Origin of the sequence: Cellulomonas jepli (assembly GCF_047229345.1) — a bacterium.
Taxonomy (GTDB): Bacteria; Actinomycetota; Actinomycetes; order Actinomycetales; family Cellulomonadaceae; genus Cellulomonas_A.
Map to the genome: position 1 here is coordinate 1 of NZ_JBFTER010000011.1, position 57,671 is coordinate 57,671.

The 57,671-nt window shown below is 75.3% G+C and carries 42 protein-coding genes (1 of these 42 running past the window's edge); 10 read left to right on the forward strand and 32 right to left on the reverse strand.

What is annotated here, in order from left to right; genetic code table 11:
• The 6 genes from dnaG to AB6N24_RS04345 form a co-directional block, all read right to left on the reverse strand.
• Window positions 1-1,501 (reverse strand): DNA primase (gene dnaG / locus AB6N24_RS04320; RefSeq protein WP_412868193.1); only part of this gene is annotated, 1,501 nt, incomplete at its 3' end.
• A gap of 73 nt (window positions 1,502-1,574) precedes the next feature.
• Window positions 1,575-2,849 (reverse strand): deoxyguanosinetriphosphate triphosphohydrolase, encoded by a 1,275-nt coding sequence (locus AB6N24_RS04325; RefSeq protein ID WP_412868194.1) that lies wholly within the window; start codon window positions 2,847-2,849, stop codon window positions 1,575-1,577.
• A gap of 32 nt (window positions 2,850-2,881) precedes the next feature.
• Window positions 2,882-4,771: a glycoside hydrolase family 13 protein gene (locus tag AB6N24_RS04330; RefSeq protein WP_412868195.1), complete on the reverse strand. Its 1,890-nt coding sequence runs from the start codon at window positions 4,769-4,771 to the stop codon at window positions 2,882-2,884.
• The gene (locus AB6N24_RS04335; protein WP_412868196.1) at window positions 4,768-5,649 is read right to left on the reverse strand and encodes a sugar ABC transporter permease; all 882 of its coding nucleotides are present in this window, start codon (window positions 5,647-5,649) and stop codon (window positions 4,768-4,770) included. Before AB6N24_RS04335 ends, AB6N24_RS04330 begins: the two co-directional genes overlap by 4 nt.
• Window positions 5,649-7,268 (reverse strand): ABC transporter permease subunit, encoded by a 1,620-nt coding sequence (locus AB6N24_RS04340; protein ID WP_412868197.1) that lies wholly within the window; start codon window positions 7,266-7,268, stop codon window positions 5,649-5,651. Before AB6N24_RS04340 ends, AB6N24_RS04335 begins: the two co-directional genes overlap by 1 nt.
• A 144-nt stretch (window positions 7,269-7,412) precedes the next feature.
• Window positions 7,413-8,645, reverse strand: a complete 1,233-nt coding sequence (locus tag AB6N24_RS04345) for a sugar ABC transporter substrate-binding protein (protein ID WP_412868198.1) — start codon at window positions 8,643-8,645, stop codon at window positions 7,413-7,415.
• Between the two features lie 240 nt (window positions 8,646-8,885).
• Here AB6N24_RS04345 and AB6N24_RS04350 point away from each other — a divergent pair, with 240 nt between their 5' ends.
• A complete protein-coding gene (locus AB6N24_RS04350) occupies window positions 8,886-9,887 on the forward strand; it encodes a LacI family DNA-binding transcriptional regulator (RefSeq protein ID WP_258727214.1) in 1,002 nt (333 codons plus the stop codon).
• Between the two features lie 124 nt (window positions 9,888-10,011).
• On the forward strand, window positions 10,012-11,754 hold the full coding sequence (locus AB6N24_RS04355; protein WP_412868199.1) for a glycoside hydrolase family 13 protein: 1,743 nt from the start codon (window positions 10,012-10,014) through the stop codon (window positions 11,752-11,754).
• A 58-nt stretch (window positions 11,755-11,812) separates the two neighbouring features.
• Here AB6N24_RS04355 and AB6N24_RS04360 read toward each other — a convergent pair whose 3' ends face one another.
• The gene (locus AB6N24_RS04360; protein ID WP_412868200.1) at window positions 11,813-13,327 is read right to left on the reverse strand and encodes an alpha-amylase; all 1,515 of its coding nucleotides are present in this window, start codon (window positions 13,325-13,327) and stop codon (window positions 11,813-11,815) included.
• Between the two features lie 179 nt (window positions 13,328-13,506).
• A complete protein-coding gene (dusB, locus tag AB6N24_RS04365; protein ID WP_412868201.1) occupies window positions 13,507-14,736 on the reverse strand; it encodes a tRNA dihydrouridine synthase DusB in 1,230 nt (409 codons plus the stop codon).
• 108 nt (window positions 14,737-14,844) lie between these two features.
• Between dusB and AB6N24_RS04370 the strand changes: the two genes are divergently transcribed.
• From AB6N24_RS04370 to AB6N24_RS04380, 3 genes are all read left to right on the forward strand, one after another.
• Window positions 14,845-15,519, forward strand: coding sequence for a SigE family RNA polymerase sigma factor (locus AB6N24_RS04370; RefSeq protein ID WP_412868202.1), 675 nt, complete (start codon window positions 14,845-14,847; stop codon window positions 15,517-15,519).
• The gene (locus AB6N24_RS04375; RefSeq protein WP_412868203.1) at window positions 15,516-16,988 is read left to right on the forward strand and encodes a hypothetical protein; all 1,473 of its coding nucleotides are present in this window, start codon (window positions 15,516-15,518) and stop codon (window positions 16,986-16,988) included. The genes AB6N24_RS04370 and AB6N24_RS04375 overlap by 4 nt, the downstream gene beginning before the upstream one ends.
• A gap of 63 nt (window positions 16,989-17,051) precedes the next feature.
• Window positions 17,052-18,380 carry a YibE/F family protein gene (locus AB6N24_RS04380; protein WP_412868204.1) on the forward strand — a complete coding sequence of 443 codons (1,329 nt, stop codon included), beginning with the start codon at window positions 17,052-17,054 and terminating at the stop codon, window positions 18,378-18,380.
• On the opposite strand, the gene AB6N24_RS04385 is transcribed toward AB6N24_RS04380, so the two are convergent.
• Together AB6N24_RS04385 and AB6N24_RS04390 are read right to left on the reverse strand one after the other, a co-directional pair.
• A complete protein-coding gene (locus AB6N24_RS04385; protein WP_412868205.1) occupies window positions 18,310-19,602 on the reverse strand; it encodes a YibE/F family protein in 1,293 nt (430 codons plus the stop codon). The two genes, AB6N24_RS04380 and AB6N24_RS04385, sit on opposite strands and share 71 nt — an antisense overlap.
• Window positions 19,603-19,631: 29 nt before the next feature.
• On the reverse strand, window positions 19,632-21,017 hold the full coding sequence (locus AB6N24_RS04390; protein ID WP_412868206.1) for a glycine--tRNA ligase: 1,386 nt from the start codon (window positions 21,015-21,017) through the stop codon (window positions 19,632-19,634).
• 147 nt (window positions 21,018-21,164) lie between these two features.
• Here AB6N24_RS04390 and AB6N24_RS04395 point away from each other — a divergent pair, with 147 nt between their 5' ends.
• The 4 genes from AB6N24_RS04395 to AB6N24_RS04410 all read left to right on the forward strand — a co-directional run bounded on the left by AB6N24_RS04395 (window position 21,165) and on the right by AB6N24_RS04410 (window position 24,562).
• Window positions 21,165-22,148, forward strand: coding sequence for a metal ABC transporter substrate-binding protein (locus AB6N24_RS04395; RefSeq protein ID WP_412868207.1), 984 nt, complete (start codon window positions 21,165-21,167; stop codon window positions 22,146-22,148).
• Window positions 22,145-22,921, forward strand: a complete 777-nt coding sequence (locus tag AB6N24_RS04400; protein ID WP_412868208.1) for a metal ABC transporter ATP-binding protein — start codon at window positions 22,145-22,147, stop codon at window positions 22,919-22,921. Before AB6N24_RS04395 ends, AB6N24_RS04400 begins: the two co-directional genes overlap by 4 nt.
• Window positions 22,918-23,862: a metal ABC transporter permease gene (locus tag AB6N24_RS04405; RefSeq protein WP_412868209.1), complete on the forward strand. Its 945-nt coding sequence runs from the start codon at window positions 22,918-22,920 to the stop codon at window positions 23,860-23,862. The genes AB6N24_RS04400 and AB6N24_RS04405 overlap by 4 nt, the downstream gene beginning before the upstream one ends.
• 115 nt (window positions 23,863-23,977) lie before the next feature.
• Entirely contained in the window at window positions 23,978-24,562 is a 585-nt protein-coding gene (locus AB6N24_RS04410) for a DedA family protein (RefSeq protein WP_412868210.1), read from the forward strand.
• A gap of 79 nt (window positions 24,563-24,641) precedes the next feature.
• Here the strand turns inward: AB6N24_RS04410 and AB6N24_RS04415 are convergent, their stop codons facing one another.
• The 20 genes from AB6N24_RS04415 to AB6N24_RS04510 all read right to left on the reverse strand — a co-directional run bounded on the left by AB6N24_RS04415 (window position 24,642) and on the right by AB6N24_RS04510 (window position 54,991).
• On the reverse strand, window positions 24,642-24,998 hold the full coding sequence (locus AB6N24_RS04415) for a VOC family protein (RefSeq protein ID WP_412868211.1): 357 nt from the start codon (window positions 24,996-24,998) through the stop codon (window positions 24,642-24,644).
• A 117-nt stretch (window positions 24,999-25,115) separates the two neighbouring features.
• Window positions 25,116-25,919 carry an isoprenyl transferase gene (locus AB6N24_RS04420; RefSeq protein WP_412868212.1) on the reverse strand — a complete coding sequence of 268 codons (804 nt, stop codon included), beginning with the start codon at window positions 25,917-25,919 and terminating at the stop codon, window positions 25,116-25,118.
• Window positions 25,919-26,650, reverse strand: a complete 732-nt coding sequence (gene recO, locus AB6N24_RS04425; protein ID WP_412868213.1) for a DNA repair protein RecO — start codon at window positions 26,648-26,650, stop codon at window positions 25,919-25,921. The genes AB6N24_RS04420 and recO overlap by 1 nt, the downstream gene beginning before the upstream one ends.
• Window positions 26,651-26,885: 235 nt before the next feature.
• Window positions 26,886-28,628 carry a 2-isopropylmalate synthase gene (gene leuA / locus AB6N24_RS04430; RefSeq protein WP_412868214.1) on the reverse strand — a complete coding sequence of 581 codons (1,743 nt, stop codon included), beginning with the start codon at window positions 28,626-28,628 and terminating at the stop codon, window positions 26,886-26,888.
• A gap of 162 nt (window positions 28,629-28,790) precedes the next feature.
• Window positions 28,791-30,263 carry an outer membrane protein assembly factor BamB family protein gene (locus AB6N24_RS04435; protein ID WP_412868215.1) on the reverse strand — a complete coding sequence of 491 codons (1,473 nt, stop codon included), beginning with the start codon at window positions 30,261-30,263 and terminating at the stop codon, window positions 28,791-28,793.
• A gap of 9 nt (window positions 30,264-30,272) precedes the next feature.
• Window positions 30,273-31,814, reverse strand: coding sequence for an outer membrane protein assembly factor BamB family protein (locus AB6N24_RS04440; RefSeq protein ID WP_412868216.1), 1,542 nt, complete (start codon window positions 31,812-31,814; stop codon window positions 30,273-30,275).
• A 123-nt stretch (window positions 31,815-31,937) separates the two neighbouring features.
• Entirely contained in the window at window positions 31,938-33,452 is a 1,515-nt protein-coding gene (locus tag AB6N24_RS04445) for an outer membrane protein assembly factor BamB family protein (RefSeq protein ID WP_412868217.1), read from the reverse strand.
• A 37-nt stretch (window positions 33,453-33,489) separates the two neighbouring features.
• Complete coding sequence (locus AB6N24_RS04450) at window positions 33,490-34,686, reverse strand: RDD family protein (RefSeq protein ID WP_412868218.1); 1,197 nt, start codon at window positions 34,684-34,686, stop codon at window positions 33,490-33,492.
• Window positions 34,683-37,082: a transglutaminase TgpA family protein gene (locus AB6N24_RS04455; RefSeq protein ID WP_412868219.1), complete on the reverse strand. Its 2,400-nt coding sequence runs from the start codon at window positions 37,080-37,082 to the stop codon at window positions 34,683-34,685. Before AB6N24_RS04455 ends, AB6N24_RS04450 begins: the two co-directional genes overlap by 4 nt.
• Window positions 37,082-38,230, reverse strand: coding sequence for a DUF58 domain-containing protein (locus tag AB6N24_RS04460; RefSeq protein ID WP_412868220.1), 1,149 nt, complete (start codon window positions 38,228-38,230; stop codon window positions 37,082-37,084). Before AB6N24_RS04460 ends, AB6N24_RS04455 begins: the two co-directional genes overlap by 1 nt.
• Before the next feature lie 2 nt (window positions 38,231-38,232).
• A complete protein-coding gene (locus AB6N24_RS04465; RefSeq protein ID WP_412868245.1) occupies window positions 38,233-39,189 on the reverse strand; it encodes an AAA family ATPase in 957 nt (318 codons plus the stop codon).
• Window positions 39,190-39,350: 161 nt separating this feature from the next.
• Entirely contained in the window at window positions 39,351-45,497 is a 6,147-nt protein-coding gene (locus AB6N24_RS04470; protein ID WP_412868221.1) for an Ig-like domain-containing protein, read from the reverse strand.
• On the reverse strand, window positions 45,494-47,173 hold the full coding sequence (locus tag AB6N24_RS04475; RefSeq protein ID WP_412868222.1) for a serine/threonine-protein kinase: 1,680 nt from the start codon (window positions 47,171-47,173) through the stop codon (window positions 45,494-45,496). Before AB6N24_RS04475 ends, AB6N24_RS04470 begins: the two co-directional genes overlap by 4 nt.
• Window positions 47,170-48,798, reverse strand: coding sequence for an FHA domain-containing protein (locus tag AB6N24_RS04480; RefSeq protein WP_412868223.1), 1,629 nt, complete (start codon window positions 48,796-48,798; stop codon window positions 47,170-47,172). Before AB6N24_RS04480 ends, AB6N24_RS04475 begins: the two co-directional genes overlap by 4 nt.
• Window positions 48,795-49,628, reverse strand: a complete 834-nt coding sequence (locus AB6N24_RS04485; RefSeq protein WP_412868246.1) for a PP2C family protein-serine/threonine phosphatase — start codon at window positions 49,626-49,628, stop codon at window positions 48,795-48,797. Before AB6N24_RS04485 ends, AB6N24_RS04480 begins: the two co-directional genes overlap by 4 nt.
• Window positions 49,629-49,736: 108 nt before the next feature.
• A complete protein-coding gene (locus AB6N24_RS04490; RefSeq protein WP_412868224.1) occupies window positions 49,737-51,245 on the reverse strand; it encodes an alpha/beta hydrolase family protein in 1,509 nt (502 codons plus the stop codon).
• Window positions 51,246-51,310: 65 nt separating this feature from the next.
• The gene (era, locus tag AB6N24_RS04495; RefSeq protein ID WP_412868225.1) at window positions 51,311-52,228 is read right to left on the reverse strand and encodes a GTPase Era; all 918 of its coding nucleotides are present in this window, start codon (window positions 52,226-52,228) and stop codon (window positions 51,311-51,313) included.
• On the reverse strand, window positions 52,225-53,544 hold the full coding sequence (locus AB6N24_RS04500; RefSeq protein WP_412868226.1) for a hemolysin family protein: 1,320 nt from the start codon (window positions 53,542-53,544) through the stop codon (window positions 52,225-52,227). The genes era and AB6N24_RS04500 overlap by 4 nt, the downstream gene beginning before the upstream one ends.
• A complete protein-coding gene (gene ybeY / locus AB6N24_RS04505; protein WP_412868227.1) occupies window positions 53,541-53,993 on the reverse strand; it encodes an rRNA maturation RNase YbeY in 453 nt (150 codons plus the stop codon). The genes AB6N24_RS04500 and ybeY overlap by 4 nt, the downstream gene beginning before the upstream one ends.
• Entirely contained in the window at window positions 53,990-54,991 is a 1,002-nt protein-coding gene (locus AB6N24_RS04510) for a PhoH family protein (RefSeq protein ID WP_412868228.1), read from the reverse strand. The genes ybeY and AB6N24_RS04510 overlap by 4 nt, the downstream gene beginning before the upstream one ends.
• A 275-nt stretch (window positions 54,992-55,266) precedes the next feature.
• Here AB6N24_RS04510 and AB6N24_RS04515 point away from each other — a divergent pair, with 275 nt between their 5' ends.
• Entirely contained in the window at window positions 55,267-55,803 is a 537-nt protein-coding gene (locus AB6N24_RS04515) for a Gmad2 immunoglobulin-like domain-containing protein (RefSeq protein ID WP_412868229.1), read from the forward strand.
• Between the two features lie 108 nt (window positions 55,804-55,911).
• On the opposite strand, the gene AB6N24_RS04520 is transcribed toward AB6N24_RS04515, so the two are convergent.
• Both AB6N24_RS04520 and dnaJ read right to left on the reverse strand, forming a co-directional pair.
• The gene (locus AB6N24_RS04520) at window positions 55,912-56,748 is read right to left on the reverse strand and encodes a 16S rRNA (uracil(1498)-N(3))-methyltransferase (protein WP_412868230.1); all 837 of its coding nucleotides are present in this window, start codon (window positions 56,746-56,748) and stop codon (window positions 55,912-55,914) included.
• A 4-nt stretch (window positions 56,749-56,752) separates the two neighbouring features.
• Window positions 56,753-57,671 carry the 3' portion of a molecular chaperone DnaJ gene (gene dnaJ, locus AB6N24_RS04525; RefSeq protein WP_412868231.1) on the reverse strand. Its footprint extends 209 nt past the window's final position, so 919 of the gene's 1,128 nt are visible here — the last part of the coding sequence; the start codon falls outside the window, past its right edge; its stop codon occupies window positions 56,753-56,755.

Consider the following 57,671-nt stretch of genomic DNA (forward strand, 5'->3'; position numbering starts at 1 on the left):
CGCGGCCCTGACCCGTGCGGCCGGCGACAGCGGGACCGTGCGCCGGGTGTTCGGTGAGGCGTACGAGCGCGGCGGCGGGGCGGGGGTCCCCGTCGCGCCGGGGCGCGCCGCCGGTCCCGCCCGGGCGCGCCGTGGGCCCGGACCGGACCGCCGAGCCGACCGCGTGGCGCACGGTGTCCTCGTCCATCCCGAGCCACCCGGCGAGCAGGCGCGCGTACTCGAGGCGCAGCCCGCGGTCGCGGATCCCGGCGACGACCGGGACGGCGGCGCGCAGCGCGTTGACCCGCCCCTCGGCGCGCTCCAGGTCGAACGAGCGCAGCGTCGTGCGGATCACGAACTCGAACAGCGGCTGGCGCGCCTCGACGAGCCCGCGCACCGCGTCCGGTCCCTGCGCCTGGCGCAGCTCGCACGGGTCCATGCCGCTCGGCTCGACCGCGACGAACGTCTGCGCGGAGAACGTCTGGTCCTCCCCGAACGCGCGCATCGCGGCCTTCTGCCCCGCGGCGTCGCCGTCGAACGTGAAGATGATCTCGCCGCCGACCGAGGCACCGGACGCGAGCTGGACGCCGCCGCTCGCCCCGGTGTCGCCGACGAGCCGCCGGACGATGCGGGCGTGGTCGCTGCCGAACGCCGTGCCGCACGTCGCGACCGCGGTGCCCTCGCCGGACAGGTGCATCGCCATGACGTCGGTGTAGCCCTCGACGACCACGACCCGCTTGCTGCGGGCGATCTCCCGCTTCGCGAGGTCGATGCCGTAGAGCACCTGCGACTTCTTGTAGAGCGCCGTCTCGGGGGTGTTCAGGTACTTGGGGCCCTGGTCGTCCTCGTAGAGCCTGCGCGCGCCGAAGCCCACGGTGTCGCCCGTGACCTCGCGGATGGGCCACACGAGCCGCCCCCGGAACCGGTCGTAGAGCCCTCGGTTGCCCTCGCTCATGAGGCCCGTGGCCTTGAGCTCGGCCTCCGTGAACCCGCGCCCGCGCAGGTGGCGCAGCAGCGCGTCCCAGCCCTGCGGCGCGTACCCGACGCCGAACTGCTCGGCGGCCGCCCGGTCGAACCCGCGCTCGGCGAGGAACGTGCGAGCGGCCGCGGCGCCGGGCGTCGCGAGCTGCTCGGCGAAGTACGTCGCGGCGACGCGGTGGGCCTCGAGCAGCCGCTGCCGGCGACCGGGCTCCTCACCGGGACGCGGTGCCCCGCCGTCCTCGTACCGCAGCTGGATCCCGACGCGCCCCGCGAGGTACTCCACGGCCTCCGCGAACGGCAGCCCGTCGATCTTCTGCACGAACGAGATGACGTCGCCGCCCTCGGAGCACCCGAAGCAGTGCCAGAGGCCGACCTGGGGGCGGACGTGGAACGACGGCGAGCGCTCGTCGTGGAACGGGCACAGGCCCTTCATCGAGCCGACGCCCGCGGACTTCAGCGTGACGTGCTCGCCGACGACGTCCTCGATCCGGGCACGCTCGCGGACGGCCTGCACGTCCTCCCGCTTGATGCGTCCCGCCACGGGGCAATCCTAGGTCCGGCGCGGCGGGCGACCGGCCGGGTCGCGGGCCGCTCCCCCGCCTCCCCGACCGGTGTCAGTGCCGCGGCGGGTGGACGAGGCGCGCGTGCACCTCGGCGGCCGAGACGTCGGTCAGCGAGGCGACCTGGTCGATCACGACGCGCAGGCGTGCGGCGTCGTCGGCCGCGGCGGCCCAGTCGGCGGCGAACGGCGGCTCGAGCGCGAGCGGGGCGCGGTCGGCGAGCACGCGCACGAGGTCGACGAGGATCTCGCGCTGGCGGTGGTAGAGCGGCTCGAGCTCGCGCGGGGCCATGACGTAGGCGACCGCGAGGCCCTTGAGCACGAGGATCTCGGCCTGCGTCTCGACGGGGACGACGAGGTCGGCGGCGTAGCGGGTCAGCGGTCCGGGGCCGTACTGCGCGCGGGTCGCGGCGTGGGCGGCGCCGGCGAACCGCCCGATGAGCTGGCTCGTGGCGTCCTTGAGGTGCGCGAGCGCGCCGCGCGACCCGTCGAAGCCCTGCGCCCACAGGTCCGCCTCGTTGAGCCGGTCCATCGCGTCGGCGAGCTCGTCGGGCCCGATCGCGTCGCCGTACCAGGCGTCGACGGCCTGCAGGACGCGGGACCGCTCGTCGTCGTCGGTCAGCACCCGGAGGTCCAGGCGACCGCCCACGACGGCGTCCTCGACGTCGTGCACCGAGTAGGAGATGTCGTCCGCGAGGTCCATGACCTGCGCCTCGAGGCACTTGCGGCCCTCGGGCGCGTCGGCGCGCAGCCACGCGAAGACGGGCAGGTCGTCCTGGTAGACCCCGAACTTGTGCGTCGGCCGCCCGTCGCTGAGCAGCGGTCCCTCGCCGAACGCCCACGGGTACTTGACCGACGCGTCGAGGCTCGCGCGCGTGAGGTTCAGCCCGACCGCCGTGCCGTCCGGACCGACGACCTTGGGCTCGAGCCGGGTCAGCAGGCGCAGGGTCTGCGCGTTGCCCTCGAACCCGCCGATGTTGCGGGCCAGCTCGGCGAGCGCGCGCTCCCCGTTGTGCCCGAACGGCGGGTGCCCCAGGTCGTGCGCGAGGCACGCGGTGTCGACGACGTCGGGGTCGCAGCCGAGCGCCTTGCCGATCTCGCGGCCGACCTGCGCGACCTCCAGCGTGTGCGTCAGGCGCGTGCGGACGAAGTCGTCGGACGCCGGGCCGAGCACCTGCGTCTTGGCGCCGAGCCGGCGCAGCGCCGAGGAGTGCACGAGCCGGGCCCGGTCGCGCTCGAACGGGGTCCGGGCGCGCGACTTCGGCGCCTCGGTGACCCAGCGGGCGCGGTCGACCTCGGTGTAGCCGTCGGTCAGGGTCTGCGCGCTCACGCGCACACCCTAGTTCGCTGCTCGCGGGCGGGTCAGGCGAGCCTCCACACCTGGAACCCGGGGCCGTCGCCGGGCAGCCGCAGCGCGCCGGGCGTCAGGTCGAGGGCCGCGCCGCCGTAGAGGTTCTCGGCGTCGTGTCCGGGCGCGAGCAGGTGGCGCGGGAGGTCGGCGCCGGACCACGGCGCGCGGGCGGCGAGCACGAGCACGCGCTCGTCGGCCGTCTCACGCAGGAACGCGACCGCGTCGGGCCCGACGACGGCCCAGCGCAGGCCGCCCTCGCGCAGCGCACGGCTCCCCCGCCGGAGCGCGATCAGCGTGCGGTAGACCTCGAACGTCGCGGCGTCCCACCGCGAGCCGTCACCTCCGGCGATCGCGTCCCACGGCATCGGCACGCGCGCGTGCTCGCCGTTGGTCCCGCGCAGCGCGCCCTCGTCGCCCGCGAACATCGCGGGCGTCCCCGGGTAGGTGAACAGCAGCCCGGCGGCCACCTCGACGCGCTCGCGCGAGCCGACGACGGTGCGCAGGCGCGCGGTGTCGTGCGAGCCGAGCATGTTCCACTGGTGCCGCGTCACGGCCCACGGGACGGCCGCGTCGAACTCGCGCATCGAGTGGACCATCGCGTGCCCGTCACGGCTCGGCACCGGCACGGGCATCCCGAGGAAGCCGAGCTCCGAGCCGGGCTCCGCGAGCCACGTCCAGACCGGCCGCGTGAACGCCGAGTAGTTCATGTTCGCGTGCCAGCCGTCGCCCGCGAGGTCGGGGCCGGCGTCGTGGAAGTGCTCGCTCACGAGCACCGAGTCGGGGTTGACCGCCTGCATCGTGCGCCGGATCGTGCGGGCCACCTCGTGCGTGCGGTCCTCGCTCGCGTAGCGCCCGGTCATGTTCGCGACGTCGATGCGCCAGCCGTCGAGCGCGTAGGGCGCACGCAGCCAGCGGGCGATGACGGAGTCGGGCCCGTCGATCATGCGCTGCGCGAGCGGGCGCGCCGCGTAGTTGAGCTTGGGCAGCGACGCGTGCTCGAGCCAGCCGACGTAGCCGGGGTCGGCGTCCGTCCAGTAGTAGAACGACGCCTCCTCGCTCGTGCGGTCCGCGCGGGCCCGCTCGAACCACTCGTGGCCGGCCCCCGTGTGGTTCGTCGTGAGGTCCCCGATCAGCCGCAGCCCCCGCGCGTGCACCGCGGCGGACAGCGACGCGAACGCGGCGTCGCCACCGAGCAGCGGGTCGACGTGGTCGAACGTGCGCGCGTCGTACCGGTGGTTGGAGCGGCTCGGGAAGATCGGCGTGAGGTAGAGCGTGTCGACCCCGAGCCGCTCGAGGTGGTCGAGGTGGGCCTCGACGCCCGCGAGGTGCCCGCCGAAGAGCTGCTGCGAGACCCCCGGTCCCGCGGGGATCGGCTCGTCGTCCCAGCGCGCCGGGACCGCCCAGTCGGGCAGCTCGCCCTCGGGGAGCCCCTCGTGCGAGCCGGCCCGTGCGAAGCGGTCGGGGAACACCTGGTAGACGACCGCCGACGAGAGCCACGCCGGGGCGGGGGCGTGCACCGTGAGCCGGAAGTCGGCGACGTCGGGCACCTCGCGCGCGTGCACGCCGCGCCCGTTGAGCCAGCGGTAGCCGCCCGGCTCGTCGAGCAGCGCGCGGTAGCCCGTGACCGGGTTGTGCACCGGCACGTCGGCGACGTACCAGCGCCCGTGGGAGTCCGCCCGGTCGAGCCGCGCGGGCTCGATGCGCGGCTCGCCGTCCCGCACCGTGCGGACCCACACCGCCCGCTCCGTGCCCGACGCCGGGACGCGGAACCGCACGGGCACGACGTCGCCCAGCGCCGGGGTGCCGGCCGGGACGTAGACCTCGGAGCCGTCGTGGTGCGGCTCGTCGAGCAGGTGGCGCACCTGCGGTCGGACGCGGCTCGACGGGTCGAGCGCCGTCACCCCTTCACCGACCCGGCGGTCAGGCCCGAGACGATGTAGCGCTGCAGGAACTGGAACAGCAGCAGGACCGGGATCGCGGCGAGCACCGCGCCGGCGGCGAAGAGCCCCCAGGGCGCGTTCCGCTCGTCGGACGCCCACACGTACAGCCCCACGGCGAGCGTGTAGTTCTCGACGCGGCTCAGCACGATCTTGGCGAGGATGAACTCGCCGTACGCCGAGACGAACGAGAGCAGCCCGACGACCGCGAGGATCGGGGAGACGAGGCGCAGGATGATCGTGAAGAAGATCTGCGCGTGGCTCGCCCCGTCGATCTTCGCGGCCTCGTCGAGCTCGCGCGGGATCGTGTTGAAGAACCCGTACATGAGGAACGCGTTCACGCCGAGCGCGCCGCCGAGGTACACCGCGATGAGCGCGAGCCGGCTGTTGAGGCCGAGCGCCGGGAACACGTCACCGAGCGTGAGCAGCAGCAGGAAGATCGCGACGAACGCGAGCATCTGCGGGAACATCTGGACCAGCAGCAGCGACGTCAGCGAGGCACGCCGTCCCTGGAACCGGAAGCGCGAGAACGCGTACGCCGCCGCCGCTCCCATGAGCACCGTGCCGAGCGCGGTCGCGGTGCACACCACGAGGGAGTTGACCGCCCACCGCGGGAAGTCGGTGGTCGCGAGCTCGGCGTAGTTCGCGCCGCTGACCTGGCTGAAGAGCTTGTTCGACCCCGTCAGCGTCCCGCCGGCGTTGAGCGAGGCCGACACCACGTAGAGCAGCGGGGTCGCGCACACGACGACCATCACGACGCCGACGACGTGGCGCCAGCCGACCTCGCGCCACCACCGGACGCCGCTCACCGGTGCGTGCTGTTCGAGAGACGCGCGGGCCATCACAGCTCCTCGAGGGTCTTGGTGCGCCGGAAGGCGGCGTAGGAGATCGCGCCGACGATGACGAAGATGAGGATCGACACCGCGCTCGCGAGGCCGTACTGCTTGACCCCGCTCTCGAAGGCGACGGCGTAGACCATCGAGATGAGGATGTCGGTGTGCCCGACGAGCACCGGCGCGCTCTCGAAGTTGGGCCCGCCGCCCGTGAGCATGTAGATCAGCGTGAAGTTGTTGAAGTTGAACGCGAAGCTCGAGATCAGCAGCGGGGCGACCGAGATCATCAGGAGCGGGAGCGTCATCGAGCGGAACACCCGGAGCGCGCCCGCGCCGTCCATGCGCGCCGACTCGATCACGTCGGACGGGATCGCCTGGAGCGCACCCGTGCAGACGAGGAACATGTACGGGAAGCCGAGCCAGAGGTTCACCAGCAGGATCGAGAGCTTGGCGAGCATCGGGTCCGTCAGCCAGGGCACGTCGGCGCCGCCCAGCAGCACCTCGTTGACGAAGCCGAACCGCGGGTTGAGCATCCCGCGCCACACGAGCGCCGCGAGGAACCCCGGGAAGGCGTACGGGAGGATCAGCAGCGAGCGGTAGAACCGGCGACCGCGCACCCGCGGGTCGTTGAAGACGATCGCGAGGAAGAGCCCGAGCCCGAAGGTCGTGACGACCGACAGGATCGCGAAGGCGAACGTCCACGCCAGGACCGAGAAGAACGGCCCGGACAGGCGCGAGTCGCTGAACATCGCGGTGTAGTTCTCGAGCCCGACGCCGACGCGCCACCCGGGGGTCAGGGTCGAGCCGTCCTCCGCGGTGAACGTGCCGTACCGCGACGGCGTGTAGACGGTGCCGGTCTCGAGGTCCGTGAACGTGTCGGCGTCCTCGTCGTACTCGACGCTCGGGGTGTACACGTACCCGGTCGAGCCGTCCTGCGTCCGCAGGCTCCCGTCGGAGGCGTCGTCGGACACCGGCACGCGCAGCCCGGTGATCTCGGCCTGCTGCTGCGCGATCTGCGCGAGGCCGAGGACCTCGAAGCCCTCGACCTCGGTGATGCGGTCGCCGTCGGCCTGCGCACCGTCGACGGTCTCGAGCGGCTGGTCCGGGGTGCCGACGCGGACGTCGCCGTCCTCGTCGACGATCCCGAGCGCGAGCTCGTCGCCGCGGCTCAGCACGGTGACCGGGTACGACGGCGAGCCCTCGACCCGGCGCTCGGTCTGGACCTGGATCGCGCTGATCGCGTCGGCCTTGGTGGAGTTGTGGCCGTCGCCGTAGTTCGTGAACGACACGTAGCCCGTGTAGGCCATGACGAACAGCTGGTACACGAGCAGGAACAGCAGGCCCGGCACGAGGTACTTGCCCGGCAGCATCCGCCGCGAGAAGTAGACCCAGTTGACCGCGACGAGCGCGAGGACCAGGAAAGCGACGATGCCCCACGACTGGACGGCGGCCGCGGCGAGGATGCCGTAGAGCCCGAGCGCGTCGACGAGGGCGACCAACACGAGCTTGACGAGGAATCCCGGCTTGATGTCGCGGGCGTGCGAGGTGACCGACCTGCGGCGGGGCTCGGGGGCCGGGGGGCGGGCGTCGGGCCCGGCCGCGACCGGCTCCGTCTGCTGGGTGCTCATGCGTCCTCCAACGCGCGATCCTGCGTGCCGCGGTCCGGGTGCGGACACGGCGGGCCCGGGCAGGGGCCTGGGCCGAGGGGGTCCCGGCGTGCGCCGCCGGGACCCCCTCGGGTGTGCTGACCTCGGGTCTGTGCGCCCGCGAGGTCAGCCGTCGATCGCGCCCTGGATGTTGGTGACCATGGCGTCCCACGCCCCGGCCGGGTCGGTCGCCTGGCCGCCGATGAGCTGGACCTCGGTCGTGCCCCAGAAGCTCCAGACCGAGCCCATCTCGGGCAGCGACGGCATCGGGGCGCCGGTCGCGCCGGCCTCGTTGAAGCCCGCGAGGACCTCGTCGTCGATCTTGTCGGCCGACGCGGTCAGCGCCGGGACGCGGCCGCCGGTGGCGTAGAGCTCGTCCTGGACGGCCTCGGTCGTGAGGTAGTTCGTGACGAAGTCGTTCGCGAGGACCGAGTTCTCGGTCTTGGCGCTGATGAACGCGCCCTGGACACCGACGAACGGCTGGGCCTCCTGGCCGCCCGCGCTCGGGACGGGCAGGACGGTGATGTCCATGCCGGCCTCGACGAACGCCTCGGCGTACCAGGGGCCCGTGACGATGTACGGGGTCTGGCCGTCGAGGAACGCCTGCTTGGCCTTGTCGCCGTCGATCGCCGGGTCGAGCACCTTCTCGGTGCCGAGCTTGGCGAGGTACGTGGCGAACGCGGTGCCGGCCTCGCCGCCGAGCGCGAGCTCGGGAGTGTAGGAGCCGTCGGCCGCCTGCGCGAAGACGGGGGCGCCGAACGACGTCTGCAGCGGGTACAGGTGGTACGCGTCGCCCTGGTCGCCCTGCTGGATGACGACGGGGAACGGCGTGCCGGCACCCTTGCCCTGCGCGACGAGCTCGTCGAAGGTCGCGGGGGTCTCGGTGAGCAGCGCGTCGTTGCGGACGAGCGCGATGTTCTCGATCGCGTACGGGACGCCGTACTGCTTGCCGTCGTAGGCGAACGCGGTGATCGCGGACTCGGCGAAGTCGCCGGCCTTGTCGCCGAGCTCGACGGGGGCGACGACGCCGTTGTTGACGAACTCGCCGGTCCAGTCGTGCGCGCCGATGACGACGTCGGGGCCCTCGCCGGTGGGGACCTGGGTCACGAAGTCGGTGCGGATGTCGCCCGAGGCCTTCTGCACGAGGTCGAGCTGGACGCCCGTCTCCTCCTGGTAGGACTCGGCGACCGGCTTGAACGAGTCGATGCGGGTCTCGTCGACCCAGACCGTGAGGGTTCCGGTGAGCTCGGGGGCCGCCGAGCTCGCGTCGCCGGTGGGCTCGTCCGACGAGCCGCTGCAGGCCGAGAGCGTGAGCGTCACGCCGAGGGCCGCCGCAACGAGGGGGATGCTCCGTCGCATCTTCGTGTCTCCAAGGATCTGTGGGGCTGCCTCCGTCGGGGGTGTCCCACCGACGCCGGCCTGGTGGGACGGACGCTAACCCGCTTGTCTTCGTTCTTGCAACTCGTTACGGTAACTTTCAGGCAACGCTTTCACACCGCAGTTTCCTCAGGGCCCCAGCACCGGACTGCGCCCACGTGCCCCACATCCGGACGAGGAGGTCCCGTGTCCCTTACGCTGCCCCACGTGCGCACGCGACTGATGGACCTGGCCGAGCAGGCAGGCGTCAGCACAGCCACGGTCTCGCGCGTGCTCAACGGCAAGCAGGGGGTCTCGGCGCAGACCCGCCAGGCGGTGCTCGCCGCGCTCGACGTGCTCGGCTACGAGCGCCCCGAGAAGCTGCGCACACGCTCGGCCGGCCTCGTGGGGCTCGTCGTGCCGGAGCTGTCCAACCCGGTCTTCCCCGCGTTCGCCCAGGTCATCGAGTCGATGCTCTCCGAGCGCGGGTACACCCCGCTGCTGTGCACGCAGTCCCCCGGCGGCACGACCGAGGACCAGTACGTCGAGATGCTCCTCGAGCACGAGGTCGACGGGATCCTGTTCGTCTCGGGCCTGCACGCGGACACCACGGCCAGCAAGGAGCGGTACCACCGCCTGCGCAGCCGCGGCGTGCCGATCGTGCTCGTCAACGGCCACGCCGAGGGCGTCGACGCCCCCTCGATCTCCAACGACGACCCGTCGTCGATGGAGCTGTCCGTGCGGCACCTCGTCTCGCTCGGGCACCGGCGCATCGGGCTCGCGATCGGCCCCGACCGGTTCGTGCCCGCGCAGCGCAAGGTCGTCTCGTTCGCCGAGCAGCTGCGCCGCCAGCTCGGCGAGGAGGACGCCGCCGCGCACGTCGTCACGACCCTGTTCACGGTCGAGGGCGGCCAGGCCGCCGCCGGCGAGCTCATCGAGTCGGGCCACACCGCGATCATCTGCGGGTCCGACCTCATGGCCCTGGGCGCGATCCGGGCCGCCCGCCAGCGCGGCCTCGACGTGCCCACCGACCTGTCCGTCGTCGGCTACGACGACTCCCCGCTGATCGCGTTCACCGACCCGCCGCTCACGACCGTGCGCCAGCCCGTGCAGGCCATGGGGCACGCGGCGGTCAGCGCGCTGGTCGCCGAGATCAGCGGCACCAAGGCCCCCCGCAGCGAGCTCCTGTTCCACCCGGAGCTCATCGTGCGGGCATCGACGGGCGCAGCGCCCGCCGTACGCTGACCCTCAGCAGCACGACCCCGCGCAGCCGGTAGCGACCGGCGTGGGCGCGTCCCCACGGACGCGTCCCCGCGCACCTGCACCGGGCGCAGCAGCCCATCCCCACTCCGAAACGAGGCACAGCCCTGTGACGACCACCGACCCCCGTACCCGCACGCTCGACACGACCCTCGTGCACGCCGAGGGCTCGCCCGCCGAGGAGTGGTGGCGCCACGCCGTCATCTACCAGGTCTACCCGCGCTCGTTCGCGGACGGCTCCGGCGACGGCATCGGCGACCTGCCCGGCATCACCTCGCGGCTCGAGCACCTCGCGACCCTCGGGGTCGACGCCGTGTGGCTCTCGCCGTTCTACCGCTCCCCGCAGGCCGACGCGGGCTACGACGTGGCCGACTACCGCGACGTCGACCCGCTGTTCGGGACGCTCGCCGACTTCGACGTGCTGCTCGAGCGCGCGCACGGGCTGGGCATGCGCGTGATCGTCGACCTCGTGCCGAACCACACGTCGGACGAGCACGTCTGGTTCCAGGCCGCCCTGGCCGCCGGCCCGGGGAGCGCCGAGCGCGAGCGCTACCTCTTCCGCGAGGGCAAGGGCGCCGACGGCTCCGAGCCGCCGAACAACTGGCGGTCGATCTTCGGCGGGCCCGCGTGGACCCGGACGACGGACGCCGACGGCACGCCCGGCCAGTGGTACCTGCACATGTTCGACACCCGTCAGCCGGACCTGAACTGGGAGCACCCCGAGGTCCGCAGCGAGTTCGAGGACGTCCTGCGGTTCTGGCTCGACCGGGGCGTCGACGGCTTCCGCATCGACGTCGCGCACGGCATGGTCAAGGCGCCGGGCCTGCCCGACTGGGACGGCGAGGTCACGATGGTCGACGGCGCGAGCCCGGCCGACGACGGCTCGACGGGCGCCGGCAACCAGGGCCCGATGTTCGACCAGGAGGGCGTCCACGACATCTACCGCGCGTGGCACCGCGTCCTCGCGGAGTACGACGGCGACCGTGCGCTCGTCGCCGAGGCGTGGGTCGAGCCGCTGACCCGCCTCGCGCGCTACGTCCGCCCCGACGAGATGCACCAGGCGTTCAACTTCTCGTTCCTCACGACCCCGTGGGACGCCGCCGCGCTCCGCTCGGTGGTCACCGCCTCGCTCGTCGCGAGCGACGGCGTCGGTGCGCCCACGACCTGGGTGCTGTCGAACCACGACGTCGTGCGCCACGCGTCGCGCCTCGGCCTGAGCACGCCCGGCGCGCGCCCCAACGGCATCGGCGTCGGCGACGAGCAGCCCGACGAGGAGCTCGGCCTGCGCCGCGCCCGCGCCGCGTCGCTGCTCATGCTCGGCCTGCCCGGCTCGGCGTACCTGTACCAGGGCGAGGAGCTCGGGCTGCCCGAGCACACGTCGCTCGACGACGACCTGCGCCAGGACCCGGCCTGGTGGCGCTCGGGCCACACCGAGCGCGGCCGCGACGGCTGCCGCGTGCCGCTCCCCTGGTCCGCGGACGCCCCCGGGCTCGGCTTCTCGCCGACCGGCGCGACGTGGCTCCCGCAGCCGGAGTCGTGGAGCCGCTTCGCGCTCGACGCGCAGCAGGGCGTCGAGGGCTCGACCTACGAGACCTACCGGGCCGCGCTGCGCGTGCGCCGCGAGCAGGGCCTCGGCTCGGGCTCGCTCGCGTGGGTCGACGCCCCGGAGGTGCTCGGCGGCGAGGTGCTCGCGTTCCTCAACCGCGACGTGCTCGTGCTGACCGTCTTCGGCGGCGCGCCGGTCGCGCTGCCCGAGGGCGCCGAGGTGCTGCTCGCGAGCGGTGACGTCACGGCCGAGGACGGGCGCGTCGTCGTCCCGGCCGACACGACCGTGTGGGCCCGCCTGGCCTGACGGCTCCTGCGCGACGACGGCGCCGGCCCCGGGGAGATCCCGGGGCCGGCGCGTCCGTTCAGGCCTCCGCGCGCGCCCCGACGTGCAGCGCCACCGCGCTCCCGGCGGGCACGCGCGCGGCGACCTCGCCGTCGTCGACGCGCACCGGGTCGCCCGTGCACCGCGGACCGTCCGTGCCGGCCGCCGCCGTCGGCCCTGCGAGCACGTCGCAGTACTCCCCGTCCCGCAGCGTCGTCGGCACGCGCGCCTCGAGCGGCGCGTCGCCCCCGTTGACGACCACGGTCCCCCGCTCGCCGCGGCTGAGGGCGATCGCGTCGCCGTCCTCCCACCGCGCCCCGACGGGGTCGTCGCCCACCGCGGAGCGCCAGCCGACCATGCCCTCGACGGTGCGCCACCGGTGCTGGCAGACCCACTCGCCGTCGGCGTACGCCCGGTCGGCGCCCGCGTCGTCGGGGCACGCGGCGTCGAGCACCGCACCGTCGCCGTCCTGCTCGGGCCCGGCGTCGCGGTCGCTGAACGCGTAGCCCGAGTACACGACCGGGCGGCCGTAGCCCGTCGCGAGCATGAGGACGTTCGCGAGCACGTACGAGGTGCCGTCCGCGTACCCGAGCGTGCTGCCGCCCCGCTCGGTGTCGTGGTTCTCGACGAAGATCCACGCCTTCTCGGACGGCAGGTACGACGACCCCGTGCCGAGCTCGGTGACCAGGCGCAGCGACCCGCCGCGGATCATGCCGGTCGCCTCGCGGCCCCAGGCGAACTCGAAGACGTCCCCGAACCCGGCGTACTGCTCGGGCACGACGGGCTCGCCGCCGCCGCGGATGACCTCGGAGACGATGCGGGTGCCCTCCGGCAGCCGCTCGACCAGCGCGGCGACGTCCTCGGCGGGCATGTGCTTCGCGGCGTCGATGCGGAAGCCGTCGACGCCGAGGCTCAGCACGTCCTGCAGGTAGGCGACGAGCCGGTCCTGCACCGCGACGCGCCCGGTCGCGAGGTCCGCGAGGTTCACGAGCTCGCAGTGCTGGACCTCGTAGGCGTCGCGGTAGTCGGCGATGTCGTCGGCAGGCGGGACGCCGCAGTGGTGGAAGTCCCCCGCCGCGTCGGACCAGACGCCCGGGTGGTCGTAGTGGGAGTACGGCGACCCCGCCCAGCCGGTACCGGGCTCGTCCTGCCCCGTCATGTGGTTGACGACCGCGTCCACCACGACGTCGACGCCCGCCTCGTGGCACGTCTCGACCATCGCGGCGAGCTCCGCACGGGTGCCGAGCCGCGACTCGAGCAGGTAGGACACGGGCTGGTACGCGGTCCACCAGGCGTCGCCGCGGACGTGCTCCTGCGGTGGCGACGTGAGCACCCAGCCGTACCCGGCCGGGCCGAGGCGCTCGGTGCACTCGCGCGCGATCGCGTCCCAGGTCCACTGGAAGAGCTGCACGCCGACGTCGCGCGCGCCGGCGGGCTCGGGAGCGCCGTCCTCGGGGGACGTGCACGCGCCGAGCCCGGCGGCGAGCCCCAGGGCGAGGAGTGCGGCGGCCGCGCGGCGGCGCAGCCCTCGGGTGGGTCGTGTGCTGCTCTGCACGGGGCTCCTGCCGTCGTCGGGACGGCTGCAAGCGTACAGAAACTTGCAACGCCGACGACGGTCCCGCGCGGCTCGGGAGCCGGCGCGGTCAGCCGTTCGAGTCAGCCGCCCGGATCGGCCGCCCGGCTCGGTCGTTCGAGTCAGCCGCCCGGCTCAGTCGCTCGCGTCCGCCGCTCGGGTCACCCGCCCGAGACGCTCAGCTCGGCCTCGTGCAGCGCGCGCCGGAAGTCGTCGCTCAGCTCGCGCGACGCGAGCCAGCCCTCCGGCAGCGTCGGGCGCTTGGGCGAGCCCGCGCGCCCCCGCTGCCCCTCCGCCGCCTCACCGGGGTACGGCTGGTCGAGGTCGAGCGCCCCGAGCCGCTCGTCGAGCTCCGCGAGCGTCGACACCAGCCCGAGCTTCGCGCGGAGCTCGCCGCCCACCACGTACCCCTTGAGGTACCAGGCCATGTGCTTGCGCATCTCGCGCAGCGCCTTCGACTCGTCCCCGAAGTGCTCGATCATGAGCTCCGCGTGCCGGCGCACCACGGCGGCGACCTCGCCGAGCCCCGGCCGGCGACGCTCGTCCGACCCGGCGAACGCCGCCGCGAGGTCGGCGAACAGCCAGGGCCGTCCCTGGCAGCCCCGCCCGACGACGACGCCGTCGCACCCGGTCTGCGCGACCATGGCGAGCGCGTCCTCGGCCGACCAGATGTCGCCGTTGCCGAGCACCGGGATGTCCGTCACCGCCTCCTTGAGCCGCGCGATCGACTCCCAGTCGGCCGTGCCCGAGTAGTAGTCGGCCGCCGTCCGGGCGTGCAGCGCGACCGCCGCGACGCCGACCTCCTGCGCGACGAGACCCGCCTCGAGGTACGTCAGGTGGTCGTCGTCGATGCCCTTGCGCATCTTGACGGTCACGGGCACGCCGTACGGGCTCGCGGCGTCGACCGCGGCGCTGATGATCGAGCGGAACAGGTCCCGCTTCCAGGGCAGCACCGCTCCCCCGCCGCGCCGCGTGACCTTGGGCACCGGGCAGCCGAAGTTGAGGTCGACGTGGTCCGCGCGGTCCTCGGAGGCGATGAGGCGCACCGCCGCACCGACGGTCGCGGGGTCGACGCCGTAGACCTGCACCGAGCGCGGCTTCTCGTCGGGCTCGTGGGAGATGATCCGCATCGACTCCTCGCCCCGCTCGACGAGCGCGCGCGACGTGACCATCTCGGCGACGTAGAGCCCGGCGCCCGACTCCCGGCACAGCCGCCGGAAGGCCGCGTTCGTCACGCCCGCCATCGGCGCGAGCACGACGGGCGTGTCGATGGTGAGGGGCCCGATGCGCAGCGGCGGGAGCACGCGCGTGCCGGTTCCGGGCGCAGCGTCCGCCGAGGCGCCGCTCGGCGTCGGGGCGGGCACGGCGGGGGTCACGGTCGCAGGCGTCACCCGTCGATTGTCCCCCACGCGGCGCGCGCCCCCCTCTCGCGAAGCACCCGGGTGACGTCCGGACTCAACCTTCGGGGCGGGTCGTGCGTCTTCTACGGTGTGACCACCATGACGAGCGGCACCCTCGCCTTCCCCGGTGACCCCCCGGACCTGCCCTCCGAGGAGGTCGTCCTCGTCGAGCGCGTCGCGCGCCGCGGTGCCGCGCAGCGCGCGCAGACCCGCGAGGTCGACGCCGCGAGCCGCGACGCGGAGTTCGCCGCGTTCATGTCCGAGCACGGGGACGACCTGCTGCGCACCGCGTGGCTGCTGTGCGGCGACGCGCACCGCGCGGAGGAGCTGACCCAGCAGGCGCTCGTGCGCACCTACGCCGCGTGGTCCCGCGTCCGCACCGGCGACCCGCTCGCCTACACCCGCCGCGTGCTCGCGAACCTCCGGGTCGACTCGTGGCGGCGCCGGCGCCGCGAGGTGCTGACCGCGCCCGAGGACCTGCCCGACGGCGCCGCAGCACGTACCGGCCCGACCCCCGCGGCGGGCCGCGACCACCAGGTCGCCGCCGCCGACCGCGACCTGCTCGTGCGCGCCCTGGCGACCCTGTCCCCGCGCCAGCGCCGCATCGTCGTCCTGCGCCACCTCGTCGGGATGCCGGAGGCCGAGGTGGCCGCCGACCTCGGTGTGAGCGTCGGCACCGTGAAGTCCACGGCGTCCCGCGCGCTCGCGTCCCTGCGCGGCGTGCTCGCGGCCGACCCCTCCGCCCCCACCGCCCGCGCGAGGAGCCCCCGATGACCCGCACCCCGCCCCCGACCCGGCTCCTCGACCCCCGCGAGGACGAGGTCGTGGCCCGCCTGCACCGCTACGCGACCTCCGGCGCACCGCCCATGCAGCTCGCGACGGACGACGTGATCCGCGCGGCGCACCGCCGCACGACCGCGCGGCGCATCCGTGGTGCCGCGGTCAGCACGTTCACCGTGGTCGCCCTCGCGCTCGGCGGCACGTACGTCGCCGGTCTCGAGCAGACGGCCGACGACACCCCCGCGCTCGCGGGCGACGTGCGCGTCGTGACCGTCGCCGAGGGGGTCACGGCCGCGTCCTTCCCGGCCCGCGTGCGCGGCGAGGCCGACGCCGTCGACCTCGGCCTCGGCTTCCCCGACGTGCCCGTCGGCGCCCCGATCACGCTGAGCGAGGACGCCGGGACGCTGTTCGTCGGCCTCCCGCTCGACGCCGGGGCGAACCTGGCCGGCGCGAGCGTGCACACCGTGCGCCTCGACCCGTGGACGGACGAGGACGCCGCGACCGGCACGACGTTCCGGACCGTCGCGAGCACCGACGGCCGCGAGATGCTCGTCGTCGGGACCGTGCCGCAGTGGGTCGAGGACCCGGTCGTCGAGCTCGTGGGCGAGGAGCAGCCCGGGTTCGTGCCCGTGGCCGGCGGCACCGCGGTCGACCGGGTCGAGGTCCCGACGTTCGACGCGCCGGGCGACGGCACCGGCCGGGTGTACGCCGTGCGGCTCTCGGCGGAATCCGCCGCGTCGCAGGGGTGGCTGCGCATCGACGACCTCCGCCTGGTGCCCGTCGTGACGGGTGCGGGCGGCGCCGAGGTGCTCGGCGGCGAGTGCCGCGGTGCGGAGCCGCAGTGCGTGCTCGACACCGTCCAGGGGCTCCTCGAGGACGTCGACGCCGCGGCCGTCGAGGTCGGGACCGGGATCGTCGCGACCTCGCGGCTCGGGATCGACCTCGTCCGCGACGAGCGCACGGCCGGGCTGCCGGCGCTCGACCTCGGCCTCGACCTGCCCGACCCGGCTGCGCCCGGCCGGCTCGCCGTCGTGCAGGACCCGGACGCGCCGCCCCCGGCCTCGACGAACGTCCCCGCGACGATCGGGGTCGACGGCGCGGGCCCGCTGCCCGAGTCCGCCTGGCGGACCGCGCTCGGCGGCTCGCGCGAGAACGCGCTCGTCGACGTCGTCAGCACCGAGACGGCGTACGCGGCCCAGGGCGACGCGTGGGTGCTGACCGGGACCGTGCCGGGGTCCGTGGCTCCGGACGCGCTCGCCCGGATCGAGCTCGCCGAGCCCGTCGTGCGCGCGGACGGAACCCGCGGGACCACGATCGAGGTGCCGACGTTCGACCCGATGTCCGGGGACGGCCGGCGTGCGTACGTCGTCGTCGTCGGGCCGGCGGCCGGCCTGCCCGACCCGTCGAGCGGCCGGTCCCCGCTCGCGCCGGCGCCGACCACGTTCGTCGAGCGCGCGCGCTGACGTCACCCGGCGCTCCCCGCGCGGGACCGGGCGTCGTCGGGCACGGTGCTGCACAATCGCACCGTGCCCGACTCCCCTGACGCCCCGGCGCCCGCCCGGGAGCCCGCCACGGCCCCGCCCGCCCCGACCGCCGCGGAGCACCGCTCCGACCACCCCCCGGTCCGGCGCACCGCCGCGAGCCGGACCCGCCTGCTGCTGACCGCGGTGCTCGTCCCGCTCGGGCTGGCCGCGCTGCTCGGCATGGTGCTCACGTGGCCCGGCGAGCCGCAGCCGACCAACGGCGAGCTCGTCGACGTCGAGGTGCAGTACCCGACGGCCCGCGTGACGGGGACCTCGGTCGAGTCGTGCGAGGGCACCAGCGAGGACCGGCTCGCCGACGGCTCCGTGCCCGCGCAGGTCGAGTGCCTGCAGGTCTTCGCCACCGTGACGAGCGGCTCCGAGAAGGGCCGGGACATCGCGCTCTGGGCGACGGCGACGCTCCAGCCCGACGACGTCCGTGAGGGCGCCGGCCTCGTGGTCCAGCGCTACCCCGCCACCGCGACGGACGGCGAGCTGTGGGCGTGGCACGACTTCGAGCGGACCGTGCCGCTCGGCACCCTGACGCTCGTGTTCGCCGTCGTCACCGTGCTCGTCGCGGGGATGCGCGGTCTGCGCGCCCTGATCGGGCTCGTGCTCGCGTTCGCCGTGATCGGGACGTACATCCTGCCCGGGCTGGTCGCGGGCGAGAACCCGCTGCTCATCGGCCTGTGCGGGTCGACCGTCATCATGATCGCGGTCCTGTACCTCGCGCACGGGTTCTCCGAGCGCACCTCCACCGCGCTGCTCGGCACGCTCGCGGGGCTCGGGCTCACGGCGGCGCTCGGCGTGCTCGCGGCCCGCGCGGCGCACCTGTCGGGGGTGACGTCCGAGGACTCCTACCGGCTCGCCGGGCTGCTGGGCGACCAGGGCGCGACCGCGCTGCGCGGGCTGTTCCTGTGCGGCGTCGTGCTCGCCGGCCTGGGCGTGCTCAACGACGTGACGATCACGCAGGCGTCGGCCGTGTGGGAGCTCCGCGCGACGTCGCCCGACGCGGACCGCGGCGAGCTGTTCAGCCACGCGATGCGCATCGGGCGCGACCACATCGCCTCGACGGTCTACACGATCGCCTTCGCGTACACCGGCGCGGCGCTCCCCGTGCTGCTGCTGCTCGAGATCTACGGCCTGCCGCTCGGGCAGACGCTCACCAGCGGGGCGTTCGCCGAGGAGATCGTGCGCACGCTCGTCGGGTCGATCTCGCTCGTCCTCGCGATCCCGCTCACGACCGCGCTCGCGGTGCTGGTCGTCACGGCGTCCCCGCCGCCGCGTCACGCCCTGGACGGTCACCGGGGTCACCCGCACGCCCACGCGCACTGACCGCCTCGGGCGCGAGGACCTCGGGCCCGGGGACGTCGGGCGCGGGGAGCTCGGGAGCGTCGCCGTCCGGCTCGTCGCGCGTCGCGCGGCCCGGGCCGCCGACGACGAGCGCCGCGACCACCGTCGTCAACGGGATCGCGAGCACCAGCCCCATCGAGCCGACGAGCGTCCGGACGACCTCCTCGGCGATCTCGCCGCTCGTGAGCGTCCCGAGCAGCGCACGGTCCGACAGGCTCACGAGCAGCACGAGCGGCAGGGCGGCGCCGACGTACGCGAAGGCCACCGTGTAGACCGTCGAGGCGATGTGGTCGCGCCCGATGCGCATGCCCCGCGCGTACAGCTCGCGCCGGCTCGCGTGCGGGGCGCTCGCCCGCAGCTCCCACACGGCGGACGCCTGCGTGATCGTCACGTCGTTGAGCACCCCGAGCCCCGCGACGACGATCCCGCACAGCAGGACCCCGCTCAGGCTCACGTCCGGGGCGTACTGCCGCAGGTCGAGCGCGTTCTCGTCGACGAGCCCGGTGAGGTGCGCGGCGCCGCTCGCCCAGCCTGCGAGCAGGGCCGTCGCCGCGAGGCCGCCGAACGTCCCGAGGAGCGCCGTCGTGGTGCGCGCCGTGACGCCGTGCGCGAGGTAGAGCAGCACGAACATGAGCGCCGACGCGGTCACGAGCGCGACGGGCACCGCGGGCCGTCCCTCGAGCAGCGCGGGCAGCGTGAACCACGCGATCCCCGCGAACGACACCACGAGCCCGGCGAGCGCCGCGAGCCCCCGCCAGCGCGCGACGACGAGCACGAGCACCGCGAAGACGCCCGCGAGCAGCCCGACGGGGGCGTCGCGCACGAAGTCCACGAACACGTACGGGCTGCCCTCGCCCACCGCCTCCGCGAGGTAGAGCACCGTCAGGGTGTCACCCGGCTCGACCTCGGGGACGTACTCGGGCGGGACGAGCACGGGGGTGCTGCTGCCGTCGGCGAGCTCGCCGACCACCTGGGTCTCCGGGGGCGCGTCCGGCGCGGGGTCGACCGACGTCACGAGGACGCGCTCGAAGGACGTGCCGGGGGCGGTGGTGCGCAGCACCGGGAGGGAGTCCCGGTCGGGCCACAGCCACCACGCACCGAGCACGGTCGCGAGCAGGGCCGGCACGACGAGCGCGGCGAGCAGGAGCCGCACGCGCCGGCTCGCGCGCGGCTCCGGGCCGCCGCCGTGGACGTGCCCGGTCACGGACCCGTCCACGGCGGCGTCGGACGCGCTCAGGCGCCGACGAGCCGCGTCGCGAGGTACGCCGTGACCTGGTCGAGCGCGACGCGCTGCTGCGACATGTCGTCGCGGTGGCGGATGGTCACGGCCTGGTCGTCGAGCGTGTCGAAGTCGACCGTGATGCAGAACGGCGTGCCGATCTCGTCCTGGCGGCGGTAGCGGCGGCCGATCGCGCCCGCGTCGTCGAACTCGACGTTCCACGACCGGCGCAGCTCGGCCGCGAGGTCGCGCGCCTTGGGCGAGAGCTGCTCGTTGCGGCTGAGGGGCAGCACCGCGGCCTTGACGGGCGCGAGGCGCGGGTCCAGCCGGAGCACCGTGCGCTTGTCGACGCCGCCCTTGGTGTTGGGGGCCTCGTCCTCGACGTAGGACTCGACGAGGAACGCCATCAGCGAGCGCGTGAGGCCCGCGGCCGGCTCGATGACGTACGGCACGAAGCGCTCGTTCTTCGCCTGGTCGAAGTACGACAGGTCCTGGCCCGAGTGCTCGCTGTGCGTCGACAGGTCGAAGTCGGTGCGGTTCGCGATGCCCTCGAGCTCGCCCCACTCGGAGCCCTGGAAGCCGAAGCGGTACTCGATGTCGACGGTGCGCTTCGAGTAGTGCGAGAGCTTCTCCTTCGGGTGCTCGTAGTGGCGCAGGTTGTCGCGGCTGATGCCGAGGTCGGTGTACCAGTCGGTGCGCGTGTCGATCCAGTACTGGTGCCACGTCTCGTCGGTGCCGGGCTCGACGAAGAACTCCATCTCCATCTGCTCGAACTCGCGCGTGCGGAAGATGAAGTTGCCCGGCGTGATCTCGTTGCGGAACGACTTGCCGATCTGGCCGATGCCGAACGGCGGCTTCTTGCGGCTCGTCGTCACGACGTTGGCGAAGTTCACGAAGATGCCCTGCGCTGTCTCGGGGCGCAGGTAGTGCAGCCCGGACTCGTCCTCGATGGGGCCGACGTAGGTCTTGAGCATCATGTTGAAGTCGCGGGGCTCGGTCCACTGGCCGCGCGTGCCGCAGTTGGGGCACGCGATGTCGGCGAGGCCGTTCTCGGGCGCGCGGCCCTTCTTCTCCTCGAACTCCTCCAGCATGTGGTCCTCGCGGAACCGCTTGTGGCAGCTGAGGCACTCGGTGAGCGGGTCGGTGAAGACGCCGACGTGGCCCGAGGCGACCCAGACCTGGCGCGGCAGGATGACCGACGAGTCGAGCCCGACGATGTCCTCGCGCGCGGTGACCATGGTGCGCCACCACTGCTTCTTGATGTTCTCCTTGAGCTCGACCCCGAGCGGGCCGTAGTCCCAGGCCGAGCGCGTGCCTCCGTAGATCTCACCGCTCGGGAACACGAAGCCCCGGCGCTTGGCGAGCGAGACGACGTTGTCGAGGCGGGACGGTGCAGCCACTGCGATCACTCCAGGGGACGAGGGCCCGCGACTGGGTGGCGCGGGGATGACAGCACAGGCTACCGGGGCGGCACCGACCTGCACGGGGCGGCCGCGCCCGGGTGAGGCGTTTTGACAACGGTTTTCATCCTCGTGAGAATCGTCCTCATGACTTCTCTCCGGATCCCGGCGCGCCCGGAGCACGGGCACCGGCTCCGTGGCGCCCGGGCGGGCGTCGTCCTCGCCGCGGCCGCCGCGCTGGCCCTCGGCGGGTGCGCGAGCACGCCGGCCGACGACGGGCGCCTGTCCGTGCTCGCCTCGTTCTACCCGCTGCAGGTCGTCGCGGCGGGCGTGGGCGGCGACCGGGTGAGCGTCGACTCGCTGACACCGCCGGGCGCGGAGCCGCACGACCTCGAGCTCTCCCCCGCGCAGGTCGCCCGGCTCGGTGCCGCGGACCTCGTGGTGTACCTCGCGGACTTCCAGGCCGCGGTCGACGACGCCGTCGCCGCGAGCCCGCCCGAGCGCGCCCTCGACGCGGCGGACGTCGTCGAGCTGCTCGACGCCGAGCCGGAGGGCGAGGCCCACGAGGACGAGGCGCACGAGGGCGAGACCGCCGAGGAGCACGCCGAGCACGGTGCGCACGACCCGCACTTCTGGCTCGACCCGAGCCGCATGCCCGCACTCGTCGACGCGGTCGCCGACGAGCTCAGCGAGCTCGACCCCGAGAACGCCGACGAGTACGTCGCGAACGCCGCCGCCCTCAGCGAGCGCTTCACCGAGCTCGACGCGGCCTACGAGACGGGCCTGGCCACGTGCGCCAGCCGCGTGCTCGTCACCTCGCACGCCGCGTTCGGCTACCTCGCGGACCGCTACGACCTCGAGCAGGTCGCGGTCGCGGGCATCGACCCCGAGGGCGAGCCGTCGCCGGCCCGCCTCGCGGAGATCGGCGAGGTCATCCGCAGCGAGGGCGTGACCACCGTGTTCTTCGAGACCCTCGTCAGCCCCGAGGTCGCCGAGTCGCTCGCCGCCGACGTCGGTGCGACGACGGCCGTGCTCGACCCGCTCGAGGGCCTCGCCGACGACTCGCAGGACTACTTCAGCATCGCCGAGTCCAACCTCGACGCGCTGAAGGTGGCATTGTCCTGCTCGTGAGCTCCCCCGTGATCGACGCCCGCGGCGTCGACGTGACCCTCGGCGGGCACCCGATCCTGCGCGGCGTCGACCTGACGGTGCACCCGGGAGAGGTCGTGGCGCTGCTCGGTGCCAACGGCTCCGGGAAGTCCACCCTCGTGCGCGCGCTGCTCGGCATCGTCCCCGTGAGCGCCGGCGAGGTCCGGCTCTTCGGCGGGCCGCCCGGCTCCCGCGGCGCGCACGACCGTGTCGGCTACGTCCCGCAGCGGCTGCCCGCGGGCGCCGGGGTGCCCGCGAGCGCCGTCGAGGTCGTCCTGTCCGGGATGCTGCACGGCCGCCGCCTGCGCCCCCCGCGGGGCTCCCACGCCCGGGCGCTCGCCGCGCTCGACGAGGTCGGTCTCTCCGACCGGGCGCGACGTCCGGTGCACGAGCTCTCGGGCGGGCAGCAGCAGCGCGTCCTGATCGCCCGCGCGCTCGTGCGCGACCCGGACCTGCTCGTGCTCGACGAGCCGACCTCCGGGATCGACGTGCCGACGCAGCAGACGTTCGTCGACACGGTCGAGCGCCTGCGCGGCGGCGGCGCGACGGTCGTGGTGATCCTGCACGAGCTCGGCGCGTTCGCCCCGCTCATCGGGCGCGCGGTCGTGCTGCGGCACGGGCGCGTGGTGCACGACGGCGCGCCGCCCCGGCCCCGCGACGAGCACGCCGGCGCGCACCACGACCACCTGCACGCCCACCCGGACCCCGAGCCACCCGGCACCGGTCCGTCGCTCTCCGTGGAGGTCACCCCGTGAGCGCCTGGGACCAGCTCCTCGCGATGGTGCAGTCCCCGCTGATGCTGCGGGCGCTGCTCGCGGCGGTCGTCGTCGGCGCCTCGGCGCCCGTCGTCGGCACGTTCCTCGTGCAGCGCCGGCTCGCCCTCATGGGCGACGGGATCGGGCACGTCGCCCTGACCGGGGTCGCGCTCGGCTGGCTCGTCGGCAACGCGGCGTCGGTCGTGCCGCAGGACTCCCTCGCGCTGCCCGGCGCCGTCGTGACCGCCATCGCCGGGGCCATCGCGATCGAGCTCGTGCGCGAGCGCGGGCGCACGAGCGGCGACCTCGCGCTCGCGCTCATGTTCTACGGCGGCATCGCCGGCGGCGTGCTGCTGATCAAGGTCGCGGGCGGGACCAACGCCAACCTCATCAGCTACCTGTTCGGGTCGATCTCGACCGTCTCGAACCCCGACCTCGTGTGGACCGTGGGCCTCGCGGTCGTGGTGCTCGTGATCGGGCTCGGGCTGCGAGCCGCGCTGTTCTCGGTGAGCCACGACGAGGAGTTCGCGCGCGCGAGCGGCCTGCCGGTACGGGTCCTCAACATCCTCGTCGCGACGATCGCCGCGCTCACCGTGACCGTCGCGATGCGCGTCGTCGGGCTGCTGCTCGTGAGCGCGCTCATGATCGTCCCCGTCGCGATCGCGCAGCTCTTCGCGCGGTCGTTCGGCCGCACGATGGCCGTCGCGTCGGCGACGGGGGTCGCCGTGAGCGTGGTGGGGCTGTCCTTCACGTACTGGCAGGACTACCCGCCGGGCGCGACGATCGTCGTCCTCGCCGTCCTGGTGTACGCGGCCGCGGCGGTCACGCGGCCGCTGCTGCGCCGCAGCGCCCCGGTGCACGACCCGCACCCCGACGTGCTCGACGACCTCGAGCTCACCGGCCCCGACGGCGGGGTTGGGCGCACCCCGGAGTCCTGCTGACGGCGCCGCACACCCGACCACGTCCGGTCCCCCGGGTACCGGGCGGTCGCGGCTCGCGCCTCGTGCTGACAGACCGTCGGTAAGGCTCACCTCACCTCGCCGATAGACTCGCCGGGTGCTCGAGCAGACCGACGTCGCGGAGGCCTACGGGCTCGGCGGCAAGCCCTTCTGGCTCGTCGTCGTGCTGCTCGTCGTCATCGTGGCCGCCCGGTCGCACGGCACGTACTGGCTCGCGCGCGGCGTCGCGCACGGCGCGAGCGGGCTGGGCACCCGGCGCGCGTCGGACCGGTCCTCGCGGCTCGCCGCGGCCCGCGGGCGGCTGCTGACCTGGGGCTCGAGCCCGTCCGGTCGCCGCGCGGCCGAGGCGCTGCGTCGCGTCGGTCCGTTCGCGGTGACCCTCGCGTACCTCACGGTCGGCGCGCAGACCGCCGTCTTCGCCGCCGCGGGGCTCGCGCGCATGAGCTACCCGCGGTTCGTGCTCGCCTCGGTGCCGGGCTGCGTCGCGTGGGCGTTCGTGTGGGCGACCGTGGGGCTCGGCGCGCTGTGGGGAGCCGTCGCGCTCGCGGCACGCTCGCCGTGGCTGCTCGCGGTGGTGGTCGCCGCTCTCGTCGCCGTCCTCGTGTGGCACCGGCGCACCCGCGCTCGGCGCGTGCGGCTGCCCGGCTCCGAGACCGCGGAGCCCGTCGACGACCTGCGGTGACGCGGTCGTCCCGGGCCGCGACCGTGCCAGGACGCGGCCGTGCCGGGACGCGGCCGTCGCCGGCTGCGAGGCACGCCCCTCAGGCGCCGTCGCCCACGCAGAACTGGTTGCCGTCCGGGTCGGCGAGGACGACCCACGCGTAGCCGTCGTGCTCGTGGCGTCCGACGAGCGACGCGCCGGCTGCGAGCAGCCGCTCGGCCTCCGCCTCACGTCCTGCCGACCCGCCGAAGTCGATGTGCACGCGGTTCTTGCCCGGGGTGGGGTCCTCGACCTTCTGGAAGCCCAGCACGGGGCCGCCCATCGGCCCGGGCGTGACCATGACGAACCAGCCGTCGGCGATGTCCCGTACCTCACCGCCGGTCTGCTCCGCCCACCAGGCGCTCAGCGCCCGGGCGTCGAGGGTGTCGAACGTGACCATCGCGGGTGTGAGCGTCATGCCTCGCACGCTAGGGGTCACCGCCCACACGCCCCGCGGTCCCGTCGGCGCGCCGAGCCAGGGCTGCGCGCGAGGGGCAGTCGGTGGCGGGACGTGCACCCCCGGACGTGGCCGGCGTCAGGCGCCCCCGGCAGCGCCACCCACGGCACCCGCCTGCGGACGGTCGACCGCCCCGCCGTAGCGCCGGTCGCGCCGCGCGTACGTCTCGACGGCACGCCACAGGTGCCGGCGGTCGACGTCGGGCCACGGCTCCTCGAGGAACACCAGCTCGGCGTACGCGGCCTGCCAGATCATGAAGTTGGACGTGCGCTGCTCGCCGCTCGAGCGCAGGAACAGGTCGACGTCGGGCAGGTCGGGCTCGTCGAGGTACCGCGCGATCATCTTCTCGTCGACCTTGTCGGGCTTGATCCGCCCGGCTGCGACCTCGTGCGCGATCGCCTTCGCGGCGTCGGCGACCTCCGCCCGGCCCCCGTAGTTGACGCACATCGTCAGCGTCACGGTGTCGTTCCCCCGCGTGAGGTCCTCGGCGATCTCGAGCTCCTTGATGACCGAGCGCCACAGCCGCGGCCGGCGGCCCGCCCACCGCACGCGCACGCCCCACGAGTTCATCAGGTCGCGGCGCCGGCGCAGGACGTCGCGGTTGAAGCCCATGAGGAAGCGCACCTCCTCGGGCGAGCGCGACCAGTTCTCGGTCGAGAACGCGTACGCCGAGACGTGCTGCACGCCGATCTCGATCGCACCGGCGACGACGTCGAGCAGCGAGGCCTCCCCCGCGGCGTGCCCGGCCGTCCGCGGCAGCCCGCGGGCGTTCGCCCACCGGCCGTTCCCGTCCATGACGACGGCCACATGCTTCGGCACGAACTCGAGCGGGATCGCGGGCGGGCGGGCACCGCTCGGGTGCGGCGGCGGCGGGACGGGCATCAGATCCTCTCGACCATGGGCAGCGAGCGCAGCGTGCGCTCGAGGTGGAACTGGCAGTACGCGGCGACGACACCGTTGCCCTCGCGCCGGTGGCGTTCGGCGCTCGCCTCGACGGTCGGCCAGTCACCGGCGAGGAGCGACGCGAGCAGCTCGAACGTCTCCGGTGCCGGCGAGGTGGCACCGGGCGGGCGGCACGCGCGGCACACCGCACCGCCCTGCGCCACGGCGAACGACGTGTGCGGCCCCGGCGCGCCGCAGCGGGCGCAGTCGGTGAAGCTCGGCGCCCAGCCCGCGATCGCGAGGGCGCGCAGCAGGTAGGAGTCGAGCACCAGGCCAGGAGCGTGCTCGCGCGACGCGAGCGAGCGGACCGCCCCGACGAGCAGCCAGTACTGCTGCAGCGCCGGCTCGTGCTCGGCCTCGACGAGCCGCTCGGCGGTCTCGAGCATGACCGTGCCCGCGGTGTAGAGCGCGTAGTCCTCGCACACCGGCCGGCCGTAGGCCCCGAGCGTCTCGACCTGCGTGACGATGTCGAGGTTGCGGCCCGTGCTCAGCTGCAGGTCGACGTGCATGAACGGCTCGAGGCGAGACCCGAACCGCGACGTCGTGCGCCGCACGCCCTTGCCGACCGCCCGCACCTTGCCGTGCTGGCGGGTCAGCAGGGTCACGATGCGGTCGGCCTCGCCCAGCTTGTGGGTGCGCAGGACGATGCCCTCGTCGCGGTAGAGGCTCACGTGCCCATCCTCTCCCGCGCCGCCCACGCCGGGGGCACGCGACGGGCCCCGGTCACGCGATCGGCACGCACCCGCCACGCGACCGGCACCGGACCGGGCCGTGCCCGGCCGGGTCGCGCCCCGCCGGGCCATGCCCGGCCGAGCGATGCCGGGCCTGGCCGTGTCGGGCCGGGTGCGGGCGTGCCGGCGCCCCCGCACGCACGCGGGGACACCGGCACGAGGGGCTCCCCGGTGCTCAGCGCTGCCGTCGGTTGACGGCCGAGACGATGGCCTTGAGCGACGCGGTCGTGATCGACGGGTCGATCCCGACGCCCCACAGCGTCTGCCCGTCGACCGCGCACTCGACGTACGCCGCGGCCGTCGCGTCGCCGCCGCCCGACAGAGCGTGCTCGGCGTAGTCGAGCACGGACACGTCGACGTCGATCGAGCGCAGCGCCGCCACGAACGCCGCGATCGGACCGTTGCCCGTGCCCTCGAGCGTGCGGACCTCGCCGCGGTCGGCGAGGTCGACGGACAGCGTGTCCGGCCCCTCGCCGCCGCCGACCGTGCGGATCCCGCGCAGGGCGAACCGGCCCCACGGCGCGAGCTCGCCGCCGGGCTCGACGGGCAGGTACTCGTCGTTGAAGATGCGCCACAGCTCGTCGGCCGTGACCTCGGAGCCGTGCTCGTCGGTGTACGCCTGCACGACGTGCGAGAACTCGATCTGGAGCCGGCGCGGCAGGTCCAGGTCGCGCTCGGACTTCATCAGGTAGGAGATGCCGCCCTTCCCGGACTGGGAGTTGACGCGGATGATCGCGTCGTACGAGCGGCCCACGTCCTTCGGGTCGATCGGCAGGTACGGCACGGCCCACACGAGGTCGTCGACCCCGCGACCCTCGCGCTCGGCGGTGACCGCCATCGCGTCCAGGCCCTTCTTGATCGCGTCCTGGTGCGAGCCGGAGAACGCGGTGAAGACCAGGTCGCCGCCGTACGGGTGCCGCTCGGCGACGGGCAGCTGGTTGCAGTGCTCGACGGTGCGGCGCACGTGGTCGATGTCTGACAGGTCGATCTCGGGGTCGATCCCCTGGCTGAGCAGGTTCAGGCCCAGCGTGACGAGGCAGACGTTGCCGGTGCGCTCGCCGTTGCCGAACAGGCAGCCCTCGATGCGGTCGGCGCCGGCCAGGTAGCCGAGCTCAGCCGCCGCGACGCCCGTGCCGCGGTCGTTGTGCGGGTGCAGCGACAGCACCACGTTCTCGCGGTGGCGCAGGTGCCGGCCCATCCACTCGATCGAGTCGGCGTAGACGTTCGGGGTGGCCATCTCGACCGTCGCGGGCAGGTTGATGATGACCTTGCGCTCGGGCGTCGGCTCGAGCACGTCGAGGACCGCGTTGCAGATCCGCACCGCGAACTCGAGCTCGGTCCCGGTGTACGACTCCGGGCTGTACTCGTAGAACACCTCGGTGTCGGGGACGAGCTCCTCGTACTTCTTGCACAGCCGGGCACCCGAGACCGCGATGTCGACGATGCCGTCCTCGTCGGAGCGGAACACGACCTCGCGCTGCAGCACCGACGTCGAGTTGTACAGGTGCACGATCGCCTGCTTGGCGCCCGCGATCGCCTCGTACGTGCGCTCGATCAGGTGCTCGCGCGCCTGCGTCAGGACCTGGATCACGACGTCGTCGGGGATGCGGTCCTCCTCGATCAGCATCCGCACGAAGTCGAAGTCGGTCTGCGACGCCGACGGGAAGCCGACCTCGATCTCCTTGAAGCCCATCTGCACGAGCAGCTCGAACATCTCCAGCTTGCGCTGCGGGTTCATCGGCTCGATCAGGGCCTGGTTGCCGTCACGCAGGTCGACCGCGCACCAGCGCGGGGCCTTCTCGATGCGGCGGTCCGGCCACGTGCGGTCCGGGAGGTCGACGCGGATCTGCTCGTGGAACGGGCGGTAGCGGTGCACCGGCATGCCGGAGGGCTGCTGCGGGGCGTTCAGGAAGCTCATCGGGGGTCCTTCGCTCGGGTCGTCGGTGGAGGGGCAGCCGGCACACCGAACACCGCGGCGAGGTTCCGGCCTAGAAGGCCTCGCCGCGGCGACGAAGGAGGAGGAGCGCACGCGAGAGCATGCCGTCACTGTACCGCGCGGCGCAGGCACGGTCAGCCGGTGTCACCGCAGCGCGACGACGAGCCGCGGGCCGATCCCGACGAGGTGCGTGCCGACCTGCTCGACGCGGGTCACGCCGGGCGGCAGCAGCACCTCCCAGGCGGTCCGCCCGTCCCGGACGCCCAGCGCCTCGAGCACCGTCCCGCGCCCCGGCTCGACGCGCGCGACGATGACGTGCGCGCCGTCGGTGAACGGCTGGTCCGACGACGTGAGCGTCACCTGCCGGCGCCACAGCTGCTCGCCGTCCTGCGCGTCGACGCCCACCTCGAAGCCCGCCCCGTGCAGGACCGCGACGCCGTCGAGCTCGAGCAGCACCCCGGCCGACGGGCCGGGCGACTGCCACAGCTCGAGGCCCGTGAGCCGGGAGACCGCCCGGACGCGACCGCCGAACGGGCTCCCGGGCAGCGAGCTCCACGCGTAGAGCCGCTCCTCGGGCCGGTCCGAGACCCGCGGCTCGCTCACCGTGCCGCGCGTGGTGAACCGCTCCCGGCCGCCGGCGTCGTAGACGGTCGTCCGGATCATGAGCGCCGAGCCGGCCGTGCCGTACGCGCCGACGAGGACGGACCCGTCACGCAGGAGACCCACGTGGTCCCGCGGGCGGGTGCCTCGGTCCACGACCTGCACCGACCGCCCCGTCGCCTCCTCGAGCACGAGCGACGTGCCCCCGGTCGCGACGAGCAGCGTGCCGTGCCCCGCGCGCAGGGCGACGCGCTGGGGCGGCACGGTGACGGGCGGGTCGAGCACCTGCGTGCGCCACACCGGGGTCCCGGTCCGGGCGTCGCTGCGCTCGACCGCGACCCCGGACTCGTCCGCGAGCGGCAGGACGAGGTCGCGACCCAGGACGACGGCACCGGCGACCGTGCCGCGGGCGTCGCGCCGGGCGACCACACGGCCGTCGAGCGCGTCCAGCACGACGACCGGCCCGGCGACCGGCGCCGTGCGGACCGCGGAGCGCTCCGGCTCCGTCAGGCAGACGACCGCGGCCCGCTCGCCGGGTCCCGGGTCGACCGCGAGGCAGCGGCGCAGCGTGCCGAGCGGGCCGCTCGGGAGGGTGGTGCGCCACCGGACCGCGCCGGTCACGAGGTCGAGCCCTTCGGCCGTGCCGTCGTCCACGTCGGCCGCGTACACCACGACCGTGTCGCCCGCGAGCACGGTGCGGGGCGACCACGGGCCCCGCGTCGTCCACGCGACGGCCGGCGGGCCCCCGAGCGGACGGATCGCGCCCGGGAGCTCGACGGGCGCGGTCAGCACCCGCCGCTCGTGCGCGAGCGACCAGCGCGGGAGCCCGACGAGCACGGTCAGCGCGAGCGCCACGAGAGCGGTCGTCGCTGCGCAGGCCCGCAGCACGTGCCCCCGGCTCCAGCCGACGAGCGCGACCCCGGTCGCGCGCAGGTCCGGCGCGGGCGCGAGCGTGAGCGCGTCGTCCTCGTCGAGGACGACGTCCTGCATCGACGGCCGCTCCGCGTGCGGGGCCATCCCTGCACGCTAGTCCTGACCGAGCGCGACGACCTCCGTGGCGGTGCGCGCGAGCAGCCGGCGGCCGGACCGCTCGACCGAGCGCACGTCGGCCGGCAGCGGCGCCGTCCACGCCGCGCGGCCGTCGCGCGGGTCGACCGCGACGAGCACGGGCGTTCCGTCGGTCAGCAGGAGCGGCACGAGGACGTGCTCGCCGTCGGTCTGCACCGCGCCGAGGGCCGTGGACGCGTCCACGCCGGTCCACCTCGCCGCGTCCGCGGACCACAGGACCCCGCCGGTGCCGGCGTCACGCGCGGTCAGCGCACCCGCGGCATCGGACGTCACCACCCGGCCCTGGACCACCAGCGCCGAGTCGGCGGCGGTCCGGGCCGACCACCGTGCCGTGCCGGCGGTCGCGCGCAGGTCCACGCCGTCGTCCGCCGGCCTGGCCACGAGCCCGAGGTCCGGCACCGAGCCGTCGTCGCCCGTGAGCACGACCGGTGCGTCGGGCCGGGCGACACCGGCCGGCCAGGCGCCGACCGGGTCACCGTCGCCGTCCAGCACGCGGACCGCTCCTCCGTCCACCACGAGCAGCCCGCTCGCGACGCGCGTCACGGCCGGCTGCGGCCCGCGGGCGTCGGGCGCGCGGGCGTCGACGTCCGACGACCAGGCCTCGGTGCCGGTCCGGGCGTCCTCGCGCGTGACCCGCACGGCACCGCCGGGCACGGTGCGCGTGAGGAGCAGGTCGCGCCCGAGCGCGGTCAGCCCGACGTCGCTGCGGTCCGCCGGGCCGTCGCGCACGAGCGCGCCCGTCGCGGCGTCGAGCACGACGACCCGCACCTCGCCCCGACGGCCGAGGCCACCCCACGCCTCCTTGCCGACGGCGGGCACCGCGACGCACGCCACGGTCGCCCCCTCGCCGGGCGCACCCCGGTCGCCGACGCCCCCGGCCGTCACCGCACCGTCGTCGCCCGCGACCTCACCGCCGGCGCCGGCCGTCAGCACGCACGTCAGCTCGCCCTGCGGGCCCACGGAGCCGACCGCCGCGTCCCACAGCGGTGCGCCGGTCGCCGCGTCGTAGGCGGCGACACCTCCGACGCCCGCCCCGGTCACGCCCGCGGTGACCACCAGACCGTCACCGGCGACGAGGCCGTCGAGCACCGGCCGGCGCCACCGCTCGAGCCCTGCGCCGTCGGTGGACCCGATCGCGTCCAGGACCGCGGGCGCGACCGCGAGCGCCGCGTCCCGGGCACGGTCGGCTCGCGCGTCCCGGACGGTCCCGACCGCGAGCGCCGCGGCGACGACGACCCCGGCGGCGACGAGCCGGACGCGGTGACGTCGCACGAACGCGGTGCCCGTGCGCGCCCCGCCGCGCGACCGGTCCGGCGCACCGGCGGCGTGCGCGGCGTCGCCGCCACCCGCGGGGTCCGCACCGGTGTGGTCGCCACCGGTGCGGTCACCACCCTGGCGGCCGCCGTCGTGGGCGCCGGCGCGGTCCGCGCCCGTGCGCGCACCAGCGGCGTCCTCCCGGCGGGCACGCGGCGACGACTCGACGAGCTCGACCTCGTGCATCGACCGGCGCCCGCCGCGCGACGGCCGGCTCACCACGCGGCCGCCCGGCGCCGGGGCCCACTCGAGCGCTCAGCCCGGCTCGCGCGCTCAGCCCGGCGCACGAGCTCAGCCCGGCGCACGCCCTCAGCCCAGCGCAACGTGCTCGTCCCGGGTGGTCAGCACGAGGTGCCCCGCGACGGCGCGCACGTGGCGCGTCTCCGGCGGGACGGGGACGGACCAGTAGCGCACGCCGTCGGGCACCCCGCGCCCGACGAGGTGCGTCGACCCGTCCGGGGCGAGCCCGGGCCCCAGCACGAGGGCGCCGTCCGTCAGCGGCGGCCACGGCAGCGGCGCGCCGAGCTCCTCGTCCCACACCTCCGCCCCGGTGCGCGCGTCCACGACGCCGTAGCGGCTCGCGCCCACGACGACGAGGCGGTGGTCGACGACGACCTCGGGGTCGAGCGCCGTGGTCGCGCGCCACCGCTGCTCGCCCGTCGCGGCGTCGTGGGCCACGACCGCGTTGCCCGCGTCCAGCACGACGAGCCGCGGCTCGGAGCCGTCGTCGACGGCGAGGGGCGCCGGGAGCCCGGGCACGGTCGCCGTGACGGCCCCGGCCGGGTCGTGCACGGCACCGCCCTGGGCCGGCGACCACGTCCCGAAGCCCGCACGCAGGGGCACGACGCGCAGGAAGCTGAAGTCGGGGGCGGCCGCCAGCTCGGTGCCGTCGGCGACGTCGAGCACACGGGTCGCGGAACCGGCGACCACGACGAGCCCGCGCGTGACCTCCACCGAGGTGAGCGCGCGCAGGCTCGTCCCCCGGATCGGCTCGGGGCTGCGCCACCCCCACCGGACCTCCCCGGTCGCGCCGCCGCGGCGGGCGACCACGACGTGCTCGTCGCCGTCCACCGTCACGACGACGACGTCGTCCCCCGCCCGCCCCGCCGCCACGAGCTCGCCGAGCAGCGTCCACGCCCCGAGCGTGGTCCCGTCCTGCGCGGACAGGGCCACGACCCGGGTCTCGGGGAGCGCGAGCTCGACCTCCGAGAAGGCCGCGACGTCACCCGACGCCACGGCGCCGTCCGGGTCGTCGGCGTACAGCGGGGCCGGCTCGGTCGCGAGGCAGACCACCACGGCGCCGACGTCGACGCCCGGGTCGGGGCAGCGCACCGGTCCCGCCTCCATCGCCGCCCCGGCCACCGGCGCGACGTCGACGGTCCACCGCGCCTCGCCGGTGCGGGCGTCGTGCGCCGTCGCGTGCCAGGCGTCGGTGCGGGGCTGCACCACGACGAGCAGCCCCCGGGCGCCGAGGAGCTGGTCCCCGGGCGACGCGGGTGCGGTCCACAGCACCTCGGGCGGCCCGTCGAGCGCGCGCACCACCCCGGGCACCGCCGCGAGGCGTTCCGCGCGCTCGCGGTCGCGCTGGGTCCCGACCGCACCGACCGCGGCCACCGCGACGACGAGCGCGACGGGCACGGGCCACCACCGACGCAGGAGGTGCCGCACGTCCGGTGCGGGCGGCACGGGCGGCACGGGGGGCGCTGCGCCGTCGCCGGCGAGGAGCGCGGCGTCGGGCAGCGGGCCGTCGGTGGGGGGCGGCGCGTGCCGTGGTCGCGCGCCCGTGCCCTCGACGTCCTCCTCGAGGACCTCGACAGGCTGCATCCTCGCAGCGGGCCGCACGGGCGCCATGAGGCCGACTCTAGGCCAGCCGGCGCTCCACCGGCGGGGGGACGACGCGCAGGCCGCAGTCGCCGAACGAGACCGTCGACCCGAGCGGGACGCGCACCCGCTGCTCGACCCCGCAGACGATCTGCTGGCCGTCGGCGAGCGTCACGAGGGTCCCGTTCGTGGAGCCCCGGTCGGCCACCCACAGGCCGAGGTCGTCGACGCCGAGCTGCAGGTGCGTCTTGGACACCGAGCGGCCCGGGTCGACGACCCGCACCAGCTGCTCGGCGCCGGTCCCCACGGGGTTGCGGCCGACGAGCACGGTCCCGTCGACCGTCACGGTCCGCCCGTCGCTCAGCTCGAGCGCGACGGCCCGCGGGTCGAGCGGCTCCGACGGCGCCGGGCGCTCGTCCGGGCGCAGGGGCGAGCGGCGGGTCTCCTCGAGCGCGGGGTCGAGGGCGAACACCGTGGGCCGCAGCATCGGGATCGCGCGCGTGTCGACGTCGGGAGCGACGCCGGGCTCGCCGAGCGGCGGCAGCACGAGCGACGGTCCGCCGCCGCGGCGGTCGGCGAGCAGCGCACCCAGCCGACGGCTCCCCACGTCCTGCGGGTCGGCGGGGCGGACGGGTTCCGCGGTTCCCGCCGGGGTGACCAGCGACCAGTCCTCGTCGGGCGCCGGCCGCGGCGTCACCAGGTGCGGGCGGGCGGGAGCGCCGGTGCGCGAGCGCGACCCGCGTGCGCCGTCGCGACGCCCGGCGAGCGGGGCCTCGACCGTGCGCAGGTCGACGACCTCGCCGCCCGCGACCCGGTCGTGCCAGCCGCGGTTGCGGCCCGTGCGGTCGAGCAGGGGTGACGCGAGCACGACGAACGACCCGAGGAGCACGACCGAGCCCGCGGCCACGACGAGGCCGCGCAGCAGCACGCGCCCGAGGCCGAGCGGACGCCCGGTGCGGGCGTCGACCGTGCGCAGGTGCAGCACGCGCCGCCCGAGCGTCCAGCCGAGCGTCCCGTGGGTCCACCACTGCACGAGCGCCTGCACGAGCAGCAGGGCCCACGCGCCGAGCAGGAGGCCGGGCGAGGCGGGTGCGGCCGCAGCGTCGGACCCGAGGTCCCGGGCGGTCCGGAGCGCGACGGCGAGGACCACGCCGCCGCCCAGCACGAGGGCCACGGCCAGGTCGAGCAGGAACGCGGCGGCGCGACGTCCGAGCGACGCCGGTGCGGGGTGGCTCATGAGCGGGGTCCTTGCTCGTGGGTCGACGGGGTGTCCGGGGTCGTGCGCCGCCGGGTGCGGCGCAGCGGCCGTCCGGGCGGTCCGCCCGCGCGCGGCACCCGACGCGCGCGACGCAGCGACGCGAGCGAGACCCGGGCCCGCACGCGCCGGCCCCACGGCAGCGCGCCGTGCATCTCGGTGACCGCCTGCTCGACCCGCCGCCAGTACGCGGCGGCCTCGGCGAGCGTCGGCGTGCCGGGGCCGAACACCGCGGCGTCGGCCTCGGCCGCGAGCCGGCCCACGACCGAGCCCGCCCGGTGCGCGGACCACGCGGCCCCCGCACCGGCGACACCCGACAGGGCGCGGGTGAGCTCGTCGGCGGTCTCGCGCCGCGTCGCGAGCGGCGACGGCGGGTGGCGCAGGTCGCGCGCGGCGTCGAGCACCTCGTCCCAGCCGCCCGCGACGCGCACCACGGCGTCCGGGTGGTCCCGGCGCCGGCGCCGGCGACGCGCCTTGAGGGCGAGGACGACGACGAGCGGGCCGAGCAGCACGACCAGCGGGATCGCGACGACACCGGCCACGCGCGCGACGCGCAGCCACACCGGGCCGCCCTGGTCACCGGCGTCCGGGTCCTCGGCCTGCGGCTGCTCGGTGTCGTCCTCGGGCGGGGTGACGGGCTCGGGCGGCGGGGGCGGCGGCTGCACGACCTGCGGCTCGGGGTCGGACGGCTTGGTCGTCGACTCCTCCTGCGGCGTCTGCGAGCGCGGCGGGGTCGGGTCGAACGGGACCCAGCCGTGGCCCGCGAACCCCACCTCGACCCAGGCCTCGACGTCGTCGCCCGTGACGGTCATCGACTCCGCGCCGCGCTCCTCCTCGCCGGGCACGAAGCCCAGCACGACGCGCGACGGCAGCCCCATCTGGCGGACCATCAGGGCCATCGCCGACGCGTACTGCTCGCCGTCGCCGACCATGAGCTCCGAGCCGAGCAGCGTCGTCAGCCGGTCGGCGCCGTGGCCGGAGAGCGACGGCGAGTCCCCCGCCTCGGTCAGGCCGTGGCTGAAGAAGCCGCCCTCGGCGAGCGCCTTCTCGAGGCTGCGCGCGATCTGCACGGGTGGCCCGGCGTCGCGGGCCACGTCCGCCGCGGTCGCGCCGATCACGTCGGGCACCCCGGTCACGTCGGGGACGACGACGGGCGCAGGTCCGGCCTCGCCGACGGTCGCGTCGTCGGGCACCGGGGGCACGACCACGTCCACCGTGTACCGCAGGCCGGGCTCCACGCCGCCGGTCAGCACGGCGGCGCCCGTCGCGTCGTTGTAGCGCAGCTCGCCTGCGACGACCGGGTCGTCGAAGCGCACCGCGGTCGCCTGGCCCACCGTCGGCAACCAGACGCCCGAGAGCTCCTCGACCTCGATGGTGACCTGGGCCGCCTCGCCGCGCGCCGTGGTCTCGATGGTCTCGCCGACGCGCCGGAACTCCCCCGAACCCTGCGCGGAGCCGTCGCCCGCGACGTTCCACACGACGCCGTCGAACCGGTCCATCGTCGCGAGGCGCACGCGCGCGCCGGCCGGCAGGCCGCTCACCGTGAACAGCGGGTCGTCCTTCGCCTTGACGAGCTTGCGGAAGCCGGAGAGCGGGCTCGGGTACGCCCGCGGGTCGAACGGCGGGACGAGCTCGTCGCGCAGCACGTACCGCGGCGTCGAGCCGGTCACGAGGGGCGCGCCGAGCACGCCGCACCCGGCGACGACCGCGACCAGCACGCCGAGCGCGACGAACCGGCGCGGCCGGACCCCGCCCGTGCGCCACGCGGCCCACCCGACGAGCACCGCGGCGAGCCCGAGGCCGGTCGCGACGGGCGCGATCTCCTGACGTGTCCCGAGGAGCACCGCACCCACGAGCGCGACACCCGGGACGACCGCGGCGAGCGCCGCCCGGCCCGGGGAACGCACGCGCAGCGCGGTCGCGGTCGCCGTCACCGAGCCGACGAGCGCGAGCAGGAAGGGCACGGCCAGCAGCGCGCCGCTGGTCCCGACCGGCGGCTGCAGCGTGAGGACCTGCTTCCACGAGGCCGTCGCGCCGACCGCGAGCTCGGTGAGCGTGCGCAGGGTCGGGACGACGCCCGCGACGGTCGTGCTCGGGGCCGCGAGCGCACCGCCCGCGAGGAAGTACGCGAGCACGACGAGCGCGACCACGACGATCGCCGACCAGCGCCGGAGCGCCCCGAGCACGCCGATCGCGGTGCCCAGCAGGAGCCCGCCGGCCAGCGCGGGGACGGCCGCGCGCGCGCCGTAGACCGGGACGAGCGGCACGAGCGCGACGGCGAGCGCGCCGACGAGCAGCACGACGTCGACGACCGCGGGCCACCCTCCGCGCGGCGGGGCGCCGCGGGGTGCCCGGGGCGAGGTCCCGGCACCGGCCATCAGCTCACCACCCGGCGCAGCACGCGCGGCAGGTCGTCGAGCGTGCCCAGGGTCGCCAGGCTCAGGGAGCCCTGCGTCCGCACCTGGACCTCCTCGCCGGCCGTGCAGCGCATGACGACCGTCCGGGTGCCGACGGGCACGTGCCGCGCGCCGGCGCGCAGGTCGCCCGCGGACGGGACCGAGCCCGTCACCAGCACCGCGACGGACGCCTCCGGGGCGTCGCGGGCGACGCGACGGCCCAGCGCGGACATCCCGGTGCCGCCGATCGCGAGCTGGACGCCCGCGCAGTCGTCGAGCAGGAGCGGCGGGGTCTCGACGCGCAGGCGGCCGGCACCGACGAGCACGGCGAGGTCGCGCTCCTCGCGGAGCGTCTGCACGCCGAGCGACGCGACGGTCGAGACGGCGAGCTCGAACTCGTCGTCGTCGGCGTAGTCGCGCGGGTCGGTCGAGAGCGCGAGCGCGGTCTGCGTGCGCCGCGTGTCCTCGAACTGCTTGACCATGAGCGCGCCGCGGCGGGCCGTCGTGCGCCAGTGGATGTACCGGCGGTCGTCGCCCGCGACGTAGTCGCGCAGGGCGTGGAACGACAGGTCGCTGTCGGACAGGTCGCGCGTCGACTGCCCCTCGAGGTCGCGCAGCAGCCCCGCGCTCGCCCCCGCGAGCGACACGAGCTCGGGGTGCACGTAGAGCTCGACGGGCTCGGTCCAGCGCACCCGCCGCCGCGCGAGGCCCAGCGGGTCGCCGCGCACCGAGCGCACCGGGCCGACGACGACGACCGCGCGCCGCGACGTGGGGATCGCGAAGATGTCGTCGTGCTCGACGCCCGGTCCGAGCGACGGCAGCGCGAGGTCCGCGGCGCCGGCACCGACGGGCAGCTCGATGCGCGCGGGCAGCGAGCGCCGGCGGGCGACGTTGCGGACCGCGAGCCGCCCGACCGCGCGCTCGCCGACGCGCACGCGCCGGTCCGCCAGGTCCAGCTCGACCGCGAACCGCTCGCGCCCGACCGTCATGAGCAGCGCGACCACGACGAGCCCCGCGAGCGCGGCTCCCCCGGCGGCGAGCTCGAGCCAGCCGAGCACCCGCCCCAGCACGAGGCCGACGACCGCGGCGACCGCAGCCGCCCAGCCGGCACCGGAGACGCGCAGGGCCACCGTCAGGCCGCCCGCTGCGCCGGAGGTGGCGTGGACGCGACGATCCGCTCGATCACCTGCACGGACGTCACGCCCGCGAACTCGGCCTCGGTGTCGAGCACCAGGCGGTGCGCGAGGATCGGCACGGCGAGCGCCTTGATGTCGTCGGGCACCACGAACCCGCGCCCGTCGGACGCCGCCCAGACCTTCGAGCAGCGCACGAGCGCGAGCCCGCCGCGCACGGACGCCCCGAGCGAGGTCTGCGCATCCTCGCGCGTGGCCTCGAGCAGGCGCGCGACGTAGTCGAGCACCGCGGCGTCGATGTGCACGCTCCCCGCGAGGTCGGCCATGTCGGCGACCGCCTTGGTCGTGATCTTGGGCTGCAGGCCCGTCGTGCGGTCCTTGGCGCCCGCGAGGATCTCGACGGTCGAGCTGCGGTCCGGGTAGCCGAGGGAGGTCTTGATCAGGAACCGGTCGAGCTGCGCCTCGGGGAGCCGGTACGTGCCGGCCTGCTCGATCGGGTTCTGCGTCGCGATGACCATGAACGGGCGGCCGACGGGGTGCGTCACGCCGTCGACCGTGACCTGCCCCTCCTCCATGACCTCGAGCAGCGCCGACTGCGTCTTGGGCGACGCGCGGTTGATCTCGTCCGCGAGCAGCACCGAGGTGAAGACCGGGCCGGGGTGGAACTCGAAGCGCCCGGTCCCCTGGTCGTAGATCGTCACGCCCGTGACGTCGCTCGGCAGCAGGTCGGGGGTGAACTGGATGCGGTGGTGCGTGCCCTGGACGGTCGCCGCGATCGCCTTCGCGAGGGACGTCTTCCCCGTGCCCGGGGCGTCCTCCAGCAGCAGGTGCCCGTCGGACAGCATCGCGGTCAGCGCGAGGCGCACGGCGTGCTCCTTGCCGAGGACGGCACGGCCCACGTTGGCCACGAGCGCGCCGAAGGTCTCGGCGAACCACGTCGTCTGTTCGGGGGTCATCGGGGCTCGGGTCTCCTTGGTGGTGGCCGTGGCGGCCGGCGCGGCGGTGGCCGTGGCGGTCGGGCGGGTCGTCGTGCTGACGAGGGGCGAGGGCGGCTCGGGCGCTGTGCCGGGCTGCGCCGGGCGGGCGGGCTCGGCGGGGCCGTAGCGGGCGTCGGGGGTCATCCGCCCTCCCCTCCGTCCGGTGGTGGTGGCGGCGGCGCGGGGATCCTCTCCCCGCCCTCGGCCCAGCCGCCGCTCTCGCCGTACTGGTTCGTCGCCTTGACGCGGATGCGGACCTCGGTGCCGGCAGCGACGGGCGCGCCCGGGAGCGCGGCGTTGACGGACGGCGCCGTGACCGTGCCGAGGGACGTCCAGGCCCCGTTGCCCACGCGGACCTCGACCACGTAGCCCGTCAGCGGCACACCGCCGTTGTCCGACGGCGGGGTCCACGTCGCGTCGACGCGCGCACCGGTCTCCTCCAGGCGCACTTGCACGCCCGACGCGTCGCCCGGCTCGCTCGCGCGCTCGATCTGCTTGTCGGTCGAGACGGCGCCGGACTCGCCCGCACCCGTCACGGCGCTGACCGAGACGCTCACGACGGCGGACCGGTTGGCGAAGCCGAAGCGCGGCAGCCCGTCCGTCAGGGTGTCCTGCGTCCCCGTGACGGTCGTGTCGCGCACGACGCGCCCGTCGACCGCGAAGACCACGTGGTAGCGCTGGTTCGCCCCTCCGCCCCACGACCCCGTCGCGCCCCAGGAGGCGGTGATGGACGTCGGCTGCCGGTTGTCGTCGCGGGTCGGGTCGCTCAGCGACACCGCGCCGGGTGCCACGGGCCTGGTGACCGGGGTCGCGCTCACGACGCCGCTCGGCGCCCCGCAGCCGGCGACGTTGCACGCGCGCACCTGGTAGCTCTGGGTCTCGCCGCCGGGCAGGGCGTCCACGACGATCGGGCTCCCCGCGCCCGACCGCACCGGTGTCCCGCCCTGCAGCACCTGGTACTCGGTGATCGGCGAGCCGTTCGCGTCGGCCGAGAACCCGCTGAGCTCGACGGAGCCCTGGCCGGGCTCGGCCGTGCCGGACCCGGTCGCCCGCACGCCGCTGGTCACCCCCGGCACCCCGAAGGTCGACGCGATGGCCGACCCCGTGGCGGACCACCCGGCCTTGTTCTGGGCGCGCACCTGGAACTCGTGGGGGTGGCCGTTGACGGCGCGAGTGAACGCGTACGACGTCTCGGCGGCAGTGAGGGGGAACGTGCCGCCGCCGGGTCCGGTGATGGTCAGCTCGTAGCCCCTGACCGGGTCACCGTTCGCCGCGGGTGACGTCCAGCTCACGGTGATCTGGCCCCCGAGCGGGGTCTCGACGCGCTGCGCCGAGACCGCCGGCGCGTCCGGCGCCTTGGCCGGCACGATCGTCGCCGACGACCCGCTCCACCCGCTCGGCTCGGGCGCCCGGTTCTGCGCCCGCACCCGGACCGTGTACGCGGTGCCGTTCTGCAGGCCGGTGAACCGCTGCGTGAGCGTCGACGTCGTGACCGAGGCGGGACCGTTCACCGGCGCCGGGGTGATCTCGAGCGTGTAGCTCGTGATCGGCGACCCGGTGCTGCGCGGTGCCTCCCAGCGGACGGTGAGCTCGCGGTCGCCGGTCGAGACCTCGACGGGCGCGCCCGGCGGGTCCGGCACGGCGTCCGGGCGGGCGGGCGCCGACGCGGGGCTCGGGTCGGACCAGTCGACGGCGTTCTGCGCGGCGACCGTGAACGTGTACTCGGTGTCGTTGGTGAGGTTGTCGATCGTGCACGTCGTGCTCGCGCACGCCCGGACGGCGCCGCCCGGGTTGGCGACGACGCGGTAGCCCGTGATGGGCGCGCCGCGGTCCCCGGGGGCGTCCCAGGCGAGCACGACCGTCCGGTCGCGCACCTCGACGACGCGCGGGGCCCGGGGCGCCTCCGGCTTGCCGCGCACGGACACGGTGATCCGGCCCTCGACCTCCCGGTCGGGGTCTCCCGTGGCGTCGCGCACCCGGAAGCGCGCGACCAGGGTGCCCTGGAAGTCGGGGCCCGGCCGCACCGAGACGGTGCTCGACGTCGCGCTCGCGGTGCCCGCCCCCGGGGTCTCGACGCTCGCACCGACGACGGTGAGCTCGCCGTCCGGGAACGGGTTGAACGCGTTCTCGAGCACGTTCACGACTGTCTCGCGGCCCTGCACGCCGTCCGTGACCGTGCGGTCGACCACGCGCGCGAGCTGCCGGGTGCTCGCGGTCACGCGCAGGTCGACCTGGGCGTCCATCGAGCCCGAGCGCCCGTAGCCGATCTTCACCGCGAGCGAGCCGAGCGTGCCCTTGGGGGTCGTGCGCGCCGCGGAGACCCGCAGCGTGCTGCCCTCGAGCGTCGCGGTGAAGCCCGCCGGGACGGCCGAGGTCAGCTGGTAGGTGTACGGCGTCGTCGTGGTCGTCTCGCCCTCGGGGCCGCGCGTCAGCGCCCGCAGGTCCACCGCGAGCGGCGCCTCGCCCGGGCCCATGTCGAGCGTCGTGGGGTCGAACGTCGGGGGGTGGTCGTCGAGCGCGTAGACCGTGATCGAGAGCGTGATGACCGACGTCCGGCCCTCCGCGTCCCCGGCGCTGGTCCGGTCGGTGACGGGGACGGTGATCGAGGCCGGGCCCGCGTACCCCGCGGCCGACTGGAAGCGCAGCGTCGTGGCGTCCTTGACGAGCGCCGTGCCGTCGGACTTGGTCGCGGTCACGCCCGCCGCGTCGGCGATGCTCGCGGTGCGCCCGGGCGCGACCTGCACCTGCTCGTCGAGCGGGATCTCCAGCGGCTCCCCCGAGGCGACGCGGAGCTCGGGCGCCTTGGGCCGCGGCGTCGGCGGGAAGAACCCGAGGGCGGGGACGGTGATGAAGGCGTAGGACGAGACCCGGTCCGCCTGCGGGGAGACGTTCGTCAGCACGTACGGCACGGTCTGGGCGGTGTCCACGAGGGTCACGACCACCTTGCCCTGCGGCGTCACGGTCGCGACCTCGGACGCCGATCTCGGCACCGAGACCTGGAGGTCGCTCAGCGGGCCGCTCGGGTTCTGCGCGACCTCGAGCACGTCGACCTCGACGCTCTCGCGGCCGATCGTGTCGATCGGGGGCACGACGACGTCCTGTGCGATCGGCGGCAGCACCGCCGCGTCGCCCGAGACCGTCACGGTCAGCACCGCGGTCGCGCGGCCGCCGCGGATGTTGGTCGCCGTGTAGACGATCTGCAGCACCGCGGGCTCGTCGGGCGCCTGCACGAGGATCCGGCGGCCCTCGACGCGCGCGTCGACCCCCTCCGCCGTCTCGAGCTCGGTCTCGAGGCTCAGCTCCCCGCCGTTGGGGTCGACGTCGTTCGCGAGCACGCGGACCTCGACGCGCTCGCCGGGGCGGACCTGCACGGCGTCGTCGCGGGCCACGACCGGCACCGTCGTCGTCGGGCGCGGGCTGATGCCGACCCGGATCGTGGCGACCGCGCGCTGCCCCACCCAGTCCTCGACCGCGTACGTGAACGTGTCGGTCCCGAGCTCGCCGGGCAGCGCCTCGTACTCGAGCCAGTCCGCCCCGACATCGACGATGCGGCCCTTGGTCGGCGCGAGCGCGGCCCCGAGCAGGGTCACGCCGTCGCCGTCGTCGTCGATCCCGACGAGCGGCACGGGGATCCGGATCGTCTCGCTCTCGAAGACGCGGGCGGTCAGGTCGCGCGGGCGCGGCGGCGCCTTGGTGGTCGCGTCCGACTCGTGCACCCGCACGGTCAGCGTCGCGGCGGTCGTGTTGCCGAGCGCGTCCCGCACCGCGAACGTCGCGTGCGCGGTGAGCGCGGACTCGGGCGCCTGGTAGCGCAGCACGTCGCCCGACACGAAGAGCAGGCCCTGGCCCTCACCGAGCGGCTCGGCGAGCTCGGGTACGAGCGTGAGGCGGTCGCCGTCGGGGTCGTAGGCGTCGTCGAGCACCGGGACGGTCACGACGCCGCCCGTACGGACGGAAACCTCGACGTTCGGCACGACGGGCGGCTGGTTCGTCGCGGACGGCGGGACGGGGTGCACCGCGATCTCGCTCGTCGCGGTGGTCGTCCCGTTCGACACGACGTAGCGCACGGACACCGGGGCCTCGAGCGTGCGCGTCGCCGAGATCTGCACGAGCTGGTGGCCGATCACGGCGATGCGGAGCCCGGAGTCCGCGGGGGCCTCGACCGACTGGACGACGAGCACGCCGCCCGCCGGGTCGGTGTCGTTCGCGAGCGGGTCGACCGTGACCTCGCCGCCCGCCGGCAGGTACGCGCGGTCGCGCACGGCCACCGGCGGCTGGACCTCCGACGGCCACTCGCGCACGTCGACGCGCGCGAGCCCGGTCGCCTGCTGCGGCGGCGCGGCGACGACGAACGGCACGTAGTACGTCCCCGGCCGCGCGGCGCTCACCGTGAACGTGCCCGCCGCGAGGTCGGTCGTGATGGTCAGGCCCGCGACCTCGTCGACGCCCGCGAGCCGGACGGGCTCGGCCGACGAGCTGCGCACCGCGGCGAGCGGCTGCACGAGCGCGGGCAGGTCGACGTAGGTCACGACGTGCACCGGGTCGACCTGCGGCGCGAGCGAGCCCGCAGCGCGGACGTCGACCTCGAGCACCCCCTCGGCCGTCTCGACGCCGTCGGTCACCGTGAGGCGCACCTGGTGACGGCCGAGCGTCCCGCCCTCCGCGCGGAACGTCACGGAGCCGTCCTGCCGGAAGCTCACGCCGCCGCCGTCGGAGACCGCACCGACGAGCACGAGGTCGTCGCCGTCGGGGTCCGCGAAGTCGGCGAGCGCGTTGTAGGTGGCCTGGGCGCCCTGCTCGACGCGCATCGAGCCGGTCCGGACCTGCACCGGGGCCTCGTTCACGCCGTCGTCGCGCACGGTCAGCGTGACGCTCGCGGTGGAGGGCGCGCTCGTCCCGCGCCCGTCGGTGATCGTGTAGGTGAACGTCGCGCTGCCGGTGGCGTCCGGTGCCACGGTCAGCTGCAGCGAGCGCCCGCCGTAGATGGCCTCGAGCCGCCCGAACTCCTCCGGCACCGGGTCGAACTCGCTCACCGCGAGGATGCCGCAGTCCGACGACGAGTCGTTGTCGATGACGGGGAGGATCGTGGCGCGGCCGGGGCGGACCCCGAAGCCGTCGTCCTGCGCGGTCGGCGGCGCGGACTGCGTGCCGCACTCCGCGACGAGGTCCTGCGTGGTCTCCGTGCCCTCGGCGTCCTCCTGCTCCTCCTCGAGCTCCTCCTCGGGGACGATGTCCTCCCAGTTGGGCTCGCGCAGCGCGGTGTCCTCGAGCGGCATCCACACGCGCCCGCGCAGGGTGTCGTTGAGCACGACCGCGCCGCGGTTGACCCGGAACGTCAGCTCGTCCTGCGACGACATGTCCTCGAGGTCCTCGACCTGCGGCCCGGAGCCGCCGGTGCACTCGCGCAGGTAGCTCCCCGTGGCGGACGCCCAGGCGGCGTGCGCGCAGCCCCGCACGCGCACCGGCGCGGCCGGGCGGCCCGAGCCGCCGGTGAGCCGCTCGACCGGCTCGCCGCCGCCCAGCGGGACCTGCAGCAGCGCCGTGCGGCTCGCGACCAGCGCGTCGTCCGCGGCGGGCCCCGGCTGCTGCAGCACCAGGTCGTCACCGTCGAGCTCGACCTCGCCGCGCAGTGTCACGAGGGTCGAGCCGTCGAGGCCCACGGGCTCGTCGCCGACCGCGGTGAGCTTCTCGACGCCCGTCCCGAACGACCCGACGGGCTCGACGACCGGTGTGCCGGCCTCGAGCCGCACGCGCGTGACGTCGCCGGTCGTGCCGTCGACGCCGAGCGCGACGCCGTCCTGGGTGACGACGACGCGACCGCCGTCGCCGAGCTCGAGGTCGGGCTGGTCGGACGAGACGCGCAGCGTGTCGAGAGCCGTGAAGGGGCGCACCCAGGCGTTGCCGCCGGAGTCCAGGACGGCGACGGTCCCGCCGCCCATCGACGCGGACGCCCCGCCCGGGACGGGCACCTGCGCGACGAGGGTCACGCTCGCGGGGTCGACCACCGAGACGCTGCCGGGCTCCAGGAGGAGCACGTCGCCCGCGTCCTGCAGCACGTCGAAGTCGGTGCCGGTCGTGACGAGACCCGAGTTGAGCTCCTCGACCTGCGTGTTGAATCGCCCGAGCTTGAGCTCGCTCGTGGCGGTGAGCCACACGCCGCCGTCGTTGAGGTCGACGCGCGCGAGCGGGAAGCCGGGGTTGACCAGCGCGAGCACCGCGAGGACCACGGGCACGGTCACGACGGCCGCGGCGGACACGGTGCGCCGGCGCACGGAGGCGAGGCTCATGGCGCGCACCCCTCGGCGGGACGCGCGGACGCCCCGCGGTCGGCGCGCACGATCGACACCTCGACGCACACGGGGCTCCCGGTCGCCGCGGCGGCGGGCACCGTGACGGTCGGCTCCTCGACGAGCTCGCGGACGGGCTCCCCGGTCGCAGCCCGCACGCCCCACAGGTAGCGGTCGCCGTCGACGGGCTCGGGGTTGGTCCAGGTGAACACCACGGCCCCGTCGGCCTGCCGGACGCCGGTGAGGTCCGCGGGCGACGGGACCGCCGCGGCGACGCCGCTCGCGGGCGGCTCGAAGCCGGTCGGGTCCTGCGTCGCGGGGGGCGCCGCGGAGTCGCCGAGCGTCAGCGCGACGACCACGACGAGCGCCGCGAGCACCACGGCCCCGGAGACCAGGCCCGCGACGAGCCGACCACGCCCGGCCGGCTCGGGGTCGGGCTGCGGGATGAGGATCTCGCGCGCGGCCGTCTCGGTGCCGAGCTCGTCGGCGAGCGCGCGCCGACCGGTCGTCGGAGTGCCGGGCGCCGCGGGCGCGGTCGACGGCTGCGAGCCGGCGGCCGTGCGGAGCCGGTGCGCGACGGTCGTGGCGGGCGGTGTCTGCGCCGCGTCGGGCGACACGCTGGTGACGGGCCGCAGGCGGGTCGCGTCGTCCTCCGCCGAGCGCAGCGCGCGGCGGGTGGGCCGGACCGGTGGAGGTCCCGACGGGTCGATGCTCACCACGGGGCGCAGCCGCGTCCGGTCGTCGCCGTCCTCCTCGCCGGGCCCGTCGGCGTCCCGTGAGACGCCCGGAGCCGGCACGCGCGCCTCGTCGGTGAGGTCCAGCGGTGTCACCGCGAACCCGAGCTCGGCCTCGACCTGCTGCAGCGAGCGCGCGAACGCGACCGCGCTCGGGTGCCGGCCGGCGGGCGACCGGCTCATCGCGCGCGCGAGCACCGAGTCGAGGCTCGCCGGCACGTCCTGGCGGCCCGTCGGCGGGACGGGCGAGCGCTCGATGCGGCCCACGAGGTCGGCCGCGCCGTTCGCGCCGCCCGGGACCTCGAACGGCGTCCGACCCGCGAGCAGCGAGTAGACGGTCGCCGCGAGCGAGTACACGTCGGAGCGCGCGTCCCCGGTCGGGTGCTCGGCGAGCAGCTCGGGCGGCGACCACGGGATCGACATCCCGATCGCCACCCCGGCGCCCGCCCCGGTGGTCGCCGCGATGCCGAAGTCGGTCAGCGCGGGCCACCCGAAGTCGGTGGTCAGGACGTTGGCGGGCTTGATGTCGCGGTGCAGGATCCCGGCGCGGTGCGCGGTCTCGACGGCCGAGCCGAGGCGCACGCCGATGCGCAGCGCCTCCGCCACGGAGATGCGCTCGACGCGGTAGCGCTCGGCGAGCGCCGGCCCGGAGCAGTACTCCATGACGAGGTACGGGCGCCCGTCGGGGGCGATGTCCGCGTGGAAGATCGTGACGATCGACGGGTGGTGCGAGAGCTGGGCCATGAGGTTGGCCTCGGTCTGGAACCGCACCCGCAGGTCGTCGTCGAGCGAGCCGGCGAGCAGGACCTTGACCGCGACCGAGCGCCGCGGCATGTCCTGCTCGTAGAGGAAGACGTCAGCGAACCCACCGAGGCCGAGCACCCGGACGAACCGGTGCCCGGCGATCCTCGGTGGGGCAGAGGCGACGCGGCGTGCAGTCACGCACCCCGCTCCACGGTGAACGTCACGCCGTCCCCGAGGTCGACGACCTCGCCGGCGGCGACGACCGTCGCCTCGCCGGGGTGCAGCCGCCGGGCACGCTCGCCCGGCCGGGACACCAGGATGCCGTTGGTGGAGTTGAGGTCGGTCACGAGCACGTCGTCGCCCTCGGCGCGGACCTCGGCGTGCGTGCGCGAGATGTCCTGCTGCGGGCTCGGGACGGTCACGAGGCGCGGGAGCTCGCGGTTCGTGACGCGCGAGACCTGCGGGGCGCGGCCGAGCAGCACCGAGCGGTCGAGCGCGACGACGAGGCCGGTCGAGAGCACGAGCTTGGCGGTCGGGTCGACCTCGGGCGCGACGACGCGGAACGGCCCCGGGACCTCGTCGGCGGCCCACGAGGGCAGCTGGTCGCGGATCGCGACGAGGTCGCTCGACAGGATCGTGAGCCCGTCGTGGTCGTCGTCGAGGTCGAGGTCCGTCTGCGCGGCGGCCTCGCCCTGCAGCACGGCCTCCGCGGCGGCCACGACGTCCGCGCCGTAGGTGTCGTCGTCGTCGTCGAGGTCCTCGTCGTCCGGGACCAGCGCGGGCACGGCCGCGTGCTCGGCGGGCCGCTCGGCCGCGGGCAGGACCGGCGTCGGCGTAGACCACGTACGGGCGAGATCGGCCTGCGGGTCGCGCGCGGGGTCTGCGTCGAGCTGCTCGCGGGCGGGCGCCGGGGCGTCGACCGCCTGGAACGCGGGCATGGGCAGCTCGGCGACGTGCAGCGGGAGCACCGGGGACGCCGCGGGCACGGAGGGCGCTGCGGTGGCGCCGGCCGGCGACCCGGCGGTGCCCGACGCCAGCGGGAGCTCGGCGGAGTGCGTCGCGGGCTCGGTCCGGGAGCCCGCTGCGGGCTCGTCCGACGCCGCCGCGGTGACCGGCTCGGCGTCCACGGTCTCGGCGTCCACCGGCTCGCGGTCCACCGGCTCGGCGGGCACCGACTCGGCGTGTACCGGCTTGGCGAGGTCGACGAAGCCGGCGGGCACGGCGTCGGCCGGCGCCGGGGCGCCGGCGAGCACAGCCGTGGCCTCGGCGGCGGCGGCGGTCTCGACGACGTGGTCGGGCGTGGCCTCGGGCTCGCTCGGCTCGACCGTCGCCTCGACCGGCACGGACGCCGACGTCGTCCCGGAGCCCGCCGCGTCGTCGCGCACCGCGAGCGGGACCTGCACCGCGGACGCGCGGACGACGCCGCTCACGACCGGCAGCGCCTCCGCGGCGGTCCAGGTACCGGCGCCGGCGACGCGCACCGTCACCACGTCCGCACCCTCGGCGACCCGCTCGGACCAGGTCGTGACCTCGCCGGCGGCGAGCACGGACGACCCGTCGGGCCCGCTGACCTCGACCTCGACCGGGCCGCGCAGCGCCGCGTGCACCCGCCCACCGGTGAGGTCGACGAGCGCGAACGGCTGGAGCCGCGCGATGCCGCCGGTCAGCAGCACCTCGAGCTGGTCCGCGAGACCGCCGTCGGCGGGCACGGCGTCCCACACGGCCCGCACCACGGAGGGCGGCGTGGTCGGCGCGAGCAGCGCCACGACCCCGCCTGCGACGACCGCGTGCCAGTCTCCGGGGGTGTACTCGGGCACGATCACGGCTGGACCTCCGTCGTCCTGGTTCGCGGCACGGTCGCACCGTCGAGCATCTCGTCCCACGCGCTCGGCGCGAGCTCCGCGCCCGCACGCGGGACGGTCACGTGCACGTCCTCGTCCCTCACCGCGGTCGCCACGTCGACGACGACGGCGCTCACGTTGTCGTGGCCCCCGGCCTCGACCGCGCGCTGCACGAGCTGCTGCGCGGCCTGCTGCGGGTCGCTGTGCTCGGCGAGGATGCCCGCGATCGCGGCGTCGTCGAGCTCACGGGTCAGGCCGTCCGAGCACACGAGGACCCGGTCGTGCGGCCCCGCGGGGATCAGCCAGTAGTCGGGCTCCGGGCTCGGGCCGGTGCCGAGGGCGCGCGTGAGCACGTGCCGCTCCGGGTGGGTGCCCGCCTGCGAGGAGCTGAGCTCACCCGAGTCGAGCATCTCCTGGACCACCGAGTGGTCGACGCTGATCTGCTCGAGGACGCCCTCGCTGACGCGGTACACCCGCGAGTCGCCGACGTTGAACACGAGCCAGTAGGAGCCGTCGTCGTGCTCCGCGACGGCGACGCCCGCCACGGTCGTGCCGCCCGCGCGCCCCTCGAACGTGTCGCGGATCCGCTCGGCCGTCCGGGTGAAGCACGCGTGCACGTCGTCCGCGGAGGCGACCGTGCGCCCCGCGAGGTGCGCGAACTCCTCGACCGCGAGCCTGCTGGCGACGTCGCCGGCGTCGTGGCCGCCCATGCCGTCCGCCACGAGGAACACCGGGGGGTACGCGAGCAGGGCGTCCTCGTTGACCGAGCGCACGAGACCGCGGTCGGTCGCCGAACCCCACGACGTGCGCACTCCCACCCCCGCTGCTCCTCGGGCGCGCGGCAGCCGCACCCACATGGTTGGTTATCGGCCACATCGTGCCCTACATGAGCAAGACAAGTGTAAAGATCCGCGGACGTCTCAGATGCCCAGCTGGTACACGCCCCAGTACGCGAGCACGACGAGGATGACGGCCGCACCGGCGACCGAGGTCCACAGCTCGACGACCGCGACCCCGCCGGTCGCGACGCGGTCCCCGGCGTCGCGCAGCCGGCGTGCCCGGTCGAGCAGCGCGACCCCCGCGACGACCGCCGCGATGCCGAGCACGCGGACCCCGATCCACCCGCCCTGCACCACCCACGCGTTGCGCTCGTAGCCGAGCGCGAGGCGCGCGACCGCGACGAGGTACCAGACGAGGGCCGCGACCGTCGCGACGACGAGCAGGCGCAGCGCGTCCGCCCGACCCCGGACGCCCGCCCCGAGACCGTCCGGCAGCTCGGGCAGTCCGCGGCGGCGGCGCACGGCCCGGTGCAGCACCGAGCCGAGGTGCGCGAAGGGGCCGACGGCGAGCAGCACGATGCCGCCCCCGACGGTGGCGAGCACGACGTCGCCGTCGCCGAGCCAGCGCGGGGTCGGCACCGGCGCCGCCCAGTAGTCCTGGACCGGCTGCGCCCCGGCGATCCGGGGGCTCGCGCCCGACGTCCCCGGCAGCCCCCGGACCCAGCCCGTGAGGTCGCGCAGGAAGTCCTCGACGACGACGCCCTCCACGCGGATGCCGTGGCTCGCGCCCTCGTAGTAGCGGACGGTGTACTCGGCGCTGCCCGCGATCGCGGTGTCGCGGATGATCTGCTCGGCGCCCTGGACGAGCGGCATCGACGCGTCGCCCGTCCCGTAGACCACGAGCACCGGCTGGCGCATCTGGCGCTGGTACGGCGCGACGTCGAAGTCCGCGTACTCGAAGCCGCCGCCGGGCAGCGACATGCCGACCGCGCGCGGGATCGCGCGGAACACCCCGCTCGGGACCCCCGTGTTGCGCAGGTAGGAGTCGGTCGCGAACGCCGCCTGCTGGCGCGGAGGGACGACGGGCGCGGACACGAGCGCGACGAACGCGAGAGACGGGTCCTCCGCGGCCATGACCGGGGCGATCCAGGCACCCTCGCTCTCGCCGTACAGCCCGACGCGTGCCGGGTCGACGTCGGTCCAGCCGCGCAGCACCTCGACCGACCGGGCGTAGTCGGCCGCCATCGCGACGTAGTCCCGGTGCCGCGCGGTGTACGTGTCGAGCCGCTTGTCGGGGACCATCGCGACGACGCCGGACTCCGCGAGCGCGTACGCCTGCTCCTCGAACGCGGTCGAGAACTTCCCCGTGCCCGCACCGTGCACGAACACGACCCCGGCCCGGTCGCCCGGCGCACCCACCGGCTCGCTGATCTGGGCCTGCACCACGGCGCCGTCGAGCTGGACGCTCACCACCGTCGTGCGGACCTCGTACCGGACGGGCTCGGGCGCACCGCCGATCGCGGTCGACGCGCTCTGCGTCTCGAGCGGGTCGGTCAGCGGGACCGGGTCCCACTGCGGGCCCATCACCGCGCCGACGACGGCCAGCAGGATGATCCCCACGACCGTCCCCGCGGCGACCCGGTTCGGCATCCGGCGATTATCGCGCAGCCCCTCACCAGGACCGGGAGCCACCCCGGGCCGCAGGGCGGTCGTCGTCAGAAGCCCATCCGCCCGAGCTGCTTCGGGTCGCGCTGCCAGTCCTTGGCGACCTTGACGTGCAGGTCGAGGAACACGCGCGTGCCGAGCAGCGCCTCGATGCCGCGCCGGGCCTCGGTGCCGACCTCGCGCAGCCGCGAGCCGCCGCGACCGATGATGATGGCCTTCTGGCTGTCGCGCTCGACGAAGAGGTGCACGCGCACGTCGAGCATCGCGGGCCCCTGCGCACCGTCGGGCTGCGGGCGCGGGACGATCTCGTCGACGACCACGGCGAGCGAGTGCGGGAGCTCGTCGCGCACGCCCTCGAGCGCCGCCTCGCGGACCAGCTCGGCGACCATGACGTTCTCGGGCTCGTCGGTCAGCTCGCCTTCGGGGTACAGCGCCGGGCCCTCGTCGAGGTGCCCGATGAGCACCTTCTCGAGCTCGGCGACCTGGTAGCCCGACTCGGCCGAGACCGGGATGATGTCGGCCCACTCGCCGAGCGCCGAGACGGCGAGCAGGTGCTCCGCGAGCCGCGCCTTGCCGACGAGGTCCGCCTTGGTGGCGATCGCCACGACCGGCGTACCCCGGCCGTCGCGCGCGAGCTCGCTCAGCTGCTCGGCGATGTACCGGTCCCCCGGGCCGACCTTCTGGTCCGAGGGCAGGCAGAAGCCGACGACGTCGACCTCGGTCAGGGTGTCCTTGACGAGGTCGTTGAGGCGCTCGCCGAGCAGCGTGCGCGGGCGGTGCAGGCCCGGGGTGTCGACGAGCACGAGCTGCGCGTCGGGGCGGTGCACGATCCCGCGGATGGTGTGGCGCGTCGTCTGCGGGCGGCCCGAGGTGATCGCGACCTTCTGGCCCACGAGCGCGTTCGTGAGCGTCGACTTCCCGGCGTTGGGCCGGCCCACGAGGCAGGCGAATCCGGATCGGAAGGTCATCGGGTGGCTCCAGGTGTGGCATCGGTGGACGCGTCGGCGACGACGTCCTCGGGGGTGTCGTCGGGCGCGTCGTCGGCGCTCGTCGCGCTGCGGCTCACGAGCAGCGTCGCGACCTGCTTGCGCCGGCCCTGCGTGCGCTCGGCGACGAGGTGCAGGCCGTGGATGTCGCCGGCCGAGCCGGGGATCGGGACCTTGCCGAGCGCCTTCGCGAGCAGGCCGCCCGCCGAGTCGACGTCGTCGTCCTCGACGTCGAGCTCGAACAGCTCCCCGAGCTCGTCCTTGCCCAGCCGGGCCGGCACGCGGAAGGTGCCGTCCCCGAGGTCCTCGACGACGGGGCCGCTCGGGTCGTGCTCGTCGGTCAGCTCGCCGACGATCTCCTCGAGCGCGTCCTCGATCGTCACGAGGCCCGCGACGCCGCCGTACTCGTCGACCACGATCGCCATGTGGGAGGACCCGGCCTGCATCTCGCGCAGCAGGTCGTCCGCCGGCTTCGACTCGGGGACGAACACCGCGGGACGCGCGATCGACGCCGCGGGTGCGTCGGCGGAGCCCGGGTCGTCGTGCTGGCGGCGCACGAGGTCCTTGAGGTACAGCACGCCGCGCACGTCGTCGACGGACTCCCCCACCACGGGCACGCGCGAGTAGCCCGAGCGCAGCAGGAGCGAGAGGACCTTGCGCAGCGGTGTCGCCGCGTCCGTCGTGACCATGTCGGTGCGCGGGACCATGACCTCGCGGGTCAGCGTGTCGCCGAGCTCGAGCACCGAGCGGAACATGTCCCGCTCGTCCTCCTCGATGCCCTCCGACTCGCTCACGCGCTGCACCATCTCCCGCAGCTCGTCCTCGTCGAGCTCCGCGGTGCGGCCCGCACCGGGCGACGCGCGCGCGACCCAGCCGACGAGCGCGTGCGTCGCGGCGAGCAGCGGGGCGAGCCAGACGAGCACCGTGACCGGGTGCTGGCGACCGAACGTGCGCGGGCTGACCCGGACGAGCAGGTACGCGACGACCGCGCACAGCGCACCGGCCACGAGCAGCACGACCCACCACGGGAGCGGGCGGCTCGCGACCACGAGCGTCAGGCACACCGTCGCCGTCATCTCCGCGAGCAGCCGCACGAAGGCGGCCGAGGACGCGACCTCGCCGGGTCGCTCGGTGAGCCGGTGCACCCGCGCGGCGCCGGGGCGCCGCTCCGCGAACAGCTCCGTCACCGCGGAGCGGGTCACGCGCACGACGGCGACCTCGCCCGCGCTGAGCGCCGCCGCGAGCGCGATCCCGACGACCGCGAGCACGACGAGCAGGCCGACGGGGATGTCGGTCATCGCCCGGCCAGGAACGTGAGCAGGAGCTGGCGCTGGAGCGCGAACATCTCCTTCTCCTCCTCCGGTTCCGCGTGGTCGTACCCGAGCAGGTGCAGGATCCCGTGGGTCGTGAGGAGCAGCAGCTCCTCGGCGGTCGAGTGCCCCGCGACGCGCGCCTGCTGCGCGGCGACCTCGGGGCACAGCACGACGTCGCCGAGCAGGCCGGCGGGCGTCTGCTCGCCCTCGCGCCCCGGGCGCAGCTCGTCCATCGGGAAGGAGAGCACGTCCGTGGGGCCGGGCTCGTCCATGTACCGCACGTGCAGGTCCGTCATGACCTGCGTGCCGACCAGGAGGATCGACAGCTCGGTCTGGGGGTGCACGTGCAGCGCGTCGAGCACGTACCGCGCGAGCGCCGCGAACTCGGCCTCGTCGACCTCGGCGCCCGACTCGTTGTTGACCTCGACGCTCACGTGCGGTCCCACCGTGCGTAGGCGTCGATGATGTCGCTCACGAGCCGGTGGCGGACCACGTCCGAGGACGACAGCCGGCAGAACGCCACGTCGTCCACGTCCGCGAGGATCGACTCGACGACCCGCAGCCCCGAGGTCGTCGCCGAGGGCAGGTCGACCTGCGTCACGTCGCCGGTGACGACGACCCGGGACCCGAAGCCGAGGCGCGTCAGGAACATCTTCATCTGCTCGGTCGAGGTGTTCTGGGCCTCGTCGAGGATGATGAAGGAGTCGTTGAGCGTGCGCCCGCGCATGTAGGCGAGCGGCGCGACCTCGATCGTGCCGGCCTCCATGAGGCGCGGGATCGAGTCGGGGTCGACCATGTCGTGCAGCGCGTCGTACAGCGGGCGCAGGTACGGGTCGATCTTGTCGTTGAGGGTCCCGGGCAGGAACCCGAGCCGCTCGCCGGCCTCGACCGCGGGCCGGGTCAGCACGATGCGGTTGACCTCGCGCGCCTGGAGCGCCTGGACGGCCTTGGCCATGGCCAGGTACGTCTTGCCGGTCCCCGCGGGCCCGATCCCGAACGTCACGGTGTGCCGGTCGATCGCGTCGACGTACTCCTTCTGCCCCGTGGTCTTGGGGCGGATGGTCTTGCCGCGGCTCGACAGGATGTTGAACGTGAGGACGTCGGCCGGGCGCGCCCCGGCGTCGGCGGCGAGCATCGCCACCGAGCGGGTCACGACGTCCGGGGTCAGCGGCGTGCCGCTCGCGGCCATCTCGACGAGCTCGTCGACGAGGCGCGCCACGAGGGCGACGTCGCCCGCCGGTCCGGCGAGGCTGATCTCGTTGCCGCGCGCGTGGATGTCGACGTCCCGGAACCCGGCCTCGACGGCCCGCAGCACCTCGTCGCGCCGGCCGAGCAGCTCGGCCATCGAGATCTCCGGGGGGATCGTGATCCTGTGCTCGAGGTGGGCGGTCACGCCTGCGCCACCGCGCCGTGCGGATGTGCTGTCGGTCATGTGCTCGGCTCGCGCCTCGCGCTCCTTCGGTGCGGACCCTCTCCGTTCCCGGCGCCCTCAGCGGGCCCGGGATCCCCTGCGCTGCTGCGGGGACCCCACGAGTCTACCGAGGGACGCGCCCGGATGGCCCGCGCACCGCGCGCGTGCTGCGTGCGGCGCCCGCGGGTGCGGATCGGGCGCCCGTGGCGCGTCCTGCGCGGGACGTCGACCGACCGCGGGCACACTCGGGACGTGCGCCGAGCGGCGCGCCGGACGACGAGGGGGACGCGATGCACGTGGGAGCCGGACGAGACGGGCGGGCTGCGGCCACCACGGTGCTGCTGCGCGCCACGACGGCCGCGCTCGGGCTCGGCCTGCTCGCCGCCTGCGCGGGCACGAGCGGCGAGGACCCGACCGCGAGCGCGAGCCCCGAGCCGTCCGCGACGCCGACCACCACGGCGTCGCCCACGCCGGAGCCGACGGTCGAGCCCTCGGCCACGGCGGTCCCGGGCGACGTCCCGACGAACGGCCCGGTCGCCATCACGGCGCCCACCTCCGGTGCGACGCTCGCCGGCCCGCAGGTCGAGGTGACCGGGACGGGGACGGCGTTCGAGGGCACGCTGCTCTGGGAGGTCGTGTCGGTCGAGACCGGCGAGGTGGGTGCGCAGGACTTCACGACGGGCGGCGCGAACGGCGAGATCGGCCCGTTCGCCTTCACCGCGACGGTGCCGCCGGGGACGTGGACGCTGCACGTGTGGGAGCCCGGCATGGGCGAGGGCGACACCGCCGAGGGACGCCGCAACGAGGCGACGGTGACGTTCACGGTGTCCTGACCGTCGGCGGCCGGACCGCCGGCGACGTCGAGCCCTCCCAGCCGGGCTACGCCCGGACGCGCAGGACGGCGCGCGGGCCGCAGCACGACGGAGCCGCGAGACCGCGTCTCAGGACCAGCGGCCGAGGCGCTCCGCGAGCAGGGCGAGCGCGACCGGGCCCGCGGTCGACGTCCGCAGCACGTGCGGTCCGAGCCGCACCGTCAGCGCGCCCGCCTCGGTGAGCGCGTCGACCTCGCGCCGGGAGATCCCGCCCTCGGGGCCGACGACGACGAGCACCTCGACGGGGGCCACGTCCGCGTCCGGGCCACGGTCCTCGGGTGCACCGACGCCCTCGGGGCCGGGTCCCGCAGCAGCCGCGCCCGACGTCGGGAGCGCGACCGACGCGAGCGGCGCGCTCGCCTCCTCGTGCAGCACGAGGGCGAGCCCGCCGCGCCGCGCCGTCTCCTGGACGCGCTGGACCAGCCCCCGGCCGTCGAGCGCCGTCCCGACCTCGGGGACCCACGCACGCCGCGACTGCTTCGCCGCCGCCCGGACCGTGCCGAGCCAGCGCAGGCGGCTCTTGGCCGCGCGGTCGCCCCGCCACACGACGACCGAGCGCTCGGCCTGCCACGGCACCACCGCGTCGACGCCCACCTCGGTCGCCGCCTCGATCGCGAGCTCGTCCCGGTCGCCCTTCGCGAGCGCCTGCACGAGCACGAGCGCGACGCCGGGCGCCGGCTCCTCGACGCGCGCCTGCACCCGAAGCTGCACGCCCTCGGGGTGGGCGCCCTCGACGACGCACTCGAGGCGCACGCCCCGGCCGTCGACGACGTCGACCCGCTCACCGGGCGACCGCCGCTGGACGACGCCCGCGTGCCGCCCCTCGGCGCCGTCGAGCAGGTGCAGGGCACCCGTCCCGACGCCCGCGAGGCTCCCGGGCTCCGCGAGGAAGACCGGCGCGCTCACCGGCTCAGCGCCCCGCGAGCTTGTCGCGCAGCTTGGCGAAGACCCCGGCGTTCGCCGCCGAGAGCCGCCCCTCGGGGCGCTCCTCGCCGCGCAGCACCGCGAGCCGGCGCACGAGCTCGGCCTGCTCGTCGTCGAGCGACGTCGGGACCTGCACCTCGACGTGCACGTGCAGGTCGCCGCGGCCGCCGACGTGCAGGCGCCCCACGCCGAGCCCCTTGAGCGTCACGACCTGGCCCGGCTGCGTGCCCGGGCGCAGGTCGATCTCGCGCGGGCCGTCGAGCGTGTCGAGCACGAGCACCGTGCCGAGCGCGGCCGCCGTCATCGGGACCGGGAGGTTGCAGTGCAGGTCGTCGCCGTTGCGCATGAACGTCTCGTGCTTGCGCTCGCGCACCTCGAGGTACACGTCGCCCGCGGGACCGCCGGCCGGGCCGACCTCGCCCTGGCCCGTGAGCTTGATGCGCGTCCCGGTGTCGACGCCCGCGGGGACGTCGACGCTCAGGGTCCGGCGCGAGCGCACCCGCCCCTCGCCCGAGCACTCGGTGCACGGCTCGGGGATGACGGTCCCGAAGCCGTGGCACGCGGCGCACGGCTGGGAGGTCATGACCTGGCCGAGGAACGAGCGCGCGACCCGCTGCACGCTGCCCCGCCCGCCGCAGACCTCGCACGTGCGCGGCGACGTCCCCGGGCGGCAGCACGTGCCCGAGCACGTGGGGCACACGACCGCGGTGTCGACCGGCACGTCGCGGTGCACGCCGAACGTCGTCTCCGCGAGGTCGAGGTCGAGGCGCACGAGCGCGTCCTGCCCGCGACGCGCGCGCGGGATCGGGCCGCGCTGGGCACCCGCACCCGCCGCCGCCCCGAAGAACGTCTCGAAGATGTCCTGGAAGCCGAAGCCGCCGCCCATGCCGCCGCCCGGCGACGCC

Bases quoted from the DNA above. Each gene is read 5' to 3' on its own strand.
- AB6N24_RS04350 (WP_258727214.1), top strand. From the start codon at position 8,886: ATGGACCTGGCCGAGCAGGCAGGCGTCAGCACAGCCACGGTCTCGCGC.
- AB6N24_RS04445 (WP_412868217.1), bottom strand. From the start codon at position 33,452: ATGCAGCCTGTCGAGGTCCTCGAGGAGGACGTCGAGGGCACGGGCGCG.
- AB6N24_RS04395 (WP_412868207.1), top strand. From the start codon at position 21,165: ATGACTTCTCTCCGGATCCCGGCGCGCCCGGAGCACGGGCACCGGCTC.
- AB6N24_RS04465 (WP_412868245.1), bottom strand. From the start codon at position 39,189: ATGACCCCCGAACAGACGACGTGGTTCGCCGAGACCTTCGGCGCGCTC.
- era (WP_412868225.1), bottom strand. From the start codon at position 52,228: ATGACCTTCCGATCCGGATTCGCCTGCCTCGTGGGCCGGCCCAACGCC.
- AB6N24_RS04335 (WP_412868196.1), bottom strand. From the start codon at position 5,649: ATGGCCCGCGCGTCTCTCGAACAGCACGCACCGGTGAGCGGCGTCCGG.
- AB6N24_RS04490 (WP_412868224.1), bottom strand. From the start codon at position 51,245: ATGCCGAACCGGGTCGCCGCGGGGACGGTCGTGGGGATCATCCTGCTG.
- AB6N24_RS04375 (WP_412868203.1), top strand. From the start codon at position 15,516: ATGACCCGCACCCCGCCCCCGACCCGGCTCCTCGACCCCCGCGAGGAC.
- AB6N24_RS04370 (WP_412868202.1), top strand. From the start codon at position 14,845: ATGACGAGCGGCACCCTCGCCTTCCCCGGTGACCCCCCGGACCTGCCC.
- AB6N24_RS04455 (WP_412868219.1), bottom strand. From the start codon at position 37,082: ATGGCCGGTGCCGGGACCTCGCCCCGGGCACCCCGCGGCGCCCCGCCG.
- AB6N24_RS04450 (WP_412868218.1), bottom strand. From the start codon at position 34,686: ATGAGCCACCCCGCACCGGCGTCGCTCGGACGTCGCGCCGCCGCGTTC.
- AB6N24_RS04440 (WP_412868216.1), bottom strand. From the start codon at position 31,814: ATGCACGAGGTCGAGCTCGTCGAGTCGTCGCCGCGTGCCCGCCGGGAG.
- AB6N24_RS04340 (WP_412868197.1), bottom strand. From the start codon at position 7,268: ATGAGCACCCAGCAGACGGAGCCGGTCGCGGCCGGGCCCGACGCCCGC.
- AB6N24_RS04435 (WP_412868215.1), bottom strand. From the start codon at position 30,263: ATGGCCCCGCACGCGGAGCGGCCGTCGATGCAGGACGTCGTCCTCGAC.
- AB6N24_RS04500 (WP_412868226.1), bottom strand. From the start codon at position 53,544: ATGACCGACATCCCCGTCGGCCTGCTCGTCGTGCTCGCGGTCGTCGGG.
- AB6N24_RS04510 (WP_412868228.1), bottom strand. From the start codon at position 54,991: ATGACCGACAGCACATCCGCACGGCGCGGTGGCGCAGGCGTGACCGCC.
- leuA (WP_412868214.1), bottom strand. From the start codon at position 28,628: ATGAGCTTCCTGAACGCCCCGCAGCAGCCCTCCGGCATGCCGGTGCAC.
- AB6N24_RS04415 (WP_412868211.1), bottom strand. From the start codon at position 24,998: ATGACGCTCACACCCGCGATGGTCACGTTCGACACCCTCGACGCCCGG.
- AB6N24_RS04420 (WP_412868212.1), bottom strand. From the start codon at position 25,919: ATGCCCGTCCCGCCGCCGCCGCACCCGAGCGGTGCCCGCCCGCCCGCG.
- AB6N24_RS04345 (WP_412868198.1), bottom strand. From the start codon at position 8,645: ATGCGACGGAGCATCCCCCTCGTTGCGGCGGCCCTCGGCGTGACGCTC.
- AB6N24_RS04470 (WP_412868221.1), bottom strand. From the start codon at position 45,497: ATGAGCCTCGCCTCCGTGCGCCGGCGCACCGTGTCCGCCGCGGCCGTC.